General features: G+C 71.4%; 59 protein-coding genes and 1 pseudogene (2 of these 60 cut by a window edge). 11 read left to right on the top strand and 49 right to left on the bottom strand.

Annotation, left to right across the window (positions count from 1 at the left end; all coding sequences use genetic code 11):
* From nuoL to H4696_RS30960, 15 genes are all read right to left on the bottom strand, one after another.
* Nucleotides 1–71 carry the 5' end (the start) of an NADH-quinone oxidoreductase subunit L gene (gene nuoL, locus H4696_RS30890; RefSeq protein ID WP_086863137.1) on the bottom strand. The gene continues 1,831 nt to the left of window position 1, outside the view, so 71 of the gene's 1,902 nt are visible here — the first part of the coding sequence; its start codon is at nt 69–71; its stop codon lies beyond the left edge, outside the window.
* Nucleotides 72–81: 10 nt separating this feature from the next.
* Nucleotides 82–381, bottom strand: coding sequence for an NADH-quinone oxidoreductase subunit NuoK (gene nuoK / locus H4696_RS30895; protein ID WP_003081840.1), 300 nt, complete (start codon nt 379–381; stop codon nt 82–84).
* Nucleotides 378–1,241: an NADH-quinone oxidoreductase subunit J gene (locus H4696_RS30900; protein WP_086863136.1), complete on the bottom strand. Its 864-nt coding sequence runs from the start codon at nt 1,239–1,241 to the stop codon at nt 378–380. Before H4696_RS30900 ends, nuoK begins: the two co-directional genes overlap by 4 nt.
* Nucleotides 1,238–1,762 carry an NADH-quinone oxidoreductase subunit NuoI gene (nuoI, locus tag H4696_RS30905; protein ID WP_086863135.1) on the bottom strand — a complete coding sequence of 175 codons (525 nt, stop codon included), beginning with the start codon at nt 1,760–1,762 and terminating at the stop codon, nt 1,238–1,240. Before nuoI ends, H4696_RS30900 begins: the two co-directional genes overlap by 4 nt.
* Nucleotides 1,749–3,098, bottom strand: coding sequence for an NADH-quinone oxidoreductase subunit NuoH (gene nuoH / locus H4696_RS30910; protein ID WP_086863134.1), 1,350 nt, complete (start codon nt 3,096–3,098; stop codon nt 1,749–1,751). Before nuoH ends, nuoI begins: the two co-directional genes overlap by 14 nt.
* On the bottom strand, nt 3,095–5,566 hold the full coding sequence (locus H4696_RS30915) for an NADH-quinone oxidoreductase subunit G (RefSeq protein ID WP_086863133.1): 2,472 nt from the start codon (nt 5,564–5,566) through the stop codon (nt 3,095–3,097). The genes nuoH and H4696_RS30915 overlap by 4 nt, the downstream gene beginning before the upstream one ends.
* Nucleotides 5,563–6,843 carry an NADH-quinone oxidoreductase subunit NuoF gene (gene nuoF / locus H4696_RS30920; protein WP_086863132.1) on the bottom strand — a complete coding sequence of 427 codons (1,281 nt, stop codon included), beginning with the start codon at nt 6,841–6,843 and terminating at the stop codon, nt 5,563–5,565. The genes H4696_RS30915 and nuoF overlap by 4 nt, the downstream gene beginning before the upstream one ends.
* Complete coding sequence (gene nuoE, locus H4696_RS30925; protein ID WP_086863131.1) at nt 6,843–7,700, bottom strand: NADH-quinone oxidoreductase subunit NuoE; 858 nt, start codon at nt 7,698–7,700, stop codon at nt 6,843–6,845. The genes nuoF and nuoE overlap by 1 nt, the downstream gene beginning before the upstream one ends.
* Nucleotides 7,697–9,076, bottom strand: a complete 1,380-nt coding sequence (locus H4696_RS30930; protein ID WP_192782629.1) for an NADH-quinone oxidoreductase subunit D — start codon at nt 9,074–9,076, stop codon at nt 7,697–7,699. The genes nuoE and H4696_RS30930 overlap by 4 nt, the downstream gene beginning before the upstream one ends.
* Nucleotides 9,073–9,822, bottom strand: a complete 750-nt coding sequence (locus H4696_RS30935; protein ID WP_086863693.1) for an NADH-quinone oxidoreductase subunit C — start codon at nt 9,820–9,822, stop codon at nt 9,073–9,075. The genes H4696_RS30930 and H4696_RS30935 overlap by 4 nt, the downstream gene beginning before the upstream one ends.
* Nucleotides 9,823–9,826: 4 nt before the next feature.
* Entirely contained in the window at nt 9,827–10,375 is a 549-nt protein-coding gene (locus H4696_RS30940; protein ID WP_086863694.1) for a NuoB/complex I 20 kDa subunit family protein, read from the bottom strand.
* Nucleotides 10,376–10,379: 4 nt separating this feature from the next.
* The gene (locus tag H4696_RS30945) at nt 10,380–10,799 is read right to left on the bottom strand and encodes an NADH-quinone oxidoreductase subunit A (RefSeq protein ID WP_086863695.1); all 420 of its coding nucleotides are present in this window, start codon (nt 10,797–10,799) and stop codon (nt 10,380–10,382) included.
* A gap of 499 nt (nt 10,800–11,298) precedes the next feature.
* Nucleotides 11,299–12,585 (bottom strand): geranylgeranyl reductase family protein, encoded by a 1,287-nt coding sequence (locus tag H4696_RS30950; protein WP_192782630.1) that lies wholly within the window; start codon nt 12,583–12,585, stop codon nt 11,299–11,301.
* Nucleotides 12,586–12,595: 10 nt separating this feature from the next.
* Complete coding sequence (locus H4696_RS30955; protein ID WP_086863783.1) at nt 12,596–13,285, bottom strand: demethylmenaquinone methyltransferase; 690 nt, start codon at nt 13,283–13,285, stop codon at nt 12,596–12,598.
* A 9-nt stretch (nt 13,286–13,294) separates the two neighbouring features.
* Nucleotides 13,295–13,840 (bottom strand): hypothetical protein, encoded by a 546-nt coding sequence (locus tag H4696_RS30960; protein ID WP_086863782.1) that lies wholly within the window; start codon nt 13,838–13,840, stop codon nt 13,295–13,297.
* Nucleotides 13,841–13,893: 53 nt separating this feature from the next.
* On the opposite strand from H4696_RS30960, the gene H4696_RS30965 reads away from it, so the two are divergent.
* A complete protein-coding gene (locus H4696_RS30965; RefSeq protein WP_086863781.1) occupies nt 13,894–14,346 on the top strand; it encodes a MarR family winged helix-turn-helix transcriptional regulator in 453 nt (150 codons plus the stop codon).
* Between the two features lie 3 nt (nt 14,347–14,349).
* On the opposite strand, the gene H4696_RS30970 is transcribed toward H4696_RS30965, so the two are convergent.
* Together H4696_RS30970 and H4696_RS30975 are read right to left on the bottom strand one after the other, a co-directional pair.
* Nucleotides 14,350–15,453 (bottom strand): glycosyltransferase, encoded by a 1,104-nt coding sequence (locus H4696_RS30970; protein ID WP_086863780.1) that lies wholly within the window; start codon nt 15,451–15,453, stop codon nt 14,350–14,352.
* Between the two features lies 1 nt (nt 15,454).
* Nucleotides 15,455–16,525 (bottom strand): glycosyltransferase family 4 protein, encoded by a 1,071-nt coding sequence (locus H4696_RS30975; RefSeq protein WP_276328953.1) that lies wholly within the window; start codon nt 16,523–16,525, stop codon nt 15,455–15,457.
* A gap of 177 nt (nt 16,526–16,702) precedes the next feature.
* Here H4696_RS30975 and H4696_RS30980 point away from each other — a divergent pair, with 177 nt between their 5' ends.
* Complete coding sequence (locus H4696_RS30980) at nt 16,703–17,539, top strand: inositol monophosphatase family protein (protein ID WP_086863778.1); 837 nt, start codon at nt 16,703–16,705, stop codon at nt 17,537–17,539.
* A gap of 436 nt (nt 17,540–17,975) precedes the next feature.
* On the opposite strand, the gene H4696_RS30985 is transcribed toward H4696_RS30980, so the two are convergent.
* The 3 genes from H4696_RS30985 to menD form a co-directional block, all read right to left on the bottom strand.
* The gene (locus H4696_RS30985; RefSeq protein ID WP_086863776.1) at nt 17,976–18,422 is read right to left on the bottom strand and encodes a DUF3592 domain-containing protein; all 447 of its coding nucleotides are present in this window, start codon (nt 18,420–18,422) and stop codon (nt 17,976–17,978) included.
* Nucleotides 18,423–18,444: 22 nt separating this feature from the next.
* Nucleotides 18,445–19,956: a M1 family metallopeptidase gene (locus tag H4696_RS30990; protein ID WP_086863775.1), complete on the bottom strand. Its 1,512-nt coding sequence runs from the start codon at nt 19,954–19,956 to the stop codon at nt 18,445–18,447.
* Nucleotides 19,957–20,073: 117 nt separating this feature from the next.
* Entirely contained in the window at nt 20,074–21,750 is a 1,677-nt protein-coding gene (gene menD / locus H4696_RS30995; protein ID WP_169735130.1) for a 2-succinyl-5-enolpyruvyl-6-hydroxy-3-cyclohexene-1-carboxylic-acid synthase, read from the bottom strand.
* A gap of 51 nt (nt 21,751–21,801) precedes the next feature.
* Here menD and H4696_RS31000 point away from each other — a divergent pair, with 51 nt between their 5' ends.
* From H4696_RS31000 to H4696_RS31015, 4 genes are all read left to right on the top strand, one after another.
* The gene (locus H4696_RS31000; RefSeq protein ID WP_086863773.1) at nt 21,802–22,725 is read left to right on the top strand and encodes a 1,4-dihydroxy-2-naphthoyl-CoA synthase; all 924 of its coding nucleotides are present in this window, start codon (nt 21,802–21,804) and stop codon (nt 22,723–22,725) included.
* A gap of 1 nt (nt 22,726) precedes the next feature.
* Nucleotides 22,727–23,851: an o-succinylbenzoate--CoA ligase gene (gene menE, locus H4696_RS31005; protein ID WP_192783093.1), complete on the top strand. Its 1,125-nt coding sequence runs from the start codon at nt 22,727–22,729 to the stop codon at nt 23,849–23,851.
* Nucleotides 23,852–23,902: 51 nt separating this feature from the next.
* Nucleotides 23,903–24,046, top strand: a complete 144-nt coding sequence (locus H4696_RS31010; protein WP_169735129.1) for a hypothetical protein — start codon at nt 23,903–23,905, stop codon at nt 24,044–24,046.
* Nucleotides 24,047–24,231: 185 nt separating this feature from the next.
* Nucleotides 24,232–25,101 carry a 1,4-dihydroxy-2-naphthoate polyprenyltransferase gene (locus H4696_RS31015; protein ID WP_169735128.1) on the top strand — a complete coding sequence of 290 codons (870 nt, stop codon included), beginning with the start codon at nt 24,232–24,234 and terminating at the stop codon, nt 25,099–25,101.
* On the opposite strand, the gene cds1 is transcribed toward H4696_RS31015, so the two are convergent.
* The 3 genes from cds1 to H4696_RS31030 are packed head-to-tail and all read right to left on the bottom strand — an operon-like array spanning nt 25,098 to nt 26,946.
* Complete coding sequence (gene cds1, locus H4696_RS31020; protein ID WP_086863772.1) at nt 25,098–26,177, bottom strand: L-cysteine desulfhydrase Cds1; 1,080 nt, start codon at nt 26,175–26,177, stop codon at nt 25,098–25,100. The two genes, H4696_RS31015 and cds1, sit on opposite strands and share 4 nt — an antisense overlap.
* Nucleotides 26,174–26,461, bottom strand: coding sequence for a DUF4229 domain-containing protein (locus tag H4696_RS31025; protein ID WP_192782632.1), 288 nt, complete (start codon nt 26,459–26,461; stop codon nt 26,174–26,176). Before H4696_RS31025 ends, cds1 begins: the two co-directional genes overlap by 4 nt.
* An 11-nt stretch (nt 26,462–26,472) precedes the next feature.
* Nucleotides 26,473–26,946: an Lrp/AsnC family transcriptional regulator gene (locus H4696_RS31030; protein WP_169735218.1), complete on the bottom strand. Its 474-nt coding sequence runs from the start codon at nt 26,944–26,946 to the stop codon at nt 26,473–26,475.
* Between the two features lie 279 nt (nt 26,947–27,225).
* Here H4696_RS31030 and H4696_RS31035 point away from each other — a divergent pair, with 279 nt between their 5' ends.
* Together H4696_RS31035 and H4696_RS31040 are read left to right on the top strand one after the other, a co-directional pair.
* Nucleotides 27,226–27,438, top strand: coding sequence for a BldC family transcriptional regulator (locus H4696_RS31035; protein WP_003081896.1), 213 nt, complete (start codon nt 27,226–27,228; stop codon nt 27,436–27,438).
* A gap of 151 nt (nt 27,439–27,589) precedes the next feature.
* On the top strand, nt 27,590–27,772 hold the full coding sequence (locus H4696_RS31040; RefSeq protein ID WP_086865237.1) for a hypothetical protein: 183 nt from the start codon (nt 27,590–27,592) through the stop codon (nt 27,770–27,772).
* Between the two features lie 16 nt (nt 27,773–27,788).
* On the opposite strand, the gene H4696_RS31045 is transcribed toward H4696_RS31040, so the two are convergent.
* The 22 genes and pseudogenes from H4696_RS31045 to H4696_RS31150 form a co-directional block, all read right to left on the bottom strand.
* Complete coding sequence (locus tag H4696_RS31045) at nt 27,789–29,156, bottom strand: nucleotide-binding protein (RefSeq protein ID WP_192782633.1); 1,368 nt, start codon at nt 29,154–29,156, stop codon at nt 27,789–27,791.
* A gap of 77 nt (nt 29,157–29,233) precedes the next feature.
* Nucleotides 29,234–30,202 carry a c-type cytochrome biogenesis protein CcsB gene (gene ccsB / locus H4696_RS31050; protein ID WP_086863378.1) on the bottom strand — a complete coding sequence of 323 codons (969 nt, stop codon included), beginning with the start codon at nt 30,200–30,202 and terminating at the stop codon, nt 29,234–29,236.
* 3 nt (nt 30,203–30,205) lie between these two features.
* Entirely contained in the window at nt 30,206–31,801 is a 1,596-nt protein-coding gene (gene resB, locus H4696_RS31055) for a cytochrome c biogenesis protein ResB (RefSeq protein WP_086863379.1), read from the bottom strand.
* Nucleotides 31,798–32,571, bottom strand: coding sequence for a cytochrome c biogenesis CcdA family protein (locus H4696_RS31060; protein ID WP_086863380.1), 774 nt, complete (start codon nt 32,569–32,571; stop codon nt 31,798–31,800). The genes resB and H4696_RS31060 overlap by 4 nt, the downstream gene beginning before the upstream one ends.
* A gap of 208 nt (nt 32,572–32,779) precedes the next feature.
* Complete coding sequence (locus H4696_RS31065) at nt 32,780–33,346, bottom strand: TlpA family protein disulfide reductase (RefSeq protein ID WP_086859438.1); 567 nt, start codon at nt 33,344–33,346, stop codon at nt 32,780–32,782.
* On the bottom strand, nt 33,343–33,969 hold the full coding sequence (locus H4696_RS31070; RefSeq protein ID WP_086859436.1) for a histidine phosphatase family protein: 627 nt from the start codon (nt 33,967–33,969) through the stop codon (nt 33,343–33,345). Before H4696_RS31070 ends, H4696_RS31065 begins: the two co-directional genes overlap by 4 nt.
* The gene (gene hemL / locus H4696_RS31075; RefSeq protein WP_086859435.1) at nt 33,966–35,267 is read right to left on the bottom strand and encodes a glutamate-1-semialdehyde 2,1-aminomutase; all 1,302 of its coding nucleotides are present in this window, start codon (nt 35,265–35,267) and stop codon (nt 33,966–33,968) included. Before hemL ends, H4696_RS31070 begins: the two co-directional genes overlap by 4 nt.
* Before the next feature lie 19 nt (nt 35,268–35,286).
* Nucleotides 35,287–35,793, bottom strand: a complete 507-nt coding sequence (locus tag H4696_RS31080) for a hypothetical protein (RefSeq protein WP_086859433.1) — start codon at nt 35,791–35,793, stop codon at nt 35,287–35,289.
* 9 nt (nt 35,794–35,802) lie between these two features.
* The gene (locus tag H4696_RS31085; RefSeq protein ID WP_086859431.1) at nt 35,803–37,005 is read right to left on the bottom strand and encodes an ABC transporter permease; all 1,203 of its coding nucleotides are present in this window, start codon (nt 37,003–37,005) and stop codon (nt 35,803–35,805) included.
* On the bottom strand, nt 37,002–37,706 hold the full coding sequence (locus tag H4696_RS31090) for an ABC transporter ATP-binding protein (protein ID WP_086859429.1): 705 nt from the start codon (nt 37,704–37,706) through the stop codon (nt 37,002–37,004). Before H4696_RS31090 ends, H4696_RS31085 begins: the two co-directional genes overlap by 4 nt.
* A pseudogene (locus tag H4696_RS31095) lies at nt 37,703–38,991 on the bottom strand (efflux RND transporter periplasmic adaptor subunit). Before H4696_RS31095 ends, H4696_RS31090 begins: the two are co-directional and overlap by 4 nt.
* Before the next feature lie 62 nt (nt 38,992–39,053).
* Complete coding sequence (locus tag H4696_RS31100) at nt 39,054–39,392, bottom strand: hypothetical protein (RefSeq protein WP_086859427.1); 339 nt, start codon at nt 39,390–39,392, stop codon at nt 39,054–39,056.
* Between the two features lie 13 nt (nt 39,393–39,405).
* The gene (locus tag H4696_RS31105) at nt 39,406–39,852 is read right to left on the bottom strand and encodes a hypothetical protein (RefSeq protein WP_086859425.1); all 447 of its coding nucleotides are present in this window, start codon (nt 39,850–39,852) and stop codon (nt 39,406–39,408) included.
* The gene (locus H4696_RS31110; protein ID WP_086859423.1) at nt 39,849–40,385 is read right to left on the bottom strand and encodes a hypothetical protein; all 537 of its coding nucleotides are present in this window, start codon (nt 40,383–40,385) and stop codon (nt 39,849–39,851) included. The genes H4696_RS31105 and H4696_RS31110 overlap by 4 nt, the downstream gene beginning before the upstream one ends.
* 18 nt (nt 40,386–40,403) lie before the next feature.
* Nucleotides 40,404–41,375: a porphobilinogen synthase gene (gene hemB, locus H4696_RS31115; RefSeq protein ID WP_086859421.1), complete on the bottom strand. Its 972-nt coding sequence runs from the start codon at nt 41,373–41,375 to the stop codon at nt 40,404–40,406.
* Nucleotides 41,376–41,472: 97 nt separating this feature from the next.
* On the bottom strand, nt 41,473–43,005 hold the full coding sequence (locus H4696_RS31120) for a bifunctional uroporphyrinogen-III C-methyltransferase/uroporphyrinogen-III synthase (protein WP_086859419.1): 1,533 nt from the start codon (nt 43,003–43,005) through the stop codon (nt 41,473–41,475).
* 86 nt (nt 43,006–43,091) lie between these two features.
* Nucleotides 43,092–44,021: a hydroxymethylbilane synthase gene (gene hemC / locus H4696_RS31125; protein ID WP_086859417.1), complete on the bottom strand. Its 930-nt coding sequence runs from the start codon at nt 44,019–44,021 to the stop codon at nt 43,092–43,094.
* A 20-nt stretch (nt 44,022–44,041) separates the two neighbouring features.
* Nucleotides 44,042–45,349 carry a glutamyl-tRNA reductase gene (locus H4696_RS31130; RefSeq protein ID WP_086859415.1) on the bottom strand — a complete coding sequence of 436 codons (1,308 nt, stop codon included), beginning with the start codon at nt 45,347–45,349 and terminating at the stop codon, nt 44,042–44,044.
* On the bottom strand, nt 45,346–46,260 hold the full coding sequence (locus H4696_RS31135) for a redox-sensing transcriptional repressor Rex (RefSeq protein WP_086859413.1): 915 nt from the start codon (nt 46,258–46,260) through the stop codon (nt 45,346–45,348). The genes H4696_RS31130 and H4696_RS31135 overlap by 4 nt, the downstream gene beginning before the upstream one ends.
* 365 nt (nt 46,261–46,625) lie before the next feature.
* Nucleotides 46,626–48,182: a molybdopterin-dependent oxidoreductase gene (locus tag H4696_RS31140; RefSeq protein ID WP_086859411.1), complete on the bottom strand. Its 1,557-nt coding sequence runs from the start codon at nt 48,180–48,182 to the stop codon at nt 46,626–46,628.
* A gap of 64 nt (nt 48,183–48,246) precedes the next feature.
* Nucleotides 48,247–48,483, bottom strand: coding sequence for a glutaredoxin family protein (locus H4696_RS31145; protein WP_086859409.1), 237 nt, complete (start codon nt 48,481–48,483; stop codon nt 48,247–48,249).
* Nucleotides 48,484–48,493: 10 nt separating this feature from the next.
* A complete protein-coding gene (locus H4696_RS31150) occupies nt 48,494–50,005 on the bottom strand; it encodes an AMP-binding protein (protein ID WP_086859407.1) in 1,512 nt (503 codons plus the stop codon).
* A 314-nt stretch (nt 50,006–50,319) separates the two neighbouring features.
* Here H4696_RS31150 and H4696_RS31155 point away from each other — a divergent pair, with 314 nt between their 5' ends.
* The 3 genes from H4696_RS31155 to H4696_RS31165 all read left to right on the top strand — a co-directional run bounded on the left by H4696_RS31155 (nt 50,320) and on the right by H4696_RS31165 (nt 53,187).
* Nucleotides 50,320–51,015, top strand: coding sequence for a sigma-70 family RNA polymerase sigma factor (locus H4696_RS31155; RefSeq protein ID WP_086859405.1), 696 nt, complete (start codon nt 50,320–50,322; stop codon nt 51,013–51,015).
* Nucleotides 51,016–51,128: 113 nt separating this feature from the next.
* The gene (locus H4696_RS31160) at nt 51,129–52,196 is read left to right on the top strand and encodes a DUF5667 domain-containing protein (protein ID WP_086859404.1); all 1,068 of its coding nucleotides are present in this window, start codon (nt 51,129–51,131) and stop codon (nt 52,194–52,196) included.
* A gap of 97 nt (nt 52,197–52,293) precedes the next feature.
* Nucleotides 52,294–53,187, top strand: coding sequence for an HAD family hydrolase (locus H4696_RS31165; protein ID WP_249026979.1), 894 nt, complete (start codon nt 52,294–52,296; stop codon nt 53,185–53,187).
* Between the two features lie 101 nt (nt 53,188–53,288).
* On the opposite strand, the gene H4696_RS31170 is transcribed toward H4696_RS31165, so the two are convergent.
* The 4 genes from H4696_RS31170 to H4696_RS31185 all read right to left on the bottom strand — a co-directional run.
* A complete protein-coding gene (locus tag H4696_RS31170) occupies nt 53,289–54,314 on the bottom strand; it encodes a lysophospholipid acyltransferase family protein (protein WP_086859403.1) in 1,026 nt (341 codons plus the stop codon).
* Nucleotides 54,311–55,354, bottom strand: a complete 1,044-nt coding sequence (locus H4696_RS31175) for an NAD-dependent epimerase/dehydratase family protein (protein ID WP_192782635.1) — start codon at nt 55,352–55,354, stop codon at nt 54,311–54,313. Before H4696_RS31175 ends, H4696_RS31170 begins: the two co-directional genes overlap by 4 nt.
* A 256-nt stretch (nt 55,355–55,610) precedes the next feature.
* Entirely contained in the window at nt 55,611–55,712 is a 102-nt protein-coding gene (locus tag H4696_RS31180) for a 30S ribosomal protein bS22 (RefSeq protein ID WP_007030867.1), read from the bottom strand.
* Between the two features lie 155 nt (nt 55,713–55,867).
* Nucleotides 55,868–55,958, bottom strand: the 3' portion of a protein-coding gene (locus tag H4696_RS31185; RefSeq protein WP_013222402.1) for a helix-turn-helix domain-containing protein. Its footprint extends 125 nt past the window's final position; 91 of the gene's 216 nt are visible here — the last part of the coding sequence; its start codon lies beyond the right edge, outside the window; its stop codon occupies nt 55,868–55,870.

Raw genomic sequence — 55,958 nt, forward strand, 5'->3', positions numbered from 1 at the left:
TTCCCCGCCAGCAACAGGATGAGCGCGCCGAGGCCAGGGAGGGCCACCAGCAGCCACGATGATGCGGTCACTCGGTGTCTCCTAGTACTTCAGCAGGTTGGTGTCGTCGACCGAGGCCGAGCGCCGGGTGCGGAAGATGGCCATGATGATCGCCAGGCCGACCACGACCTCGGCGGCCGCGACGACCATGACGAAGAACGCCATGATCTGGCCGTCAAGCCCGCCGTTGATCCGGGCGAAGGTGACCAACGACAGGTTCACGGCGTTGAGCATCAGCTCGATGCACATGAACACGACGATCGCGTTGCGCCGCACCAGCACGCCGACCGCGCCGAGCGCGAACAGCAGCGCCGACAGCAGCAGGTAGTACGTCGGGGTCATGCCTTCTCCCCCTCGGAATCGGAGCTTTCGGAGCCGACCAGCGCGTGCGCGTCCGGGTGCTCGACGTCGTCCGCGACGAGCTTGCGTTCCTTCGCCAGCTCGATCGCCGAGGTGGACTCGATGATCGCCGAGAGCGACTCCGGGGCGACCGAACCGTCCGGGAGCAGCGCCGGCGTCGCCACCGAGTTGGCGGTGGCGAAGACACCCGGGCCGGGCAGCGGCGAGGGCCGGTCGTGCTCGCCGCGGAAGCGGGCAACGACCAGTTCCTTCTGGGTGCGCTTCCCGCCCTTGGCGTGCCGGTCGGTGAAGGCCAGCACCATCGCGCCGATCGCGGCGGTGATGAGCAGCGCCGACGTCAGCTCGAACGGGAACAGGTAGTCGGTGAAGATCAGCCGGCCCAGGCCCTTGGGACCGCCGCCGGCCGGCGTCGCCGAGTCGAGCGGCGTCGCCGGGGTGACGTTCTCCATCGCCCGGTAGATCCCGGTGGCCAGCAGCGCGGCCATCCCGATGCCGAGCACCGTCGCGGCCAGCCGCTGTCCACGGAGGACTTCGACGACCGAGTCGGAGCTCTCACGGCCGACCAGCATCAGCACGAACAGGAACAGCATCATGATCGCGCCGGTGTAGACGATGATCTGCGTGAAGCCCAGGAACGGCGCCGACTGGATCATGTACAGCGCGCCCAGGCTCAGCATCGTCAGGACCAGCCACAACGCCGAGTGGACGGCGTTGCGGGAGAAGATCATGCCGAGCGCGCCGAGCAGGCAGAGCGGGCCGAGGATCCAGAACGCGATGGCCTCGCCGACGGAAACACCCGCGGCGGCCCCGGTCGGGGCCTGGGTCAGGAGGGCGGCGATCACTTCGGAGCCTCCCCACGAGCCAGCTCCGGACCGTTCACGTAGTAGTCCTGCTCGTTCTCGCCGAGCCGCATCGGGTGCGGCGGCTGCTCCATGCCGGGCAGCAGCGGGGCGAGCAGGTCTTCCTTCGTGTAGATCAGCCGCTGGCGGTCGTCGTCGGCCAGCTCGTAGAAGTTGATCATCGTCAGCGACCGCGTCGGGCACGCCTCGATGCAGAGGCCGCAGCCGATGCAGCGCAGGTAGTTGATCTGGTAGTCCGCGCCGTACCGCTCGCCCGGCGAGTACCGGGCCTCCTCGGTGTTGTCACCGCCCTCGACGAAGATCGCGTCCGCCGGGCACGCCCACGCGCACAGCTCGCAGCCGACGCACTTCTCGAGGCCGTCCGGGTGGCGGTTCAGCTGGTGCCGTCCGTGGTACCGCGGGGCGGCGGGAGCGCCGGCCTCGGGGTACTCCTCGGTGGCGACCTTCTTGAACATCATCCCGAAGGTGACGCCGAAGCCCTTGACGGGATCAAGAAACCCCATCTTGCGCTCCTTCCTTTGCGGTACCGACGGCCGCCGGCTTGCGGCGGGCCGCCTTCGCCTCGGCCTTGGCCAAAGCCTTCTGACGCGGGGTGGTCTGCGGGACCTTGAGGTCCAGCGGCGGGACCGGGAAACCGCCACCGGTCACCGGCACGGTCTCGCTCTCCTCTTCGCGGCCCGCCGCGCGGACGTAGAAGAACAGGGCGACGACGATGAAGATGGCGACCGCGGCGATGATGATCGACGCGGTGTTCCAGGCGATGACCTTCGCGAAGGTCACCATGATGATCCACACCAGGTTCAGCGGGACCAGGACCTTCCAGCCCAGACGCATGAACTGGTCGTAGCGCAGGCGGGGCAGCGTGCCGCGCAGCCAGATGAACCCGAACAGCAGCACGAACATCTTCGCGAAGAACCACAGCACCGGCCACCAGCCGGTGTTGAGCACGTTGTTCCCGATCAGCGACAGCGGCCACGGGGCCATCCAGCCGCCGAGGAACAGCGTCGTCGCGAACGCCGAAACGATCACCATGTTGACGTACTCGGCGAGGAAGAACATCGCGAACTTCATCGAGCTGTACTCGGTGTGGAAGCCGCCGACCAGCTCCGATTCGGCCTCCGGGAGGTCGAACGGGGCGCGGTTGGTCTCGCCGACCATCGAGATCAGGTAGATCACGAAGCTCGGGACCAGGTAGAGGAACCACGCCGGCTGCTGCTTGCTGACGATGTCGGCCAGGTCCAGCGAACCGGACTGCAGGATCACCGCGACGATCGAGAGACCCATCGCGATCTCGTAGGAGATCACCTGCGCCGCGCTGCGCATGCCGCCGAGCAGCGGGTACGGCGAGCCGGACGCCCAGCCGGCGAGCACGATGCCGTAGACGCCGATCGAGGAGCAGGCCAGGATCACCAGCGCGCTGACCGGCAGGTCGAGCAGCTGGAGCACGGTCCGCTCGCCGAAGATCGACACCACCGGGCCGAACGGGATGGCCGACAGCGCGATCAGCGAGGGCACCACGCACAGGACCGGCGCGAGGAAGTACACCTTGCGGTCGGCGGTGTCCGGGATGATCTGTTCCTTGAACGGCAGCTTGATCGCGTCCGCCAGGGACTGCAGGTAGCCGCCCGGGCCGACCCGGTTGGGGCCGGGCCGGTTCTGCATCCGGCCGACCGCCTTGCGCTCCCAGACGATCAGGAAGATCGTGAAGATCGGCCCGATCAGCAGGATGACCACGCACTTGAGCAGGATCAGCCAGAACGGGTCGTCCGCCAGCAGCGCCGCCCGCGTCGCGGCGTCCGGCACACTGCCCACGGCCGCTTCGGTAAGCAACGGTGTCACTGTTCACCCCCAGCGAGGTTCACCACGGCGCCGTGGCCGGCACCGAGCGTCTTGAACACGGCCGAGCCCTCGGAGTTGCCCGGCAGCCACACGACGCCGTCGGGCAGGTCCGCGATCTCCACCGGCAGCGTGATCGCACCGCGCTCGGTGCTCACCTTCACCGCGGCGCCCAAGCCTTCCGCGGTCTTCGCGGACAGCCGCGCGACCGGCGTGCGCTGGGTGCCCTTGAGGTGCGGCTCGCCGTCCTGCAGGGACCCGTTGTCGATCAGCTGGCGCCAGGTCGACAGGACCGCCTGGCCCGCGCCCGGCGTCACCGGGGCCGGCACCTCGACGGCGACGTGGGCCCAGTTCAGCGCCGAGGCCTTGCCGAGCTTCTCGAAGTCACCGCGAGCGGCGGCCGGGGTCTGCGTGAACAGGTCGGCGTCCATCTCGACGGCGAGGGTGTCGAGCACCCGGCAGTCCGGCAGGGCGCCGGTGCCTTCGAGGGTGACGTCGAACGGGCGGGTGCGGCCCTCCCAGTTGAGGTAGCTGCCCGCCTTCTCGTCCGACGCGGCCACCGGGAGCACGACGTCCGCGCGCTCGGTCACCGCGCTGTGGCGGAGTTCGAGGCTGACGACGAAGCCGGCGTTGTCCAGCGCGCGCAGCGCGAGGTCCGGGTCCGGCAGGTCGTACGGGTCGACACCGCCGACGACCAGGCCGCCGAGCTCGCGGCGGGAAGCGGCCTCGAGGATGCCGGAGGTGTCGCGGCCCGGCGTGGCCGGAACCGGGACGCCCCAGGCGTTTTCGACGGCGACGCGAGCGGCGTCGTCGGTGACGCGGCGGCCGCCGGGCAGCAGCGTCGGGACGCAGCCGGCCTGCAGCGCGCCGCGGTCGCCGGCCCGGCGCGGGATCCACGCGAGCCGGACGCCGGTGCGCTCCACCAGGTCCTGCAGCGCGGAGAACAGGCCGGGCACCTGGGCGGCGCGCTCGCCGACCAGGACGACCGAGCCGTCGCCGCGCAGGGCCTCGTCGAGGTCCGGCGCGTGCTTGGCGATGCCGTCGATGGCGGCGGCTTCCTGGCCGGGGACGCAGGCGAGCAGCTCGCCGAACGTCTTGCGCACCGACGAGGTCGTCCACTGTCCCAAGTGGACGACGCGGGTGCGGTTCTTGCGGGCCGCCTTGCGCAGCCGCAGGAACACGATCGGCGCCTCGTCCTCGGGCTCGAAGGCGACGCACAGGACCGTGCGGGCCCGCTCGATCTCGCCGAAGGTGACGCCGGACTCCGCCGTCACGCCCACGACCCGCGAGGTGAGGAACGCGAGCTCCTCGGCCGAGTGCGGGCGAGCGCGGAAGTCGACGTCGTTGGTGTGCAGGGCGACCCGGGCGAACTTCGCGTACGCGTAGGCGTCCTCGACGGTCAGCCGGCCGCCGGGCAGAACGCCGACGCCGCCGTTCGAGCGGGCCTCGGTGAGGCCGGCGGCCGCGGTGCGCAGCGCGTCGGTCCAGGAGGCCTCTTCCAGCTCACCGGTCGTCTTGTTCCGGACCAGCGGACGGCGGATGCGGTCGTCGGCCGAGGTGTAGCGGAAGGCGAAGCGGCCCTTGTCGCAGATCCACTCCTCGTTGACCTCGGGGTCGTCGCCGGCCAGCTTGCGCTGGACCTTGCCGCGCCGGAAGTCGGTGCGCTCGGCGCAGCCCGACGAGCAGTGCTCGCAGACGCTCGGCGAGGACACCAGGTCGAACGGCCGCGACCGGAAGCGGTAAGCCGCGCTCGTCAGGGCACCGACCGGGCAGATCTGGATGACGTTGCCGGAGAAGTAGGACTGGAACGGCTGGCCGGACGTCGTCCGCGACGCCAGGTCCAGGACGTCCGCCGTCTCCGCGGTGCCGATCTGCTGGTGGGCGCCGCGTTCGAGGAGCTCGATGAACGGGTCGCCGGCGATCTCGCGGGAGAACCGGGTGCAGCGCTGGCAGAGCACGCAGCGCTCGCGGTCCAGCAGCACCTGCGTCGAGATCGGCAGCGGCTTCGGGAACGTCCGCTTGGTGTCGACGAACCGGGAGTCCGTGCGGCCGTGGGCCAGCGCCTGGTTCTGCAGCGGGCACTCGCCGCCCTTGTCGCAGATCGGGCAGTCCAGCGGGTGGTTGATGAGCAGCAGCTCCATCACGCCCTGCTGGGCCTTGTCCGCGACCGGCGACGTCAGCTGCGTCTTGACGACCATGCCGTCGGCGACGGTCATCGTGCAGGACGCCTGCGGCTTCGGCATCGGCCGGCCGCCCATCTCGACCTCGACCAGGCACTGGCGGCAGGCGCCCGCCGGGTCGAGGAGCGGGTGGTCGCAGAACCGCGGGATGACCGTGCCGAGGCGTTCGGCCGTGCGGATGAGGAGCTCGCCCTTCGGGGCGATGACCTCTTCGCCGTCGATGACCAGCTTGACGTGGCCCTCGGGGACCGGCGTCTCGGTGGTCTCGGGCTTGTCGGGCGCGATCGTCATGCCTGCGCTCCCACCAGTTCGCGCTTGTTGCTCTCACACAGAGCGAGGAATTCGTCGCGGAAGTACTTGATGCCGCTCTGGATCGGCGACACCGCGCCGTCGCCGAGGGCGCAGAACGACCGGCCGAGGATGTTGTCGCAGACGTCGAGGAGGGTGTCGATGTCCTCCTCGGTGCCGTGGCCCTCGACCATCCGCTCGAGGATCTGCGCCAGCCAGTACGTGCCTTCGCGGCACGGCGTGCACTTGCCGCAGGACTCGTGCTCGTAGAACTGCGTCCACTTCATCACGGCCCACGGCACCGACACGGTCTCGTTGAAGACCTGGACGGCGGTGGTGCCCAGCATCGACCCGGCTTCCGCCGCGCCTTCGAAGTCCAGGGGAACGTCGAGGTGCTCGGCGGTGAACATCGGGGTGGACGAGCCGCCCGGGGTCCAGAACTTGAGCGGGATGCCGTCCTTCATGCCACCCGCCATGTCCAGCAGCTCGCGCAGTGTGGTGCCGAGCGGGCACTCGTACTGGCCGGGCTTCTCGACGTGGCCGGAGATCGAATAGATCTTCGGGCCGGGCGACTTCTCGCGGCCCATCTCGCGGAACCAGCTCGAACCGCCGTTGACGATGAACGGCGCGCTAGCGATGGTCTCGACGTTGTTGACCGTGGTCGGGGCGGCGTACAGCCCCGCGGCGGCCGGGAACGGCGGCTTGAGCCGCGGCTGGCCACGACGGCCTTCCAGCGAGTCGAGCAGCGCCGTCTCCTCGCCGCAGATGTACGCGCCCGCACCCGCGTGGACGGTGATCTTCAGGTCGAAGCCGGAGCCGAGGATGTTCTCGCCCAGGTAGCCCGCCGCTTCGGCTTCGCGCACGGCCGCGTTGAGGCGGCGGATGCAGTGCAGCGCCTCGCCGCGGACGTAGATGAAGCAGTGGTTGGACCGCATCGCGTACGAGGCGATGATGCAGCCCTCGATCAGCGAGTGCGGGTCCGCCATCATCAGCGGGATGTCCTTGCAGGTACCCGGTTCGCCCTCGTCGGCGTTGATCACCAGGTAGTGCGGCTTGTCGAAGTTCGGCGGCATGAAGGACCACTTGATGCCGGCCGGGAAGCCCGCGCCGCCGCGGCCGCGCAGGCCGGAGTCCTTGACCACCTGGACGAGCTGCTCCGGCGTCCCGGCCAGTGCCTTGCGGACGGCGGTGTAGCCCTCGAGTGCCTCGTACGTCGCGATCTGCCAGGAGTTCGGCGACAGCCAGCGCTTCGTGAGGACCGGGGTAATGGGATCGGCCATTACTTCTTCTCCACTTCCGGCAGCGGGACGTCCTGAGCGACCGGGGCGACCCAGCCGCGGTCCTGCGCGAGCTTCGCGCCCCGCAGCGTCTCGACGGCCTGCGACGGGCCGTCGACGTCGCGGCGGTAAGCCGTCTCGTCCTCCGGGAAGAACCCGGCGAGCTGCAGCTCGGCGCCCTTGAAGGTGGTCAGCGGCGCGCCGCGCGTCGGGGCCGGCTTCTTGCCCGCCTGCAGCGCGTCGACCAGCGCGACGGCCTTGTCCTCGGTCTGGTTGTCGAAGTACTCGTAGTTGACCTGGATGACCGGCGCGAGGTCGCAGGCCGCGAGGCACTCGGCGTGCTCGAGGGTGATCGAGCCCGGCTCGTTCGGCGTGCCCGCGGTTTCGTTGTGCCCCAGCGGCTTCTCCTCGGACCCGAGGTGCGTCTGGAGCCGCTTGTAGATCGCGTCGCCGCCCATGGCCGCGCACAGCGTGTTGGTGCAGACGCTCACGAGGTGCTCGCCGCACGGCTTGCGCTTGTACATCGTGTAGAACGTCGCGACCGCGCTGACCTCGGCGTCGGACAGGTCGAGCTGCTTCGCGCAGAACGCGATGCCCTCCTGGCTGACGTAGCCCTGCACGGACTGCACGAGGTGCAGCATCGGCAGCAGCGCCGAGCGGGACATCGGGTAGCGGGAGATGATCTCCTGCGCCTGTGCCGTGGTGCCGGCGTCGAAGATCTCCTCGAGCGGCGTGTCTTCGATGATCCCGGCGGCCACCGCGGGGTCCGGCGCGATGGCGACGACGTCGACGTCCGGACCGGCCGCGGCGTGCGTTACGGCAGCGTCGTTGGGGCCGGGTTCGGGAACTGCTGTGCTCATCGGTCCACTCCCCCCATGACGGGGTCGATCGAGGCGATCGCGGCGATCACGTCCGCGACCAGGCCGCCTTCGGCCATTGCGGGCATCGACTGCAGGTTCACGAAGCTCGGTTCGCGCACGTGGACCCGCAGCGGCCGGGTGCCGCCGTCGGAGACCAGGTGCGCGCTCAGCTCGCCGCGCGGCGACTCCACGGAGGTGTAGACCTGGCCGGCCGGCACCTTGAAGCCCTCGGTCACCAGCTTGAAGTGGTGGATCAGGGACTCCATCGACTGGCCCATGATCTTCTTGACGTGCTCGAGCGAGTTGCCCATGCCGTCGCTGCCGATCGACAGCTGCGCGGGCCAGGCGACCTTCTTGTCCTCGACCATGACCGGGCCAGGCTCGAGCTTCTCCAGGCACTGCTCGATGATCTTGAGGCTCTCGTGCATCTCGTGCACCCGGATCAGGTAGCGCGACCAGCAGTCGGCGCCGTTGTCCACGGGCACGTCGAAGTCGAACTCGTCGTAGCAGGAGTACGGCTCGGTCTTGCGCAGGTCCCACGGGAGGCCGGCGGACCGCAGCACCGGGCCGGTGACGCCGAGCGCGAGGCACGCGTCGACCGGCAGGTAGCCCACACCCTTGAGCCGGTTGCGCCAGATCGGCTGACCGGTGAAGAGCTTGTCGTACAACGGAAGGCGCTTCTTCATCGTCTTGACGAAGTCGGTGACCTTCTCGTGGTAGTCGGCCGGCATGTCCTGCGCGAGGCCGCCGGGGCGGATGAACGCGTGGTTCATCCGCAGGCCGGTCAGGTGCTCCAGCAGGTGCAGGACCTCTTCGCGCTCGCGGAAGCCGAGCGTCATCGCGGTGGTGGCGCCGAGCTCCATGCCGCCGGTCGCGATGTAGACGAGGTGCGAGCCGATCCGGTTGATCTCCAGCAGCAGCACGCGCAGCAGCTGCGCGCGGCGCGGGGCTTCGATCTGCAGCAGCTTCTCGACGCCGAGGCAGTACGCCATCTCCGTCGAAAGCGGGGCCAGGTAGTCCATCCGCGTCACGAAGGTGACGCCCTGGGTCCAGGTCCGGTACTCGCAGTTCTTCTCGATGCCGGTGTGGAGGTAGCCGATGACCGACCGCAGCTGCGTGACGGTCTCGCCCTCCATCTCCAGCACGAGCCGGAGCACGCCGTGCGTCGACGGGTGCTGCGGGCCCATGTTGATGACCATGCGCTCGTCGTGCTGGGCGTCGGCGATGACGTCGTCCCAGTCGCCGCCGGAGACCGTGTAGACGCGGCCCTCGGTGGTGTCACGGGAATCGGCGTAGCTGACGTCGTCGGTGCTGTCGCTGCCCGGCGCGCTCGTGTCCGTCCCGGTGGTGACGTCGGAAAGGTTCTCGGTGCTCACGAGTACGACCTCCGCTGGTCCGGCGGCGGGATCTCCGCGCCCTTGTATTCGACCGGGATCCCGCCGAGCGGGTAGTCCTTGCGCTGGGGGTGGCCGTCCCAGTCGTCCGGCATGAGGATGCGGGTCAGCGCCGGGTGGCCGTCGAAGACGATGCCGAACATGTCCCAGGCCTCGCGCTCCTGCCAGTCGGCGGTCGGGTAGATCCCGACCAGCGACGGCACGTGCGCGTCCTCGACGTCGAGGGTGACCTCGAGGCGGATCCGGCGGCGGTAGGTCAGCGACGTGAAGTGGTAGACCGCGTGCAGCCGCTGCGGGACGTCGACGCCGTAGTCCACGCCGGACACCGAGGACAGCAGCTCGAAGCGGAGGCCGCCGTCGTCGCGCAGCACCTTCGCGATCGCGGGCAGGTGCTCGCGGGCGACGTAGAAGGTGATCTCGCCGCGGTCGACCGTCGTCTGCAGGATCGCTTCGGCGGGGATCTTGTTGTCCGACAGAGCGGCGTAGAACTCGTCGGCGAACTGGTCGAACCAGCCGCCGTACGGGCGCTCGGCCGGCGCGGGGCTGTAGGCCGGGAGCCGGACGCCGCCGTAGCCGGAGGTGTCGCCGGTGCCGTGGACACCGAACATGCCCTGGCGTTCGCGGCCGGTGACGACCGCTTCGGCGGGCCGGGTGCCGGTCGGCTCGAGGCCGCCTTCGGCACGCTCGGCGCTGGACTGCTCTTCGCCGGGTTGGGGGTTCTCAGTCATCGCTCTACTTCTTCGCGTACTTGATCGACGACGCGACGAGCTCGGTGCGCGCCCCGCTGGCGGCGCGGATGGCGGCGCGGCGGGCGTTGATCGGCTCGTCCTGGATCTTGGCGTGCAGCTTGAGGATCGCGTCCAGCAGCATCTCCGGCCGCGGCGGGCAGCCGGGCAGGTACATGTCGACCGGCACGATGTGGTCGACGCCCTGGACCACGGCGTAGTTGTTGAACATGCCGCCGGAGGAGGCGCAGACGCCCATGGCGAGCACCCACTTGGGCTCGGCCATCTGGTCGTAGATCTGGCGCAGGACCGGGGCCATCTTCTGCGTGACGCGCCCGGCGACGATCATCAGGTCGGCCTGCCGCGGCGTCGCGCTGAAGCGCTCCATGCCGAAGCGGGCGATGTCGTAGCGGGAACCGCCGACGGTCATCATCTCGATCGCGCAGCAGGCGAGCCCGAACGTGGCCGGCCACATCGAGTTCTTCCGCGCCCAGTTGACGAGACCTTCGAGGCTGGCCAGCAGGATGCCGTTGGGGAGTTTCTCTTCGAGGCCCATGGGTCTAGTTCCAATCCAGGCCGCCGCGCCGCCACACGTAGGCGTACGCGAAGCCGACCGTCGCGATGAACAGCAGGATCTCCACCAGGCCGAACGTGCCCAGCGCGTCCGCCTGCACGGCGAACGGGTAGAGGAAGACCATCTCGATGTCGAACAGGATGAACAGCATCGCGGTGATGTAGTACGCGACCGGCATCCGGCCACCGCCGACGAGCGGCTGCGGGGACGGCTCGATGCCGCACTCGTACGCCTCGAGCTTCGCCTTGTTGTAGCGGCTGGGGCCGACGAGCGGGCCCAGCAGCACCGACAGCACGGCGAAGCCGAGCGCCAGGACGAACAGGATCACGATGGGCAGGTAGGGCTTCAGACTGGGAGCCTCTTGCGCCAGCTGCACCGTGTCGGTTCGGGTCAGCAACGTCAGCACGGGGTCTTCGCCATCCTTTCCGCGCCGATGCGGTTGTGCTTGTGGTGGGGAACCGCTTGGCCTCGTCGGCACCCTAAGGGACCTGGGTCACACCGCCGAGGGTCAGGGTCTCCTTACGGCCCGTGGCTGGACCGGGAGGTGCTTGTGAAATAGTTCACAAGCCACTCGTCGTGGATGTGAAGCGATTCACAAAGCATGGGGGGAGTCTAGGACGCGACTCACACTCTTGTCCCTAGGCCCCCGTGTTATAAGGGTGCCCTAAGTTCCGGCGCCATCGTTGTCGCGACACGATGACGGCCCGCGCGCGACCTGCGCGAAGGCCGTTCAAGATCGGCTGGCGGCCGGACAAAACGGACATCGTGGTGTGAGCTATCCCACTGGCCGTACGGCCAACTTGCTAGGCCACCCGAGTGCCCGCGCGCGCAAAGGTCGGCACTTTCACGTGAAAGTGCCGACCTGGGGCCCGCACTTTCACGTGAAAGTGCGGGGTTGGCCGGGGTCAGCGCGGGGAGGGAGCAGCCTTCGCGAGGGCCGAGATCAGGCGGTCGACACCGTCGCCGCCCTTGGCGTCGTAGCAGCCGGAGAGGCCCTTGTAGACCAGCGGCAGCAGCTTGTTGATGCGCAGGCCGTACTTGGTGCACGCGTGCATGATCTTCGGCTTGCCGATGATCTTCGCGAAGACGTTGCCCAGCTGGTAGTAGCCGCCCATCAGCTCGCCGACCGCGCGCGGGTACGCCTCCAAAGCCCGCTCGCGCGAAGGGCCTTCGCGCCGGGCCAGGGCCTGGACCACGACCTCCGCCGCGATCTGCGCGGATTCCATCGCCGCCGAGATGCCTTCGCCGTTGAACGGGCTGACCATGCCGCCCGCGTCGCCGAGCAGCAGCAGGCCGTCGCGGTAGTGCGGGGTGCGGTTGAAGCCCATCGGGAGGCCGGCGCCGCCGACCTTGCCGATCGCGTTCTCCTCGCGGTAGCCCCACTCCTCCGGCGTCCCGTCGAGCCACTGGCGCAGCAGCGCGCGGTAGTCGGTGTTCCGGAACGACGCCGACGTCGACAGCATGCCGAGGCCGACGTTGACCGTGCCGTCGCCGAGCGGGAACGCCCAGCCGTAGCCCGGCAGCAGCTTCGAGTCCCGCGGGTCGGACTTGTCCCACAGCTCGAGGTGGCCCTCGATGAACGGGTCGTCGTGGCGCGGGCTCTTGTAGTACTGGCGCACCGCGACGCCCATCGGGCGCTTCTCGTTCTTCTGGATGCCGACGCTGAGCGCGAGCCGCGCGGACACGCCGTCGCAGGCCAGGACCAGCGGCGCGCGGTAGTGCACCGGCGTCTTCTCCGGACCGACCTTCGCCTCGACGCCGACCACGCGCCCGCTCGCGTTGGTGATCGCGCTGGTCACCGTGGTGCGCTCGTACAGCCGCGCGCCCGCCTTCACCGCGAGCTTCGCGAGGAGGTCGTCGAAGTCGTGGCGGGTGCGGGAAACGCCGTACGGCGGGTAGCTCGTCAGGTCCGGCCAGTCGAGTTCGAGCGTCAGGTCACCGGTGAGGATCCGCAGGCCGCGGCTGTGCACCCAGCCGGCGTCCTCGCTGGTGTCGATGCCCAGGTCGATGAGCTGCTTGACGCCGCGCGGGGTCAGGCCGTCGCCGCAGACCTTCTCGCGCGGGAACTCGGTCTTCTCCAGCAGCAGGACGTCGACGCCCGCGCGCGCCAAGTAGGTGGCCACGGTGGACCCAGCGGGTCCGGCGCCGACGACGATGACTTCGGCGTCCTGGTCTGCGGTGCGACGACTCATGAACGCGAGTTTAGGCAGGCTTGCGCGCTCGGTGGATCGCCACGACGCCGAATGTGAGGTTCAACCACTCGACGTCGGCCCAGCCCGCGCTCGCGATGATCTCGCCGAGCGTGCGCTGGTCAGGCCAGGCCAGCATCGATTCGGCCAGGTAGGAGTACGCCTCGGGGTTCGACGACGTCCGCTTGCCGACCCAGGTCAGCAGCTTCAGCATGAACCGCCGGTGGATGAACCGGATCGGGGCGAACGGCGGGGTCGAGACCTCGCAGATCACCAGCCGGCCGCCGGGCTTGACCACCCGGGCGATCTCGGTGAGCGCCGCCTTCGTGTCGACGAAGTTGCGCAGCGCCAGGGAGATCGTCACGGCGTCGAAGCTGTCGTCGGCGAACGGCAGGTTCAGCGCGTCCGCGGCGACCATCGGGACCTTGCGGTGCAGCCCGGCGCGGAGCATGCCGAACGAGAAGTCCGCCGCCAGGCACCAGGCGCCACCGCGGGCGTACTCGACGGTGGACACCCCGGTGCCGGCGGCCAGGTCCAGGACCTTCTCGCCGCGGCGGGCGTCGAGCACGCGGGCGGTGGTGGTGCGCCAGCGGCGGTCGAAGCCGAAGGTCATGAACGAGTTCGCCCGGTCGTACCCGTCCGCGACGCCGTCGAACATCGCGGCGACTTCGTGCGGGTCCTTGTCCAGGCTTGCGCGTGACATGGCTTGAGATTAGTCGCGTGGCTTGACGAAGGTTGCGAGCACCAGCCAGACGAGCCCGCCGAAGCGCGCGACCGGGATCAACGGGTAGAGCACGTCGGTCAGCATGCTCAGCCCCGAGAGCCCGGCCAGCGCGGCGACGACGTAGCCGGTGACCGCCAGCCACTTCCGTTCGGTGCGCGCCACGTCCGCGATGAGCAGCGCGAGCGGGACCGCGAACCCGAACGCGCCCGCGGCGAAGGCCAGCGAGGTGAACGGGCGGGCGACGTCCGGGTTCTGGGCGGCGGTCCAGGTGGCGAGGCCGCTCAGCAGCAGCGACCCCGACGCGAGCAGGCCGCCCGCGTAACCGAGTTGCGGTGGTCTGGCGGCCGCCGTCCAGACCGCGAGGGACAGCCCGGCGCCGAAGACGACGAGGGCCAGCAGCTGGACGAGCCCCTGGTGGGCGGCGTCGTAGGCGGCGACTTCGGCCGCGGACGAGTCCGGGCGGGTGCCGGTGGCGCCGAGGACTCCCCCGGCGACGGTGAACAGGCCGTAGGCGATGACCGCGATTCGTTTCATGTCATAAACGATTACACTGGTGTAATGGATTGTCAACGACTACGGTTTCGGGCATGAACGGTTTCGGCAGCGCGTTCCTGCTGGCCCAGGTGGGTGCGCACGCGGCGCAGCGGTTCACCGAGCGGATCGGCGAGCTGGACCTGACGCCGCCGCAGGTCGGGCTGTTGCGGCTGGTCGCGTCGCGGCCGGGGCAGAGCCAGCAGGCGATCGCGGCCCAGCTCGGCACCCCGCCGACGCGCCTGGTCGCGCTGGTCGACGGGCTGGAGAAGCGCGGGCTGGTCGAGCGCCGCCGAAACCCTGACGACCGGCGGCTCTACGCGCTGGAGCTCAGCGAGGACGGGCGCGCGTTCATGGGCCGCGTCGCCCAGGCCGCGGCCGCCCACGACCGCGCGCTCACCGCGGCGCTGTCGGACGACGAGCGCGCGAGCCTCCACGCCCTCCTCACCAAGATCGCCGCCGACCAGGGCCTCACCCCCGGCGTCCACCCCGGCTACGGAAAGCCGTGAAGCTCAGCGGAAGGCGGCCAGCATCCCGGCCACCGCGGCGGGCCAGGTGAACTGCTCCGCCCGGGCACGGGCCGCCGCGCGGCGCAGGTCTTCGGGGCTGTCGAGGAGGTTCGTCACGGCGGAGGCGAACGCGGGCGCGTGATCGTCGACCGCCGCGCCGCACCCCGGGCCGACGATCTCCCGCAGCGCCGACGACGCCGACACCACCACCGGCGTCCCGGACGCCAGGGCCTCCAGCGCGGCGAGCCCGAACGTCTCGTGCGGGCCGGGCGCCAGGGAGACGTCCGCGCTGGCCAGGAGCCGCGCGACGTCGCCGCGGCCGGACAGGAAGCCCAGGAACGTGACCGGCAGGCCGCGCGCCCGGCGTTCCAGCGCGCGGCGGCGGGGGCCGTCGCCCGCCACCACCAGCCGCACCTTCACACCGGCCTCGGTCAGCGAAGCGACGGTGTCCACGCTGCGCTCCACGTGCTTCTCCGGCGACAGCCGTCCACAGTGGACGAGCAGGGCGTCCGCGCCGCCGGCCAGGTCGGTGCGCCAGCCGTCGTCGCGCATGGCGGGCCGGAACGTCGCGAGGTCGACGCCGAGCGGCACCCGGTGGACGTTCGGGGCGGCGATCCGGTCGAACTCCGCGCGCGCGAACGCCGTCGTGCAGACCACCGTGTCGTAGCTCTCGGCCATCCGCCGGTTCGCGACGTCGGCGACGCGGCGCGCCACCGGCTCGGGCAGCAGGAACTGCTCCAGCAGCCGGTCGAGGCGCTCGTGCGAGATGACCGTGCTGGGGACGCCGTGGCGCCGCGCCCAGCCACCCATCCCGCGCAGCGTCAACCGGTCCGACACCTCCAGCCGGTCCGGTTCGAGTCTTCGCAGCACCGCGCGGACGCGGTGCGGGTCGACCGCGCGGTACCCGCCGGTGCCCGGAATCTTGGGCGCGGGCAAGGAAAACCGCCGCACACCGGTCGGCAGGACTTCGTCGGCGTACCGGGTGCCGGGCACCACGAGCGTCACCCGGTGGCCGCTCGCGACGTAGCCGGCGCCCAGGTGGTGCAGCGCGGTGCGGAGCCCGCCCGAACGCGGCCCGTAGAAGTTCGCGAGCTGGACGATGTGCATGTCAGGCCGCGCGGACGGCCCGGCCCCGCACGGCTTCGTAGTGCCCCACGAGCTCGTGGCAGACGGCCGGCCAGGTCCTGCCGAGCACGACCTTGCGCGCCTTCTCGCCGAGCCTCGCCCGCAGCGCCGCGTCGCGCAGCGCGTCGACCTTCTCGACCAGCGCCGGGCCGAACAGCTCGCGCTCGGCGGGCAGCAGGTAGCCGGTGCGGCCGGGCAGGACGAGGTCCTTCGGGCCGCCCGCGTCCGGGGCGAGCACGGGCAGGCCGGACGCCATCGCCTCCTGCACCGCCTGGCAGAACGTCTCGTGCGGTCCCGTGTGGACGAAGACGTCGAAGCTCGCGTACGCCTTGGAGAGCTCTTCGCCGTACTTCGCGCCGAGGAAGGCCGCGCCGGGCAGCTGTTCTTTCAGCGCGGGCAGTTCGGGCCCGTCGCCGACGACGACCAGCCGGATCCCCGGCACCCCGGCCAGCGCGGCCAGCCGGTCGACTTCCTTTTCCGGCGCCAGCCTGCCGACGAACCCGACGAGCAGCTCGCCGTCCGGCGCCAGCTCGGCTCGCAGCGCCGGGTCGGCGTGCGACGGCGAGAAGCGGTCGATGTCGACGCCTCGCGCCCACCGGTGCACGCGCGGGACGCCGTGCAGCTCCAGCTGCGCGACCGAGTCGCTGGACGGCGCGAGCGTCCGGTCGGCGCGCGAGTGCAGCCGCCGCACCCAGCGCCAGGCGGCGCGCGCGGCGATGCCGAAGCCGTACGCGGCGGCGAACCCGGCGATGTCGGTCTGGTAGACGGCGATCGACGGCACGCGCAGCCGCCGCGCCGCCGCGAGCCCTCTCGCGCCGACGACGAACGGCGACGCCAGGTGCACGACGTCCGGCCCGAACGCGCTGAGCGCGTTCAGCACCGTGCGCGTCGGCACGCCGATCGGCAGGGAGTTCACGCCGGGGAAGTCCAGCGCGGGGATCCGGACCACCGGGGCGCCGCGGTAGGAGTCCGGGCCGGGGCCGGGCGCGATGATCAGCACGTCGTGCGCGCGTTCGCGCAGGTGCTCGACGACCCGCAGGACGGAGTTGGTCACGCCGTTCACCTGGGGCAGGAAACTTTCGGTGACTATGGCGACTCGCACGTCTTGGACGATCGCACCCGATCCTGGCGACCGCGTGACACGGCGGCCAACGCTGCCGGAACAGATCGGCTACGACATGTCATCTCAAGGTCGTGTCCCGGAAACCAGGGTGACCCAGACTAAGCAGGCATGACCCTCTTGTCCTCCCGGCCGCCGCGGCCCGTCGAGCCCGGCCTGCTGTCGAGGGCGCTCGAAGTGGCCGGACGGCTGGCCAACGACGCCACCGACGTGATCACCGCGACCGCCGGCCGCGGCGCCCACCCGTCGACGCTGGACTCGCCCTTCGACTGGGTCACCGACACCGACCGCATCCTGGAGCGCCACACGCGGCGCGTGCTGACGGCGGAGTTCCCGGGCATCCCGGTGGTCGGCCACGAGTTCGGCGCCGACCACGGCGCGGACGTCGCCGAGTACCGCTGGGTGGTCGACTCGGTGGACGGGACGGCGAACTACGTGGCCGGCGTGCCCTGGTGCGCCTACAGCCTGGCGCTGGTGGACGAGGCCGGACCGGTGGTGGGGGTGGTCGCGGACCCGTACCGCGCCCAGATCTACGCCGCGGCGCGCGGACGAGGGGCCCGCGCGAACGGCAAGCCGGTCCGGCTGACGGACCGCTGCGTGACGGCGGGCGCGCTGGTCTGCACGGAGTTCGCGAGGAAAGGGCCGTGGCCGGGCATGGGCGGCTTCATCGAGCGGGCCGCGGCGGCCCACGCGGGGGTCCGGGTGCTGGGGTCGGCGGCGCTGTCGATCGCCCAGGTGGCACTGGGCCACGCGGCGGCGGCGGTGCTGCACAGCTACCACGAGTGGGACGTGGCCGGGTCCGTGGCGATGGCGATCGAGGCGGGCGCGGTGGTGCTGGACCGGCACGGGGAGGACACGGCCCTGCCGACGGACGGCCTCCTGGTGGCGGCGCCGGGGGTGGCCGACGAGGTGCTGGGCTGGTGGCAGGAGACCGCGCACGCGGGCTGAGCGCCACTTTCACGTGAAAGTGCCGCTTTGGGCCCGGTCGCGCGGTCGGCGGCGGAGGTCATGAACGAGTCGTTCACCGCGTCCGACGACAGGGTCCCGGCAAAGTCGGGTCGGTGCGGTCCGCAGCGGTGCGCCAGCGTCTTGAATGACTCATTCAGGACCTCCGAAGACCTGAATGAGTCATTCAAGACGTGGGGCGAGCGGGTCACCGTCGGCGGAGTGGCCTGGCCGCGCGACTTTGCCGAAGCCCTGGCGTCCGACGACGTGAACGAGTCGTTCATGGCGTCGGCCCAGCCACGGCGGTCGGTCATGCCGCCGCTGCGAGTGGCTGGGAAGGTCGCGAATGACTCATTCGGGACCGCGGAGGTCGCGAATGAGTCATTCGCGACCTCCGGTTACGTATCCGCCGCCGCTTTCACGTGAAAGCGGCGGTCGGTCAGGCTGCTGCCGGGGCCGGGGCGGCGCGCTTGTTCGCCCGGCGGATCCACCACAACAGCGGGCCCGCCACCAGCCACGTGAAGAGGATGAAGCTCCCGAGCGGCAGCAGCGTCAACGTCGCCGAGCGGCCCGCCACCCTGGCCAGCTCCGGGTCGGACGCGTCGTACTCGATGCGGACCAGCTGGCCCGCCGCCAGGCCGTCCGGGTACAGGACGCCGTTCGCCGGGCTGTGGACGATGCCGTCCGGGGTTTCGAAGTGGATGATCGTGCGGTCGAACGCCACCGAGTCGACCGTCGCGGTCGCGGTGCCGAGCTGGGCGGAGATCGCGCCGTCGTTGCGGATCGCCGCGAACAGCAAGCACACGCACATCACGGTGAGGAGCGAGGCGACGCCGAGGGTGGCCCACCACCCGACGCGCCTCGCCCGCTCACCTCTCGTGCTCACGCCGCGAGCGTAGCGGTCTTGCTCAGTGCGCGTGTTCCGCGGCGAGGAACCGGTGGTTCGCCTGGATCTGGTCGAACGACTTCGGCTTCGCCGGGGCAGCGAAGCGGGAAACCGCCGCCGCGCCGTTCGGGCCCACCGCGGGCTTGCCCGCCGTGTACAGCCAGGTCTGGAACAGGTCGTGCAGCGGCTTGCCCGAGATCTTCTCCGCCAGCGCGATGAACTCCAGGATCCGGCCGTCCTTGCCGCCCTTCTGGACCTGCCACGTCTGCAGGATCTTGAAGAACGCCTCGTCGCCGACCGCGGTCCGCAGCGCCTGCAGCGTCAGCGCGCCGCGGTCGTACACGGCGTTGTCGAACTGGTTGTCCGCGCCCGGGTCGGCCGGGACGAGCTTCCACAGGTCGGCGTCGGCCGCGTTGGAGTCGTAGGTGTACTGCGCCAGCTCGGCGACCGTGCCCTCGCCCTCGTGCTCCGACCAGAGCCACTCGGCGTAGGACGCGAAGCCCTCGTTCAGCCAGATGTCGCTCCAGCGGCCGAGGGAGACGTTGTCGCCGTACCACTGGTGCGCGTTCTCGTGCGCGATCAGCGTCGTGTTCGAACCCGCGCGGAAGTTGCGGGCGCCGTAGGTCGGCCGGGTCTGGTTCTCCAGGGAGAACGTGATGCCGCTGGTGACGACGCCGCCCTCCGCCTCGAACGGGTACGGGCCGAACTGGGTGGCCAGGAACTCGTTGATCTCCGGCGTCCGCTCGACGCTCGCCTTCGCCGCGTACAGCGAGTCGCCGAGGTCGGCGCCGTACGCGGTGACGAACGGCTTGCCGTCCGGCGTCGTGGACTGGACCAGCTCGTACTTGCCGACGATGAACGACGTCAGGTAGGTGGCCTGCGGCTTGGTGCTGCGCCACTGCCAGCGCGTCCAGCCCGCCCGGCTCTTCGTGGTGCGCACGAGCGAGCCGTTGGAGATGGCAACGTTGTCGTCCGGGGCTTCGATCGAGACGTCGTAGGTCGCCTTGTCGGTCGGGTGGTCGTTGGCCGGGAACCACCACGCCGAGCTCTGCGGCTCGTCGATGCCCAGCGCGCCGAACGACCCCTTCTTCCAGGCGTTGAGGCCGTCCACCTGCTCGGTCGACGGCGTGTCCGAGTAGGCCACGACGACCGTCGCGGTCTGGCCCTTGAGCAGCGGCTGCGCCGGGGTGACGACGAGCTCGCCGTTGCCGGTCTGGTTCGTGAACTGCGCCGGGCGGTTGTTCACGCGCACGCTCGACGCCTTCAGCGCGAAGTCGAGGTCGAACCGCGAGAGGTCCTGCGTCGCGGTGAGCAGCAGCGTGGTGGTGCCGGCCAGCACGTCGGTCGCGGGCTGGTAGGTAAGGCGGATGTCGTAGTGCAGCACGTCCGTGCCGCCGTTGCCGGCGTTCGGGTAGTACGCGTCACCGATGCCGGGAGCACCGGGTGACGGGGCCGCACTGGCGGTGCCGGCGAGCAGCACCGAGGCGACCCCGGCCGCGAGCACACCGAGGCCGGTGCGAGTTCTTGCACGCATTCGAATCCCTCCAACGGGTGAGGTTCAGCGCGCTCGAACGTAGCCAGCCAAGGGGGTGCCAGGTACCGGCGAAGGAAGGTTCTTACCTCCTGGGACCCGGTCCGGAAACCGGTTGACTCAGGCCGAGGAGACCGCCGCGGACACCGCCGCGCGCAGGCGGGCGTGCAGGTCGCGGTGCCGGGCGCGGTCCACCCGCACCTCGACGACCCGCAGGCCGGGTGCCGGGGCCAGCGCGGCCCGGAACTCCGTCAGCGTCTCCGCCACGACGTGCGGGACGCGGTACCCGGCGCACAGCGCGCCCAGGTCGGCGCCGTGCGGGGTGCCGAAGACGCGTTCGAAGCTCGCCGCGTGTTCCGGCGCGCCCTGCTCCAGCAGCGAGAAGATGCCGCCGCCGTCGTCGTTCAGCACCACGATCGTCAGGTCCGGGCGCTGCTCGGCCGGGCCGGTCAGCAGGCCGGAAGCGTCGTGCAGGAACGTCAGGTCGCCCAGCAGCGCGTACGACGGCCCGCGGTGGACGTACGCGGCGCCGATCGCCGTGGACACCGTGCCGTCGATGCCCGCGACGCCGCGGTTGCGGTGCACCAGGACGTCCGGGCGCAGCCGCCCGGCGAGCGCCACGTCCCGGGTCGGGTTGGACGAGCCCACGACCAGCAGCGAGTCCGGCGGCAGCGCGTCCACCAGCTCGGTCGCCACGCGCAGCCCGCTGGGCCACGGCTCTTCGGCCAGCGTCGCGGCGACGGCGGCCGCGGCGGCCTCGTCGGCGCGGCGCCAGCTCGCCAGCCACTCCGGGTCGGCGGGCTTGGTCGGCTCGTCGAACCACTGCCCGACCTGCCGGACGTTGTGCGCCGGCGCCGGCCAGTCCGAGTCCGGCCGGACCAGCAGCACCTCCACCGAGGCGTCCGAGAGCACCTTCTGGATCTGCCGGAACACCGTCGGGCGGCCCAGGCAGAGCACCTGCTCCGGCTTGTGCCGCGAGATGAACTCCTCCACGCCCAGCAGCCACGCGCCGGACGAGATCGCCGTGCCGCCGGACAGCCCGATCCCGCCGGTCTCCGAGATCACCGGCCAGCCGTGCTGCTCGGCCCACTCGCTGGCCGCCTGGACGCCGGTGTCGCACGCGATCACCAGGCCGTGGCGCGCCGACGGCACCACGAACGACGGCAGCGCGCCGAAGTCGGGCAGCTCGGTCCAGCGGGAGCCGTCGGGACGGCCGTCCAGGGACTCGTACCACTCGCCGTCGTCGTTCACATCGGGGACGAGCGGCTCACGGAACGGGATGTTCAGGTGCACCGGCCCGCAGCGCCACTCGCCGTAGGCGGCGTTCCAGGCGCGGCAGATCTGGCTGCGCCAGTACGAGTTCTGCCCGGCCCGCCGCTCGGCGACGGCCAGCTCGTCGAAGTACCGGATGGCGTCGCCGTAGAGCTGGTGCTGGTCGATGACCTGCGACGCGCCTGCGGCCCGCAGCTCGGGCGGCCGGTCGGCGGTCAGCACGATCAGCGGGACACCCGCCCGGTCGGCCTCCAGGACCGCCGGGTGGAAGTTCGCGGCCGCGGTGCCGGACGTGCAGAGCACGGCCACCGGGCGGCCGGTGCGCGCGGCGATGCCGAGGGCGAGGAACGCGGCCCCGCGCTCGTCGATGCGGACGTGGAGCTGGAGCTTCCCGGCCGCCGCCGCGTCATACAGCGCGATCGACAGCGGCGCGTTGCGGGAGCCCGGGCAGAGGACGACGTGCGAAACGGTGTTGCGGACGAGTTCGTCGACGATGACCCTGGCCTGCGCGGTGGAAGGGTTCACCGGCAGGCTCCGAACAGATCACAAGTGTCCACAGGTCCTATTCTCCCAAACGTGGATGACGCCCGAGTTTCCGAGCTGTTCGATCCGGCCGCGTGGACCGAGGTCGAAGGTTTCGCCTTCACCGACATCACCTACCACCGCTCCGCCGAGAGCCGCGGCGGCAAACGCGTCGTGCGCGTCGCGTTCGACCGCCCGGAGGTCCGCAACGCCTTCCGGCCGCACACCGTCGACGAGCTCTACCGGGCGCTGGACCACGCCCGGATGAGCTCGGACGTCGGGTGCGTCCTGCTCACCGGCAACGGCCCCTCGCCCAAGGACGGCGGGTGGGCGTTCTGCTCCGGTGGTGACCAGCGTATTCGCGGACGCTCCGGCTATCAGTACGCCAGCGGCGAGACCTCCGACACGGTGGACCCCGCCCAGGCCGGCCGGCTGCACATCCTCGAGGTCCAGCGGCTGATCCGGTTCCTGCCGAAACCGGTGATCGCGGTCGTGCCGGGCTGGGCCGCGGGCGGCGGGCACTCCCTGCACGTGGTGTGCGATCTCACCCTCGCCTCGGCCGAGCACGCCAAGTTCAAGCAGACCGACGCCGACGTCGGCTCGTTCGACGCCGGCTACGGCTCGGCCTACCTGGCGAAGATGGTCGGCCAGAAGTTCGCCCGCGAGATCTTCTTCCTCGGCCGCGAGTACTCCGCCGAGCAGATGCACCACATGGGCGCGGTCAACGCCGTCGTCCCGCACGCCGACCTCGAAAAAGAGGCGCTGGACTGGGCGTGGACGATCGTGGGCAAGTCGCCGACGGCGCAGCGGATGCTCAAGTACGCGTTCAACCTCACCGACGACGGCCTGGTCGGCCAGCAGCTGTTCGCCGGCGAGACCACCCGCCTGGCGTACATGCAGGACGAAGCCGTCGAAGGCCGCGACGCGTTCCTGCAGAAGCGCGACCCCGACTTCAAGGACGTCCCCTATTACTACTGAGCTGCTCCCGATCCACCTCGATGGCTCCCCCGGCGCCCTCGAGACCCTCGACCGCGCGGTCGCGGACGCCCTCGGCGGCGGCCCGGCGGTGCTGCCCTTCGCCGACCCCGCGCTGCGGGACGCGATGGCGCCGGGCGAGCCCGCCGAGCCGGACACCGCCGTGGTCATCGCCACCTCCGGCTCGACCGGCGCGCCGAAGGGCGTGCTGCTCTCGGCCCGCGCGCTGGTCGCGTCCGCCGAGGCCACGCACACCCGGCTCGGCGGCCCCGGCCACTGGCTCCTGGCGACGCCGGCGCAGTACATCGGCGGGCTGCAGGTGCTGGTCCGCGCCCGGCTGGCCGGGACCACGCCGGTGTTCCTGACCGGCACCGGCTTCCGCCCAGACGACTTCGCGGCCGCGGCGGCCAAGCTCTCCGGCGGCCCGCGCTACACCGCGCTGGTGCCGACCCAGCTGGTCCGGCTGCTCGACGACGGCGGCGCGGGCCTGGCCGCGGCGAAGACGTTCGACGCGATCGTGCTCGGCGCCGCCGCGACCACCCCCGCCCTGCGTGAACGCGCCGCCGACGCCGGGATCCGGATCGTGCCCGCGTACGGGATGAGCGAGACGGCCAGCGGCTGCGTCTACGACGGCGTCCCCCTGGACGGCGTCCGCGTCGACCTCGACGGCGGCCGGATCCGCATCGCCGGCACCGTCCTCGCCCACGGCTACCGGCTCCGCCCGGACCTGACCGCGGCGGCCTTCGAGGACGGCTGGTTCACCACGTCCGACCGCGGTGTCCGCCACGCCGACGGCCGCATCGAGGTGCTGGGCCGCGCCGACGACATGATCAACACCGGCGGCGTGAAGGTGTCGGCCAACGCGATCGAACGCGTGCTGTGCGCGCAGCCCGGCGTGCGCGACGCGTGCGTCGTCGGCCTGCCGGACCCGGAGTGGGGCGAGGCGGTGGTGGCGCTGGTCGTCCCGGCGGGCGAGCCGGGCGACCTGCGCGCGGCGGTCCGCGCGGAACTCGGCCCGGCGTCGACGCCGAAGCGCATCGAGTTCGGCACCGAGCTGCCCCTGCGCGGCCCGGGCAAGATCGACCGGGCGGCGGTGAAGACCCGGCTCCAGCCGGGTTCGCGCGGCTGAATGGCGGCACTTCGTTGACATTCACGGCGTGCGCACGCTTGGCTACCCACCATGACGCGCTGGCTACGCACCGCCCTGATCAGCACCGCCGTCGCTCTGGGGGTCCTCCTTCCCGCGAGCGCGGCACTGGCCGACGGCCCCGCCGTGGACCCGAACAGCGGCCAGCTCACCTGGCAGCTGCCGACGACCGACTGATCCCCGGCCCGCCCGGCGGGAACCGTGCCAACCCCTCGATGGCACGGGTCCCTCCGGGCGGGCCGGTGTTCCCTCACCCTGCTCCCCGCACCTTGCGCATACCTTGCGGACCGCATGAACGAGCTGGCCGCACGCGATGGCCGGGTTCCCGCCGGGCACTGATCGACATGGCGTTGAATGGCGCCATGGCTTCAGTGAGCGAGTGGATCGAGGGGGCCCGGCCGCGGACGCTGCCCAACGCGGTGGCGCCGGTGGTGGCGGGGGTCGGCGCGGCGGTCGCGCTGGACGCGTTTTCCTGGTGGCGTTCGGTGCTGGCGCTGCTGGTCTCGCTCTCGCTGATCGTCGGCGTCAACTACGCCAACGACTACTCCGACGGCATCCGCGGCACGGACGAGAACCGCGTCGGGCCGCTGCGTCTGGTCGGTTCGGGAGTAGCCGCGCCGAAGGCCGTGCTGACCGCCGCACTGGTCTCGCTGGGGCTGGCCGGGGTGCTGGGGCTCGTGCTGGTCGTCGCCAGCGGGCACTGGTGGCTGCTCGTCATGGGCGCGCTGTGCATCCTCGGCGCGTGGTTCTACACCGGCGGCAAGAAGCCCTACGGCTACTACGGCTTCGGCGAGATCGCCGTGTTCGTCTTCTTCGGGCTGGCCGGCGTGCTCGGCACCGTCTACGTCCAGGCGGGCCGGGTCAGCTGGGCCGCACTCGCCTGCGCGGTCGCGGTCGGGTCCTTCTCGACGGCGGTCCTGACGGCCAACAACCTGCGCGACATCCCCACCGACATCGAGTCCGGCAAGCGCACCCTGGCCACCCGCCTCGGCGACGGCGGCACCCGGCGGCTCTACCTGGTGCTGATCGCGGTGCCGTACGTGCTGAGCATCGTCCTCGGGATCTCCCAGCCGCTGCTGCTGATCACGCTCGTGACCGCTCCCCTGCTGCTCAAGTCGGTGCGCGCGGTGGGCGGCGGGCAGCAGGGGCGGGCGCTGATCCCGGCGTTGCGGGACACCGGTCTGGCGATGCTCGCCTGGGCCGTGCTCGCCGCCGTGGCGCTGAGCTTCTAGCCCTCCGGGACGAAGAACTTCCCGGTCGTCAGGAACTCCTCGAACATCGCCTTGTGCGGCGCGATGTCCAAGCCCTGCTGGGCCAGCCACTCGTCGTTGTAGTACGTGTGCGCGTACCGCTCGCCGCCGTCGCACAGCAGGGTCACGACGCTGCCCGCCTGGCCGTCCTCGACCATGCGGGAGATGAGCCGGAACGCGCCGTAGAGGTTGGTGCCGGTCGAGCCGCCCGCCCAGTGGCCGGTGCGCTCGCGCAGCAGGCGGATGGCCGCCAGGGAGCCCGCGTCGGGCACCTGGAACATCTCGTCGATGACGCCGGGCACGAACGACGGCTCGCAGCGCGGGCGCCCGATGCCTTCGATCCGCGACGGCATCCCGGTGGCGTAATCGGTCGCGCCGGTTTCCCAGGCGCCGTAGAACGACGAGTTCTCCGGGTCGACCACGCAGATCTTGGTCGTGTGGCGCTTGTAGCGGACGTACCGGCCGAAGGTCGCGCTCGTGCCGCCGGTGCCCGCGCCGACCACGATCCACGCCGGGACCGGGTGGCGTTCCGAGCGCATCTGCGCGAACACCGACTCGGCGATGTTGTTGTTGCCGCGCCAGTCCGTCGCGCGCTCGGCGTAGGTGAACTGGTCGAGGTAGTGCCCGCCGCACTCGGCCGCGAGCCGCTCGGCCTCCGGGTACATGGCCGGGGCTTCGTCGACGTAGTGGCATTCGCCGCCGTAGAACTCGATGAGGGCGATCTTCTCCCTCGACGTCTTGCGCGGCACGACGGTGATGAAGCGCAGCCCGAGCATGCGGGCGAAATACGCCTCGGAGACCGCGGTCGAGCCGCTGGAGGCCTCGACGAGCACGGTGTCCGGCCCGATCTGGCCGTTGACCAGCCCGTACAGGAACAGCGACCGGGCCAGCCGGTGCTTCAGCGAGCCGGTCGGGTGGACGGACTCGTCCTTGAGGTAGAGGTCGATGCTCCACTCCGGGGGCAGCGGGAAGACGTGCAGGTGGGTGTCCGCGCTGCGGTTGGCGTCGGCCTCGATGATGCGGACGGCTTCACGGACCCAGCTGCGGCTGTGGCTCATTCGGGCTGCCCGGACGTGTCGCCGCGGAGCTGGGCGCGCAGCTGGGCACGGGCGCGGGCGCGCTTCTCGTTGCGCTTCGCCAGGCCGGCCGTGACCCGGGCGTTGAGGCCGCGGAACAGCAGCAGGCCGAGCGGGAGCCCGACGACCAGGCCGATGAGCAGCGCCACCAGCAGCGGCACGCCGGCCAGGGACAGGCCCCAGGCGATCGCCCCGACCAGCACGAACCGCGCCAGCAGGTACAGCGTCAGGTCACGCGGCAGGTTTCCGGCCTTCTCGTCGCTCACACCAACGCAGGCTACGCCCCGCCCGCCCGGTCCTTCTGCAGGCCCGCGTTGTTCGGGCGGCCCTCGAACCGCGTCGAGAGCACGACCGTGGTGTGCGTCCGCCCGACGCCGGGGATGCGGCGGAGCCGGCCCAGGGTCCGCTCCAGCTCGTCGACGGTCGGCACGCGCACCTTGACGACGAACGCCTCGTCGCCCGCCACCGCGTAGCAGCTCTCGACTTCGTCGAGTTCGCCGAGCGCGTAGGCGACGTCGTCCTCGGTCGCGGTGTCGGTGGGATGGATGCCGACGAGGGCGGTGACGCCGAGCCCGACCGAGCTCGGGTCGACGACCGCGTGGTAGCCGGTGATCACGCCGGCGGCTTCCAGCTTGCCGACCCGCTCGTGCACCGATGAGGCGGACAGCCCGACGGCCCGCCCGAGGTCGGCGTAGGTGGCCCGTCCGTTGATGCGCAACGCCGCGATGATCTTCCGGTCCAACTGATCCACGGGGATCACTCTATGCGGTTGGACAATCCCCCATTGGCACCACACCAGGCCGCCGGTGACCCGCGGGAACGGCGTTCCCGCACTTCACGTCACGAAATAATAGTTGCAGACCGTAAACAAACTGTCCGTTTTGACCTTTAAGGGCTCTTTACTCTTGGACAACCGTTCGAGTACCTGACGGGTGAAGTGCAACGATTGCCGTGTTGGCTACCCCGGCGCGACGGGCAGAAGGGCCCGGATGCCTCCGGTATAGCAGTGAGTTCGTTAAGGAGGCGGAAAATGACCGCGACGATGGGCGGACGCCTGCTCACCCCAGGCGAGGTGGCAGCGCTGTTCCGGGTGGACCCCAAGACGGTGACGCGGTGGGCGACGGCGGGCCGCATCGGCTCCATCCGGACCCCGGGCGGGCACCGCCGGTTCCGGGAGTCCGAGGTGAACGAGCTCCTGGCCGAGCTGACCACCGACGCCAGCGAACCGGCGCGCAACGCCTGAACCAGCTCCGGCGCGGGGCCGTGTCGGGTACGGGGAACAACCCCGTCCCGCGCGGCCCCTTTTCGTTCGCCGCGTCACCCGCCTGACGCGGCGGGAGCCGAAACCCGGCCGAAGAGGCTAACCTCGGGGGACCCACACGGAAGGATCCGGCATGCTCGCTCTGCTCGCGGCGGTCGGCGCGCTGGTCGTCGCCCTGCTCCTGTGGCGGTCGTTCGCCGGTCAGCGGATGGTCCCCTCGACCCCGCGCCGCGCCCCGCTCGCCCCGGACGACGATCCCGACTTCCTGCGCCAGCTGGCCGAACAGCAGCGCAAGCGCCGGGACGAAGAGGGCTGAGCCGCCCGGGCCTGGCCTACCGGTAGCCCTGCGAGAGCGGGGTCGCGAAGCCGTCGGCGACGGTCGCCGCCAGCTCCAGCAGCGCCAGGCGCGTGTCGCCGGTGAGCCGGTCCAGCTCGATCTCCGCGCCTTCCTCCAGGTGCGGGTCGAACGGCACCTTGCAGACCGCCCGGACCTTCGCGCCGAAGTGGGCCGACAGCTTGTCGAGGTCGACCGAGCCGCCCTTGGGGCGGACCGAGTTGATCACCGCGACCGAGCGCTTGACCAGCTCGCCGTAGCCGTGGGCCTCGAGCCAGTCCAGCGTCGCCGAGGCGCTGCGGGCGCCGTCGACCGAGCCGGACGAGACCACCACCAGCGCGTCCGCGACGTCCAGGACGCCCTTCATCGCCGAGTGCATCAGGCCGGTGCCGCAGTCGGTGAGCACGATGTTGTAGAAGTGCTCCAGCAGGTTGACCGTGCGCCGGTAGTCGTCCTCGGAGAAGGCCTCCGACACGGCCGGGTCCTGCTCGCTGGCGAGGATTTCCAGCCGGCTCGAGCCCTGGGACGTGTACGACCGGACGTCGCTGTAGCGCGTGATGCGGGCCGCGTCGCGCAGCAGGTGGCGGACCGTCGCGGTGGTCTCCAGCGGGAGCTTCTGCGACAGCGTGCCGCGGTCCGGGTTGGCGTCCACGGCGACGACCCGGTCGCCGCGCAGGGAGGCGAACGTCGCCCCCAGCGTCGTGGTCACCGTGGTCTTGCCGACGCCGCCCTTCAGCGACAGCATCGCGATCTTGTAGCAGCCGCGCAGGGGCTGGTTGACGCGCGCGATGAGCTCGCGGCGGCGGGTGTCCGCGGGGCTCTCACCCGGGTTGACCAGCTTGCCGCTGCCGACGTAGAGGGCCTTGCGCCAGCCGGACTGCGGGGGCCGCTTGACCTGCTTGACCAGGTGCGCCGTGGACAGGTCGTGGCCGTGGCCCGGCTGCTGCGGCGGCGCCGCGTGCCGCCCGCCCTGGGGCTGCGGCAAGCCGGACGGCTGCTGGGGCTGCTGCGGGTACTGGGCCTGGGCGTACTGCTGCGCCGGGTCGCCGTACTGCGGCTGCAGCGGCGGCAGGTTCTGGTCGTAGCCGTACTGCGGCCCCTGGGGCACCTGGTGCGGCCCGGACACCGCCGGGTTCACCTGGTGCGGCCCCGAGACGGCCGGGTTGACCTGGTGCGGGCCGGACACCGCCGGGTTGGGCGGCGGCGGGACGGCCTGCGTGGGCTGCACGTCGTAGGCCCCGGACGTCTCCGGGTGCGGGTGGGAGTCGGTCCGGTCCTCGGCGAACAGGCCCGGTTGCTGCGGGGCAGCGGCCGGGTCGGCCTGTTCGGGGTGGCCAGGAGCCGATTCTTCGCTGGGTCCGGTCACCGGTGTAAACCTCCGCGCACTCCGCCCGACATCGCACTCCCCCGGTCACGACGGTAGTCGGAGTCCTCCCGGGACGCTCAGCCCACCCCGGCGTAGGAGTGCAAGCCCGCCGTGACGAGGTTCACGAAGAACAGGTTGAAGATGATCGCGGCGAACCCCACGATGTTGATGGCCGCGGCCCGGGCGCCGCGCCAGCCCGCGGTCGCCCGCGAGTGCAGGTACGCCGCGTAGACCACCCAGGCGATGAACGCGACCGTCTCCTTGGGGTCCCAGCCCCAGAACCGGCCCCACGCCGACTCGGCCCAGACCGCGCCGCAGAGCACGCCGAAGGTGAACACCGGGAAGGCGAAGATGGTGGTCCGGTAGGCGATCCGGTCGAGGACGTCGGCCGCGGGCAGCTTCGAGGCGAACCGGGCGTACTTCGTCTCGTCCTTCTCGTAGGCCGCGCGGAACAGGTAGAGCACGCTCGCGACACCCGGCACGAGGAAGACGCCGGAGCCGATGATGGCCGCCGAGACGTGGATGACCAGCCAGTACGACTGCAGCGCGGGCTGGACCGGCGCCGCGATCGTGTACAGCAGCGTGCCGTTGATGAACATCAGGATCACGACGGGCAGCAGCAGGAAGCCGGTGAGGTGCCGGACCGGGAACTTCCACATCACGAGGATCCAGGTGACCACCGTGATGAAGGTGACCGCCATGCCGTACTCGTACATGTTGCCCCACGGCGCGCGGTGCACGGCGAGCCCGCGCAGCACGATCGCCGACAGCTGCAGCAGGGCGCCGAGCACGAGCAGCGACGCGCCCATCTTGCCGATCCGCTCGGGACGGCCGGCCGTGCGCTGCGTGGCCTCGACCTCCTCGACGGGCGGCCCGCCGGCGCCGACGAGCTCGCGCGCCCGGAGCTTCGCCCGCTCGGTGGCGAGCCGGCCCTTGGCGCCGAAGCCCTGCTCGATCAGCGTCATCATCAGCGCGACGACGTAGATCGCCGCGGCGGTGGTGTAGAGCCAGTCGCTGTAGGTCGACAGCGTCTCGTTGATCGGCATGCCTCAGCCCTTCTGACCACTGATCAGGCGTTCACTGATCCGGTGGAACTCTTCGCCGTACCCGGCCTGGTCGGTGCGGGCCAGCCCGGCGACCTCGATCACGGTACCCGGGTCGTCTTCGGTCCCCGGCTTCACCCGCACCCACAGCCGCCGCCGCTTGACCAGCAAGGACGCGCCGAGACCGAGGAACATCGCGATGGCGAAGCCGAGCACGAACCCCTGCGTCGGGTCGTGGGAGACCTGCAGGGACACCCAGTGGTTGACGCCGTCGAAGCGGACCTTCGTGCCGTCGTCGAGCTTGATCTCCTGGCCGACCTTGAGGTTCTCGCGGGCGACCTTCTTCAGCCTGCCGTCGTCCACGAGCGACTGGTCGATCTCGAACACCGACTGCCCGCGCCCGGCGTCGAGGCCGAGGTCGCCGCGCATGATGTCGACCGCGACGGACGGGTCCTTCAGCTCCGGCGCCGACGACGTCAGGACGTTGCCGTGCATAAACGCCGTGGGGGCGAAGAGGCCGGTGACGGCGAGCTGGCGGGTGCGCCGCTGCACCTCGTCGGTGACGCCGGGCTGGTCGAACTTCGTCGCGCCCTCGGCGAGCATCGTGGTCGGGTCGACCGTGCGCCACTGGGTGTTCTGGGTGCGCTTGGTGCCGTCCGGGAAGGTGACCGTGAACTGCGGCGAGTAGCCCTGGCCGAGCAGGTACACGCGGTCGCCGGCGGTCCGCAGCGGGGAGTTGACCTCGAGGCCGTACGGGCGCCAGGTGTTCGTTTCGAGGTCTTCGCCGGACTGGTACTGGATGTTCGCGTGGTAGTACTCCGGCTCGCCGGCCGGGGTGTACCGCACGGTGAAGTCGTTCACCTTCACGCAGAACGGGTCGAGGTCGGTGCCGTCGACGCGCAGCCCGGCGTTGAAGGAGTCGTAGTTGTAGATGCCGGAGTTGCAGAAGCTGTCGCCGTCGGCCTGGACGATGACCTGGCCCTCGTAGCCGAACATCTTGCCCAGCGCGAAGAACACGATCAGGCCGAGCATGCTGAAGTGGAAGACGAGGTTGCCGGTCTCGCGCAGGAATCCGCGTTCGGCGGAGATCGTGCGGACGCCGTCGGCTTCCTCGCGCTCGATCCGGCGCCAGCCCGACAGGTGCTTGTGGACGGTGGCGATCTCCGCTGCGACGTCGGACTTCCCCCGGCCGAGCCGGTAGTGCGGCATCCGGGCCAGGTTGCGCGGGGTCAGCACCGGCTTGGCGCGCATCGCCTTGACGTACTCGAAGCTGCGCGGGGTCAGGCAGCCGACCAGCGAGATCATCAGCAGCAGGTAGATGGCCGAGAACCAGATGCTGGAGTAGACGTCGTAGAACTCGAGCTTGTCGAGCAGGGTGCCCCACCAGCCGTGCGCGCTGATGTACTCGTCGACCTTGGGGGCGTTGAGCTTCCGCTGCGGCAGGAGCGCGCCGGGCAGGGCGGCCAGCGCGAGCAGGAACAGCAGGACGAGCGCGGTGCGCATCGACGTCAGGCCGCGCCAGGTGTTGCGCACGAAGGCGAAGGCGCGCTTCGACGGCGTCGGGCCTTGCGGGGTCTTGGGAGGTGCTTCGGTGGTGGTCACAGCGGTAGCTCCAGGTTGCCCGCGAGCTCGTTGCGGAGCCAGCCCATCAGGTCCCCCCAGACGCCGGTGACCAGCAGGATGCCGACGATCAGCAGCAGCACGCCGCCGAAGACCTGCACCTGGCGGCCGTGGCGGCGCACCCAGTCGGTGGCGCGCACGGCCCAGCGGGCGCCGAGCGCGATGAGCAGGAACGGCAGCCCGAGGCCGAGGCAGTAGACGGCGATCAGCAGGTAGCCGCGGGCCTCGGCCCCGCCGGTGGCGCTGGCCAGCGTGGTGACGGCCGACAGCGTCGGGCCGATGCAGGGCGTCCAGCCGAGGCCGAAGATCGCGCCGAGCAGCGGGGCACCCCAGACGCCGCCGCGCGGGACATGGTGCGAGCGGACCTCGCGCTGCAGGCCGGGGATCCAGCCGAGGAAGACCAGCGCCATGGCGATGGTCAGGACCCCGCCGATGCGCTGCAGGAGGTTCTGGTTGAGCACCAGCGTGTCGGCCAGCCAGACGAGGGTGCCCAGCGTGCCGACGAAGACGACGGTGAACCCGAGCACGAAGAGCAGGGCGGCGCCGAGCACGGCCCAGCGCCCCTTCTTGCGCTCTTCGTCGGCGCTGACCGCGGGGGCGTCCGCGCCGACGAGCGCGGCGAGGTACGCGAGGTACCCCGGCACCAGCGGCACCACGCACGGCGAGGCGAAGGAGATCGTTCCGGCCAGCAGCGCGACGCCCGCGGCGAGCAGCAGCGGTCCGGAGATCGCCAGCTCGGTAACGGAGTTCACCCCGTTGAGGGTAGGGAGTGAGGTCCGGGTGAGAACGCCGGGGCCGCTTCACAGGACCTCGGTCACAGCAGTTCAGGACCTTGGTCCCGCCCGTCCGGCCCCCACCCGAGCGCCCCAATGTGGCGTTCGGTGCGTCAGACGCACCCAATGTGGCGTTCGGTGCGTTGGACGCAACCAACGCCACATTGGGGCGCTCGGGGCCAGCGGGTCAGGCGGGCTCGGCCTCCAGGCGCTGGGTCACCGGGAGGAGGTCCTGGGCCAGTACCGGCCGCAGGAAGACCGCCGCCACGCGGTGCTGTTTGTCCAGGATGATCGTCGACGGGATGATGTTGCGGGGGTAGCCGCTCAGCTTGAGCAGCACCCGGCCGTCCGGGTCGTAGATCGACGGGTACGTCAGCTGGCGGTCGCGGACGAAGTCCTGGGCCACCTCGCGGGCCGGGTCGCGGACGTCGATACCCACCACCTGCACGCCGGGCGCCTGGCGAGCCAGCGACTCCAGCTCCGGCACCTCCGTGCGGCACGGCCCGCACCACTGGCCCCAGAGGTTGAGCACCACGACCTTGCCGGGGAAGTCCGCCAGCGACAGCTGCTTGCCCTCGTGCATCAGGTCGTCGCCCGCCAGCACCGGCGCGGTCTGGCGCTGGGCGACGTCGTAGGTGATGTCGACCTTGCCGCCCGGGGAGACGAAGCTGAAGCTGCTCCCCTGCACCACCGCGTCCTTGCCCGCGCTGCAGCCGGCCAGCGCCAGCACCGCCACGATGACCAGCCGTTTCATGCCCCGGTCACCTTCGGGTCGGTGGTGCCGGCCGGCTCGCTGTAGACGATCTCCCGCAGCGAGCCGCCGTCGAAGACCAGCGACGTCAGCGACGCCAGCGAGCACTGGCGGCGGCGGGGGTCGTGCCACAGCTTCTTGCCCTCGAGGAACCGCCGGAGCGTCCAGATCGGCAGCTGGTGCGACACGCAGAGGGCTTCGCGCCCGTCCGCCGCCTCGCGGGCCCGGTGGACCGCGCCGAGCATCCGGTGCGCGATCTCGAGGTACGGCTCGCCCCACGACGGCTTGAACGGGTTGACCAGCTTCGGCCAGTGCTTCGGCTCCCGCAGCGCGCCGTCGCCGACCGCCACGTGCAGGCCCTCGAACTGGTTGCCCGCCTCGATCAGGCCCTCGTCGGTCTCGATGTCGAGCCGGTGCGCCGCGGCGATCGGGCCCGCCGTCTCCTGCGCGCGCTGCAGCGGCGACGCGACGACGTGCGCGAGGTCGTGGCCCGCGACGGCCTCGGCGACCGTCAGCGCCTGGCGCTGCCCGCGCTCGGACAGCCGGTAGCCCGGCAGCCGGCCGTAGAGGATCTTCTCCGGGTTGTGCACTTCGCCGTGGCGCAGCAGGTGGACGACGGTGGTCACTGGACGGCTCCGGCCGCCGCGCGGGCCGCCGCGGGCAGGGCCGCTTCGATCACCGAGAACGCTTCGTCGTCCATGGCCGCGTTGACGAACCAGGCCTCGTACGCGCTCGGGGGCGCGTACACGCCTGCGTCGAGCAGCGCGTGGAAGAACGGCGGGAACCGCCACGTTTCGGACGCCTGCGCGCCGGCGTAGTCGCGGACCGGCCGGTCACCGAAGAACACGCTCACCAGGTTGCCCGCGTACTGGACGTGGTGCGCTACCCCGGCTTCGCCGAGAGCCGCTTCGAACAGCGACCCGAGGCGCTTCGCGTTGGCGTCGAGCGCCGCGTACACGGCGTCGTCGGCCGCACGCAGCGTCGCGAGGCCCGTGGCGACCGCGACGGGGTTCCCGGACAGCGTCCCGGCCTGGTAGACCGGCCCGCCCGGGGCGAGCTTGGCCATCACGTCGGCGCGGCCGCCGAAGGCCGCCGCCGGCAGGCCGCCGGACATCACCTTGCCGAACGTGTAGAGGTCGCCGGCCACGCCTTCGAGGCCGAACCAGCCCGCGCGCGAGACGCGGAACCCGGTCATCACCTCGTCCATGACCAGCAGCGCGCCGTGCTCGTGGGCGATGTCGCGCAGGGCCGCGTTGAAGCCTTCGTCCGGCGCGACCGCGCCCATGTTGCCTGCCGCGGCTTCGGTGATCACCGCGGCGATCTCACCCGGGTTGTCCGCGAAGGACTTCCGGACGGCGTCGAGGTCGTTGTAAGGCAGCACCAGCGTGTCCGCGGCCTGGGCGCCGGTGACGCCCGGCGACGTCGGCAGCCCGAGCGTGGCGACGCCGGAGCCGGCCTGCGCGAGCAGCGCGTCGACGTGACCGTGGTAACACCCGGCGAACTTCACGATCTTCGAGCGGCCGGTGAACCCGCGGGCCAGCCGGATCGCGCTCATCGTGGCCTCGGTGCCCGAGTTGACCAGGCGCACCCGTTCGACCGGTTCGACGCGGCCGATGATCTCCTCGGCCAGCTCGACCTCGCCGATCGTCGGGGTGCCGAACGACAGCCCGGACGTCGCCGCCGTGCGCGCCGCCTCGACGACCGCCGGGTGCGCGTGGCCCAGGATCATCGGGCCCCACGAGGAGACCAGGTCGACGTAGCGGTTGCCGTCGGCGTCCCACAGGTGCGGGCCTTCGCCGCGGACCATGAACCGCGGGGTGCCGCCGACGGAGTTGAACGCCCGGACCGGCGAGTTCACCCCGCCCGGGATGGCCGCCTTCGCGCGTTCGAACCATGCCTTGGACTGCTCGGTTCCAGTGCTCACGCCCCCAGTCTCGCAAACGTCAGCGAGCAGCCTCTTGGGTGATGGCCTGCGCGGTCACCGTGCCGTCTTCGCCCGCCTGCCCCTGGACGACGACGGTCGAGCCCGGCTTGAGGTCGGACAGCTTGGCCTGCTGGGTCACGCCGACGGTGGTCGAGTCCGATGTGGACACCTTGACTTCGGCGCCCTGCGCGGTCTTGACGTACACCGTGGTGCCCTCGACACGGTCGACCGTGCCGGTGGTGCCGCGCCCGCCGGCGCCGCGGAAGCCACCGCCCTGCTGGCCGCCTTGGGTGCCCTGAGTGCCACCGGCCGGGCGGGTGGGCGTGGAGGAGGACGGCGAGCCGAACGCCGCGTGCGTCCAGGCGCCGCCGCCGAACGCGATCGCGAGGACGACGAGCCCGGCCAGCACCAGCGTGGTGCGCGAGAACGGCTTCGCGGCCCGGCGCATCTCGGCGTTGAGGTCGCCGTCGACCGCCGGGGCCGCGACGATCTCCTCCGCGTTCGGCGGGGTCGTGGGGGAAGACATCGGAACTCCTTATTCGTGACGCAAGGCGTCGATGGGCCGGAGCTTGGCGGCCCGGTTCGCCGGGAAGCTGCCGAAGAACAGCCCGATCAGGGCGGAGACCGCGAAGGCGAGCAGGATCGACGAGGGCACCACGACGGGCTTGATCCCGGAGATGGTGAACCGGCTGCCGATCAGCCCGATCGCGACGCCGAGCAGCCCGCCGAACAGGCTGAGCATGGTCGCTTCGGCGAGGAACTGGCCGAGGATGGCCGCGCGTGGGGCGCCGATGGCCTTGCGGATGCCGATTTCGCGGATCCGCTCGGTCACCGTGACGAGCATGATGTTCGTGACACCGATGCCGCCGACCAGCAGCGAGATCGCCGCGACCGCCGCCAGCAGCACGGTGAACGTCTCGGTCGCCGACGTCCGCGTTGCCAGCAGCTGCTCGGAGTTCTGGATCTGGTAGTCGGCGGTGCCGCCGAGCCGGATGCCGTGGCGGGCGTTGAGGATCGCGGTGATCTCCGACTGGGCCAGCGAAACCGAGTCCGCGCTGGTGGCCTGCACGGCGATCTGGCTGAGGCTGCCGTACCCGGCGAGGGAGTTCTGGACGGCCGAGATCGGCGCGATGGCGACGTCGTCGGCGTTCTGCAGCCCGGTGCTGCCCTTCGCCTGCAGCACCCCGACCACGGTGAACTGGATGCTGTTCAGCAGGACGTTCTTGCCGACCGGGTCAGCGGTGCCGAAGATCGACTCCGCCGTCGTCGGGCCGAGCACGACGACCTTCCGCGCGGCCGTGACGTCTTCGGCGGTGAACAGCTGGCCCTGCGCGAGTTCGCGGTTGGTGGTCGTGAAGTACGCGGGTTCGGTGCCGGCGACGGTGGAGATGTCGTACGAGGTCTGCCCGTAGGTCGCGGTCGCCGTCGTGTTCACCACCGGCGACGCGGCTTTGACGTCCGGCGCGCCGACGGGGTCGACGAGCGCGTGGGCGTCCTGGACGGTCAGCGGCCGCGCCGACGCGCCCTGGCCGCCGCCGCGCGCCGGGGAGACGTTGACCACGTTGGTGCCGAGGCCCTGGATGCTGGCCGCGATGGCCGCGGACGCGCCGTTGCCGACCGCGACGAGCAGGATCACCGCGGCGACGCCGATGGTGATGCCGAGCGTGGTGAGCGCCGAGCGCAGCTTGTTCGCGGTGAGCCCGCGGACGGCGAAGCGCAGGATTTCGAGGAGGTTCACGAGACCGCTCCGACCGCGCGGGTCACTTCGTCGGACACGATGAGCCCGTCGTCGACCCGCACGACGCGGTGCGCGTGCGCGGCGACCTCGTCCTCGTGCGTGATGACGACGATCGTGCGGCCGAGGCGGTTGAGCCGGTCGAACACGCCGAGGACGTCTTCGGTGCTGCGCCGGTCGAGGTTGCCGGTGGGCTCGTCGGCCAGCAGCATCGCCGGGCCGGTGACCAGCGCCCGCGCCACGGCGACGCGCTGGATCTGCCCGCCCGACAGCTCGCTGGGCAGGTGCTTGGCGCGGTCGGACAGGCCGACCATCTCCAGCGCCGCCAGCGCGCGCCGCCGCCGTTCCGACCGCTTCAGTCCACTGTAGACAAGCGGTAGCTCCACATTGGACAACGCCGACGTCCGCGGCACGAGGTTGAACGACTGGAAGATGAACCCGATCTTCCGGTTGCGCAGCAACGCCAATTGCCGTTCGTTCAGCTTGCCGACGCCGAAGCCGTCCAAGAGGTACTGGCCGGACGTCGGGACGTCGAGGCAGCCCAGCATGTTCAGCAGCGTCGACTTCCCCGAGCCGGAAGCACCCATGATGGCGACGTACTCGCCCGGCCAGACGGTGAGCTCGACGCCGCGCAGCGCGTGCACCGCCGTCTCGCCGGCGCCGTAGGTCTTGCGCAGCGCGGAGACCGCGATCACCGGCTTCACCCGCGGCCGCCGAATCCGCCGCCGGCGCCGGTGCCCGTGCCGCGCTGGCCGCCGCCCGGGAACCCGCCGGTCCCGCCACCGGGGAACCCGCCGGTGCCGCCGGTCCCGGTGCCGGTCCGGCCGGTGCCACCGGTGGTGCCGGCCGAGGCCCCGGTGAGCACGACGTTCTCGCCCTCGGTCAGCCCGGACGTGATCTGGACGGTCGACTCGCCGCGGATGCCGACCTGCACCTGGCGCGTCACGTTCTGCCCGTTCTCCTGCACGGTGACGACGTTGGTGCCGCCGGCGGTCGTCACGGCCGCGGCCGGCACGCTCAGCGCGTTGTCGGCGGAGGCGACGGTGATCACGACGCTCGCCGACTGGCCGGGCCGCAGCCCGTCCGGCGGGTCGGTCAGCGCGAGCTGGGCGCCGTAGGAGACGACGCTGCCGCTCGTGGTCGGGGTCAGGTTGACGCTCGACACGGTGGCCTGGACCGGCTTGTCCGGCAGCGCGTTGAGCGTCACCGTGGCCTTCTGGCCGGCTTTGACCTTGCTGACGTCGATCTCGGCGACCGAGGTGTTCACGACGAGGCCGGTCATGTTGGTGATGGTGATGAAGCCGCTGCTGCTGGAACTGCTGCTGCTCGACGCGGTGCTGTTCGAGGACCCCTGCCCGCCCTGGCCGCTGCTCGACGACTGGGAACTGCCGCTGCTGCTCGCCGAGCCGCTCGAGGACTGCTGCCCGACGGTGCCGTTGACGGCGGTGACCGTGCCGGCGCCGGGTGCGTAGAGAGTCGTGTTGTCGAGGGCGGTCTGCGCGGTCTGGACCTCCAGCTGGGCCTGGTCGAGCTTGGCCTGCGCCGACGTGACGCTGTTGGCCGCCGACTGCGTGCTGTTCTGGCCGTTCTGCCCGGTCGTGGGGGTGGCCTCGGCGTCTTCGGCGGAATTCAGGCTGTCCTGCGCGACCGGTTCGCCTTCGCGACCTGAAGCTGTTTCGCCGCCTGGGTGCTGTCGACCGTCGCGAGCTTCTGGCCGGCGCTGACGACGTCCCCGACCTTGACGTCGATCGAGGTGACCTTGCCGGCCGTCGCGAAGTTCGCCGCGCCGGTGTAGCTGCTGGCGAGGGTCCCGGCGGCGGAGATGGTCTCGGTGACCGTCGCGCGGCGCACCGGGGTGCTGCGCGTCTGCGCCTGCGCCGTGTTCGGTTCGGGGCTGAATGCCTGGTATATCCCGAAACCCGCTCCGGCCAGCAGCACGACCAGAGCACCGTTGATCACCCATGCCTTCGAGGCACGCACGCGCGTCATGCGGCAACCTTGGGACCGCCGCTTAGCAATTGACTGGGGGTTCCCTGTGCGGGAGCTGTGTATCAGTCCTTGCGCTTGACCTGCCGCGCACGCATCGCGAGCAGCAGCTGACGCACCGCGTCGACCAGCAGCAGCGCGGCCACGGTCCCGAGCCCGATGGCGGCGGCGAGCGACCCGCCGAAGTACCGGTGCGACTCGAGCACGGCGCCGTCGTCGGTCCGCGTGACGACGGTGGCGGCGCCCCCGTGCCAGAGCGCGTAGGCACCCCACCCGGCGGCCACGGCCAGCACGACTTCCACGACGGCGACGAGCGTCCGCCACGGCTTGTTCAGGCGCGCCTGCGGGCCGGGCTCTTCCGGCGGCCAGAGCTCGGCCCCGGTGGGCTGCGGAAGGTCGATCACAGCGGGGATTTTCTCATGCTTCCGTCGGCGTCGCCCGGACGAGCCGGTCGAGCGCCTCCTGCAGGGCCTCGACGTCCTTCGCCCAAGCCAGTACGACGGTGCCGTCCGTGAGCTCCACCGGCAGCGAGTCGTACTTCCGCGGCACCGACCAGCCGCCGCCGAGGACCCGCGCCCCGACCGGCGCACCGACGTCCGTCACCGACGCGAGCTGGTCCGCCGGGACCTTCTCGCGGCCCTGGCGCAGCTGCTTCGTCGTCACCTCGAGCGAGAGGAACCGGCGCCGCGCGTACACCCACGGCACGGTGATCGCGCACAGCCCGGCGCCGACCAGCAGCCAGCCCACGACGTGCACCGGGCCGCCGGTGACCAGCTCGAAGAGCGCGCCGGCCAGCGCGAACACCGGGCCCCACACGATGGCGCCCCAGCTCACGCCGGACTCGGCGTAGAGCCGGTCGCTCACGGCTTGCGGCCGGCCTTCGGGAAGTAGCCCGCCACCGACGGCAGGTACATCAGCACCAGCGCGATCACGAACACCAGCACCGAGACCAGGGTCAGGTAGTTGATGATCGGCGCGATCGTCATGATCAGCAGCAGCATCACGATCGGCAGGATGGTCAGCACCGTCCGCGCCGAGCGCGTGCCTTCGCGGGCCTTGTACGCGAAGAGCAGGAACAGCAGCACGAACACGACCGCGCCGCCGAGCAGGTACCACAGCAGCGCCGTGACGCCGTCCGCGATCATCTGCGGCGTGTACTTCGGGTCGGTGGTCGCCTTGACGAACTGGTCGATGACGGCCGACTTGCTGCTCAGCAGCTGGACGTAGCTGAGGATGAGCACCACGCCACCGGCGAGCCACAGCCAGAACGACACGGCCACCGGACGCGGCGGCGTCGCCTTGGGCGCCTTTTGCCCCGGCAGCACCGGGTCCGGCGAGCGGCCCTTCTTGCGGCGTTCGTCGTCGGTCAGACCGGTGAGGTCCTCTTTGTCTTCCACGGCGTGGACTCTAACCGGTCAGTCGAGCCAGGCAGCGGCTTCCGCGGCCCAATACGTGAGGATCATGTCGGCGCCCGCGCGGCGGATCGACGTGAGGACCTCAAGCACGGTCCGTTCCCGGTCCAGCCAGCCGTTCGCCGCGGCGGCTTCGACCATCGCGTACTCGCCCGAGATGTTGTACGCCGCCACCGGGACCGGGGAGATGTCCGCGGCCGCCTTGATGACGTCCAGGTAGGACAGCGCCGGCTTGACCATGATCATGTCCGCGCCCTCGGCGAGGTCCAGCTCGATCTCACGCAGCGCTTCGCGGGCGTTGCCCAGGTCCTGCTGGTAGGTCTTGCGGTCGCCCTTGAGCTGCGAGTCGATGGCCTCGCGGAAGGGGCCGTAGAACGCGCTGGCGTACTTCGCGGAGTAGGCGAGGATCGCCTTGTCGCTGTGCCCGACCTCGTCGAGCGCCCGGCGGATGACGCCGATCTGGCCGTCCATCATCCCGGACGGCCCGAGCACGTGCGCCCCGGCTTCGGCCTGCGCGACGGCCATCTCGGCGTAGATGCGCAGGGTGGCGTCGTTGTCGACCAGGCCGTCGGCGTCCAGGACGCCGCAGTGGCCGTGGTCGGTGAACTCGTCGAGGCAGGTGTCGGCCATCAGCACGGTGGCGTCGCCCAGCTCGTGCCGCAGGTCGCGCAGCGCGACGTTGAGGATGCCGTTTTCGTCAACGGCTCCGGAGCCTTCGGGGTCCCGGACCTTCGGGATGCCGAACAGCATCAGCCCGCCGACGCCGGCGTTGACCGCGTCGACGGCGGCCTTCCGCAGCGTGTCACGGGTGTGCTGGACGACGCCCGGCATGCTCGCGATCGGCTTCGGCGTGTCGAGGCCTTCGCCGACGAACATGGGGAGGATCAGCTGGCGTGGCCGCAGCGTCGTTTCGCCCACCAGCCTGCGCATGGCCGGGGTGGTGCGAAGCCTGCGGGGACGATGCTCGGGGAACACTCCAGCCAGGTTACTCCCGCCCGTTCCCGAAAAGCCGTGAAGGCCTCCTTCCCGGTCATAAAAGCCGGTAAGGAGGCCTTCACGGACTCTGCGAACCTCAGGAGCGGCGGGCCCGCTTCGCCTTGCGCGGCGGCGGCAGGGCGCCCTCCGCGCGGAGCCGGGCGGCGTGCTCGGCCAGCGCGTCCACCAGGTGCGGGACGTCGGCCTTCTCCGGCTGGACGTCGACCCGGAGCCCGAATTCCACCGCGGTTTCCGCGGTCTTCGGGCCGATGCACGCGACCAGCGTGCGGGTGTGCGGCTTGCCGGCGATGCCGACCAGGTTCCGCACGGTCGAAGACGAGGTGAAGCAGACCGCGTCGAAACCGCCGGTCTTGATCATCTCGCGGGTCTCGGCGGGCGGCGGGGCGGCCCGGACGGTCCGGTAGGCCGTCACGTCGTCGATCTCCCAGCCACGCTCGCGCAGGCCGGCCGACAGCGTCTCGGTGGCGATGTCCGCCCGCGGCAGCAGCACGCGGTCGACCGGGTCGAGGACGTCGTCGTACGGCGGGAACTCGGCCAGCAGGCCCTCGGACGACTGCTCGCCGGACGGGACCAGCTCCGGGATGATGCCGAACGAGCGCACCTTCGCCGCGGTCGATTCGCCGACGCAGGCGATCTTCACGCCGGAGAACGCGCGGGCGTCGAGGCCGAACTCCTCGAACTTCTCCCACACCGCGCGGACCGCGTTGGTGGAGGTGAAGACGATCCACTGGTAGCGGCCGTCGACCAGGCCCTTGACCGAGCGCTCCATCTGCGCCGGGCTGCGGGGCGGCTCGACCGAGATGGTCGGCACCTCGTGCGACGTCGCGCCGTGGCCGCGCAGGCGCTCGGCCATCTCGCCGGCCTGCTCCTTGGTGCGCGGCACCAGGACCTTCCAGCCGTACAGCGCGCGCGACTCCCACCACGACAGCTTCGAGCGCTGCCCGGCGGCCTGGCCGATCGTGACGATCAGCGGCCCGACGAGCTCGCCCGCGTCGTTGGCGACCTTCTCGAGCGTGGTGTCGAGGGTGCGCTGGGTGTTGATGGTGCCGTTCGCGGTGACCGCGACCGGGGTCGACGCCGGGACGCCGTTGCCGGTCAGCGCCGACGCGGCCTCGGCCAGGTGCGCCGACGTCGCGTGCAGCACCAGCGGGCCGGGCGCGGCGGCCAGCGCCGCCCAGTCGACCTCGCCGCGGACGTCGACCTCGACGTGCGTGCCGCCGAGCGCGACGCCCGCGTACGCCGGGACGGCCGCGCCCGGGGAAACGCCCGGGATGACGTCGAACACGGCGCTCGTGCGCGCGACCGCCTGGACCTCGGCCACCACGGCCGGGGTGGTCAGCGGGTCGCCCGCGACCAGCCGCAGCACCAGCCGGCCGGCCTTGGCTTCGGCGGTCAGGTCCTTGGCGACCTCGGCGGCCTCGCCGACGGCGGGCCGGACCTCGGCGCCCTCGGCCGCCATGGCCAGCACGGCCTGGGGCACGTCGGGGTCGGTCACCACGACCTCGGCCTTGGTCAGCAGCTCCTGGGCACGGACCGTGAGCAGGCCGGCGTCGCCGGGCCCGGAGCCCACGAACGCTACGCGCCCGGTGGTCTTTCGCGCGGGGGTCATCTGTGCGTTTCTCCTCTTGCGGCGGCCGTGCGGGGTCGCACGGACGCAGGTCTCCTACACGTCTTTTCGAAGCGCTCGCGAGAGCGCTACTGAGCAGGGCCGGAGAAGACTCCGGCACCCAGGTCCAGCAGCTCGGCGGCCAGGTCCTTGCCCAGCTGGGCAGCCTGGTCCTTGTCGGCCAGCGCGGAGGCCCGGACCATGTCCACCGCGCCGTTCTCCCCTTCGGCCGCGGCGGTGCCGCGCAGCGAGATCCGTTCCACGACCTTGCCCTCGGCGTCGAGATCTTCGACGATCTCGGCGAGCGCGCCCACCGGCGCGCTGCACCCCGCCTCGAGCGCGGCCAGCAGGGCCCGCTCGGCCGTCACCGCGACCCGCGTGCCCTCGTCGTCCACTGTGGACGCGAGCAGCTGCTCGATGTCCACGTCGGCGGACCGGCACTCCACCGCCAGCGCGCCCTGGGCGGGCGCGGGCAGCATCTGGATCGGGTCGAGGGTCTCGGTGATCGCCTCGACCAGTCCGACCCTGGCCAGTCCGGCACGCGCGAGCACCACGGCATCGAGCTCGCCGTCGGTCACCTTGCGCATGCGGGTGTCGATATTGCCGCGAATCGGCACGATTTCCAAACCGAGACCCAGCGCACGCAGCTGCGCGGTGCGCCGCGCGGCCCCGGTGCCCACCGTGGAGCCCGGCGGCAGCTCGCCCAAAGTCAGCCCGTCACGCGCGATCAGCGCGTCCCGCGGGTCTTCGCGCGGCGGCACGGCGGCGAGCGTGATGCCCGGCTCCGGCGCGGTCGGCAGGTCCTTGTAGGAGTGGACGATGACGTCGACCTCGTTGCGCAGCAAGGCTTCCCGCAGCGCGGAGGTGAACACGCCGACGCCGATCGTCGAGATCGGCGCCATCGACTTGTCACCGGGAGTGGTCACCGTGACGATCTCGACCTCGACGCCGGTGGCGCGCAGGGCGTCGGCGACGGTCCCGGTCTGGGTCAGCGCGAGCTTCGAACCGCGCGTACCCATGCGAATGACTCTGGTCACTACTACTTCTTCTCTGGTGGGGGCTTCGGGCTCGCCACGGCGGCCGGTGCCTGCGGGTCGAGGCAGAACAGTTCTCGCAACGCGTTCGCGTAGTCGGTGTCGACCGTCTCGGCGGCCAGCTGCTTGACCCGCACCGTCGGCGCGTGGAGCAGCTTGTCGACCACCCGGCGGACCGTGCGGCCGACTTCTTCGCGGACCCCGGCGTCGAGCTCGGGGAGCCGGTTGTCCAGCCGCAGCAGCTCGGCGTCGACGACCTCGGCCGCGCGCTTGCGCAACGCCGTCACGGTCGGGGTCACCTCGGCGCTGCGCTGCCCGGCGAGGTAGTCGCGCACCTCGTCGAGGACGATCCCGGTCGCCTTGGCCGTCTGGCGCTCGGTGGTCGGGGTGCCGGCTTCGCGCATCCGGCGCTGGATCGTGGCGAGGTCGACCACGCGCACGCCGGCGAGCTCGCCGACCGACGGGTCGACGTCGCGCGGCAGGCCGAGGTCGCAGACGACCAGTGCGCGGCCGCCGCGGGGCAGCACGTGCTCCGGTGTGAAGACGGCGTCCTGCGCGCCGGTGCAGCAGATCACGATGTCGGCGTCGCGCACCGCGTCGGCGACGCCGGACAGCGGGACCGCGCGGGCCGGCACGCCCTGCTCGGTGACGTTCGCGGCGAGCCGGCGGGCGCGGGCGTCGGTGCGGTTGGCCACGGTGATCTCGCCGATCCCGGCCTTGCGCAGCTGCGACGCGCTCAGCGCGCCCATCGAGCCGGCGCCGACGATGACGGCGTGCTTGCCCGCGACGTCACCGGCCGCGGCGAGCGCCTCGGACACGACCGACGCGCCGAGCTGGTCCAGCCCGGTCTCGGTGTGGACGCGCTTGCCGACGCGCAGCGTCGTCTGGATCAGCTCGTGGAGCGTGCGGCCGACGGTGCCGGCCTCGCGCGCGGTGGCGTAGGCGGACCGGATCTGGCCGAGGATCTGCGTCTCGCCGACGACCATCGAGTCGAGGCCCGAGGTGACCGAGAACAGGTGCTCGACGGCGGCGCCGGCGTAGTGGACGTACAGGCTGTCGTAGAGCTCCGCGGGTTCCATCCCGGCCTGCCGGGCGAGCACCTCGGAGACGTCGTTGAGGCCGCCGTGGAAGGTCTCGACGACCGCGTAGACCTCGATCCGGTTGCACGTCGAGACGAGCATGACCTCGCTGACGTGCTGGGCCTGCTGCAGCTCGTCGAGCACCTTGCCGACCTCGGGCGCGGGGATCGCGGCGCGCTCCAGCGTGCTCAGCTCAGCACTCCGGTGCGAAAGACCGACCGCCAACACGCTCATGAGCGCACCACCATTTCCCGTCCGCCGTCCGGACCCGAACCGTTCCGCCCGCCGCTTCCATTCTCGGACGGCGCACCGGGACCGCGTAATCCGGAATTGCCCTGATCACCGGCGGCGTCGTCCGCGCGGCGGGCCACGTGGAACGAGAGTATCTGCAGCTCGACGGCCAAATCCACTTTGCGGACCTCGATGTGAGCAGGAACCTGCAACACGACCGGGGCGAAGTTGAGGATGCACTGGACACCGCCCGCGACCAGACGGTCACACACCGATTGCGCGGCGGTCGGCGGGGTGGCGATCACGCCGATGGAGATACCGCGCTCGGCGCAGATCCGCGGAATGTCGTCCATGTGCGACACCGGGAGGCCGCCGACCGGCACGCCGATCAGGTCCGCGTCCAGGTCGAACAGCGCTTCCACCGGGAACCCGCGCCCCGGGAAGCCGCCGTAGTTCGCCAGCGCGTGCCCCAGGTTGCCGATGCCGACCACGGCCACCTTGTGCTGCCGGGTCAGGCCGAGGATCCGCTCGATCTGGCTCACCAGGACGCCGACTTCGTAGCCGACGCCGCGCGTGCCGTAGGACCCGAGGTAGGAAAGGTCCTTGCGCAATTTCGCGGAATTGACGCCCGCGGCTTGGGACAGCTCTTCGCTCGACACCGTCGTGGCGCCCTGGTCGCGCATCCCGGACAGCACCCGCAGGTAGACGGCGAGCCGCGCGACCGCCGCTTCGGGGATCTGCTTCGCCCGGACGGCCTCGGGGGCATCCCCGTTGCGGCCGCCGGCGTCGGCGGGTACGGCGGGCATCTCCGCGGTGGGGGCGTTGTCGGCGTCCGGGGTGCTCGGGCGGCGGGGCCGTCGCGGCACCCGGCCCGGGGAGTCCGCCGCGTCGCGCCTCCCCCGCTGTGTCACCACGCCCGTAGTCTCCTGCTCGCTGTGCACCCGGCGGCCATCGCCACGGCCATGCCGAACTGTGTCTTGACCCAGGAAGCGGAGTCCGGTTCGATGCCGGACCGCCCGGGGGCGATGGCCCTACGGTAGACCACTTGTGAACGCACGCACAAAGTCACTGGTCGGAGGCGGTTCCGGGCGGCGCCCGATCATGACACCGCGTCAGAATCCTTGCCCGCCAGGCACTTCCGCCGGCACCATCCGGCCCGGCTCGCGTCGGCTCTGGTCGCGGACCCGAGGTCTTGAATGAGTCATTCAGGTCTTCGGAGGTCCTGAATGACTCATTCAAGACCTTTGGCGAGCCGGCGGAGGCAGGCGCTTCCGGTGCGTCAGCTCGCGTCGAGGCTCACCGAGTGCCAGCCGGTCGCGCCGTCGGGGACCGGGTCCGCGCGGTTCTCCGTCTGCGTGTACCCGTCCTGGTCCGTCGCCCGGACGAACGCCTGGTGCGTCCCCTTCGGCACGTCCAGCTCGATCCACCACATCCGCCAGGTGTCCTTGCTCACCTCGGCCGAGAGCGTCGCCGGCTGCCACGGCCCCTGGTCCAGCCGGACCTCGACCTTCGCGATGCCGGTGTGCTGGGCCCACGCCGTCCCCGCCAGCCGGACCTTCCCGGCCGGGACGCGGGCGAACCCCGACGGCGTGTCGATGCGCGACTCCGTCTTGATCGGCGCCTGCTCGCTCCAGCCGCGGCTGAGCCAGTACGCCTGCCGGTCGCTCCACTTGGTGAACTCCAGCGACTCGACCCACTTCGTCGCCGACACGTACCCGTACAGCCCGGGGATCACGAGCCGCGCCGGGAAGCCGTGCTCGACCGGGAGGGGTTCGCCGTTCATGCCGATCGCCAGCATCGCGCCGCGCTGGGGGTCGAGGGCGACGTTCGCCGGGGTGCCGCACGTCCAGCCGTCGACGCTGGTGGCGAACATCTGCTCCGCGCCCGCCCGCACGCCGGCTTCGTCCAGCAGGTCCACCAGGTCGACGCCGATCCAGCTGGCGTTCGAGATCAGCGGGCCGCCGACCTCGTTGGACACGCACGTCAGCGTCACCCGGCGTTCGACCAGCGGCCGGTTGCGGATGTCGGCGTAGGAGAACGTCACCTCGCGGTCGACCATCCCGTGGATGCGCAGGCTCCAGTCCTCGGTCCGGATCTGCGGCACGACCAGCGCGGTGTCGATGCGGTAGAAGTCGCCGTTCGGCGTGATGAACGGCGGTGAGCCCAGCTTCGCGAAGTCGGCGTCCGCGGGCAGCGGCGGCGCGGTGCGCGCGGGCACCAGCGGCCCGACGGTGGCCCGGGACTCCTCGGCGTTCGAGCTGGTCCCGGCCACCTGGCCGACCACCGCCGCGACGCCCGAACCCGCGACGACGCCGACGCCGGCGCGCAGGAACTTCCGGCGGTCGAAGCCCCGGTCATCGACAACGTCCGGCGGCAGCGCGATCCGGTGCAGCCAGGTGAACACCGCGAGCCCGGCGACCAGGGCGGCGACCGGCGCGAGCAGCGACACCTGCCCGAGGTCGGAGCGCGCGAACACGGCGGCGACCCCGGCCGCGCCGAGCACGAAGACCAGGATCTGCCCGGCACGCGGCGTCCGGCGCGAAAGCTGCCCGGCCAGCAGCGCGAACAGGACCAGCACCACGGCGAGCCCGACCTTGAGCACCGGCTTGTCCCAGGTGCCCAGCGTCCGCTCGGCCCACTTCACGATGCCGGTCGGGCTGTGGTCGATGACGTAGTTCGCCACGGCGATGAACGGCGACGCCGTGTACCCGACGAAGCCCGCGACCAGGTGCCCCACGCCGAGCGCGGCGGCCAGCGCGAGGATCCCGATCAGGGTCGCGACCGGCAGCGAAAGCCGCCGGGGCGCTTCGGGCGGCGCGTCCTGCAGAGTGCTCACGCCTCCATCTTCGGAGCGCGAGCGCCGAGCGGCGGCCCGGAACGGCTTACGGACGTGTTACGGCTCAGGCGAGTGCTCGCCGGAGCCGGTCCTCTTCGACGCGCCAGTAGCCGTGCTCGGCGCCGTCGACCAGGATCACCGGGACGCGGTCGCCGTACTCCGCGCGCCACTCCGGGTCGGTGTCGACGTCCTCGGCCTTCCACGTGACGCCGAGCTCCCCGCAGATCCGCGCGACCTCGGCCTCCGCGACCTCGCAGAGGTGGCAGCCCTCGCGGCCCATGACCGTCACTTCGTGCGCCATGACGTCCTTCCTACCGCAGCCGCAGGCGGCGCAGCTTCCCGGTGGCCGAGTGCGGCAGCGACTCGGCGAACTCGACCAGGTGCGGCACCTTGTACCCGGCCAGGTGGCCCGCGCAGTGGTCGACGACCTGCTGCTCGGACAGCGCCGCCCCGGCCGCCGGCACCACGAACGCCTTGACCGCCTCACCGCTGCGCTCGTCCACGACCCCGACGACGGCGGCCTCGGCCACCTCCGGCAGCTGCCCGATGACCTCCTCGACCTCCCGCGGGAAGACGTTGAAGCCGTTGACGATGATCAGGTCGTTGGCCCGGTCGACCAGGTGCAGGTCGCCGTCGACGTCGAGGTAGCCGACGTCGCCGGTGCGGAACCAGCCCTCGTCGTCCGGCCCGTGCTCGCCGTCCGGCCAGTAGCCGGAGAAGAGGTTCGCGCCGCGGATCGACACCAGCCCGGTTTCGCCTTCGGCCTCGAAGACGTCGTCGACGTCGTCCGGGTCGAGTGGCACGGCCTGGTCGGTGCCGTCGCTGTCGACCAGCCGCAGCTCGATCCCGGGCAGCGGACGGCCGACCGACCCCGGCTTCGGGTAGCCCGTGACCAGCGTCGACGTCACCACCGGCGCGCATTCGGTGAGGCCGTAGCCCTCGTAGACGTCGACGCCGGCGCCCTCGCGGATGGCGGTCAGCACCCTCGGGTGCAGCGGCGCGGCGCCCGAAGTCATCCGGCGCACGGTGGCCAGGCCGCGGCGCAGCTCGTCGGCGCCGAGCGCGGCGAACTCGGCGTACATGGTCGGGACGCCGGTGATCGTGGTGACGCCGTGCTTCGCGCAGTCGTCCAGGGTGCGCTGCGCTTCGAAGCGCTCGGACAGGACGGCGGTCGCGCCGACGGCGACGGCGTGCAGCAGGCCGGGCCCCAGGCCGTAGACGTGGAAGAGCGGGATGGTGAGCAGCACGCGGTCGTCGTGCTCCAGGACGCCTTCGACGTGGCCGAGCTGCTCCAGGTTCGCCAGCAGCGCGCGGTGCGACAGCATCACGCCGCGCGGTGGGCCGGTGGTGCCCGAGGTGTAGGAAACGACGGCGATGTCCTCGCCGCCGCGGCCCGCATCGACGAATTCGATTACTCCATCCGGGTCGCTTCGCGGAGTGAGACCGCTCACCCCGGCCGGCAGCTCCGCGTCCGCGTCCCGCTGGATGACAACCTTGGCACCGCTGTGCGCGAGCAGCTTCGCGAGCTCCGGGCCGGGCACCTGCGGCGACAGCGGCACGACGACCGCGCCGGCGCGCAGCGCGCCGAAGAAGGCGACCGCGAAATCGACCGAAGTCGGCAGCCGCAGCGCGACCGGGTCGCCGGGCGCGACCCCCGCGTCCGCGAGTGCCTGGGCCTGGGCCTGGGCCGCGGCTTCGAGCTGCCGGTGCGTCAGGCCCAGGCCAGTGCCGGTCTCGAGCACGGCCGGGTGGTCCGGCCACGTGGCCGCGGACCGGGAAAGCAGCCCGCCGACCCCCGCCGTCGTCCCCTCTGGAGCACTCACCCGCGGCCCGCCTTTCTCCGATCCCGGCCAAAGCGTTGCAAGTCTGTCATTCGGAGCGACGTCATGGGTGCTGACCGCGAGCGTCGCTTCTTCGCAACCCCGGAGCCACTACCTACTTCGCGGTAACTACACGTATGCTGCACTGCGTCGCGGGGTGGTGTTGATCACCGCCGCGACCGGAGAGAGGGAGTCGCCGTGACGAACTTGCTTGCCCACGAAGTCGTGGGGCACGCGAGCCGGCAGGCCCCTGCTCGTCCGGGTTCCGGGGGTTCAGTGGCCCGTGAGGCCAGCTTCACCGCCGGAGGTGCTGCCCGATGACCGTGCCGACCGCCGCCGTCAGCCGCGGGCCCGTCTTCATGTTCGCCGAGCGCGTGTTCGGCCGCTCCTCGGCCGTGCCCGTGAGCAGGCAGGCGTCCGACGACGAGCGCGCCGAGGCCGCGAAGGCCGAAGCCTGGGAGCTCGTGCGCGCCGCCCAGGACGGCGACTCGTCCGCCTTCGGCCGGCTCTACGACCGCTACGTCGACGTCGTCTACCGGTACGTGCTGTTCCGGCTCGGCGACCGCGACCTGGCCGAGGACGTCACCAGCGAGACGTTCCTGCGCGCCCTGCGCCGGATCACGTCGGTGAGCTACCAGGGCCGTGACGTCGGCGCCTGGTTCGTCACCATCGCCCGCAACCTCGTGCTCGACCACGTGAAGTCGAGCCGGTTCAAGCTCGAAGTGGTCACCGACGAGGTGACCGAGCCGGGCTCGGCGCCGTTCAGCGTCGGCGCGACCGCGCAGGCGGGCCCCGAGCAGGAGGCCATCACCCGCGCGACCCGCGCCGAGCTGCTGCGCTGCGTCGCGGAACTGGGCGACGACCAGCGGGAATGCATCATCCTGCGGTTCCTGCAGGGCCTGTCGGTGGCGGAGACGGCCGAGATCATGAACCGCAACGAGGGCGCGATCAAGGCGCTGCAGCACCGCGCGGTACGCCGATTGGCACAACTTCTGCCCACGGGATTGCGCTGATCCCGCGAACTTTTCGGTCCGTCGACCGGAACCGGTAACCCTGGCGGCTTCTGGATCGTTACTCCTGCCAGACCGGTGTCAGGACCGGCCATGGCCCGAGATGGAGCAGCGCAGTGAGGTTTGCGCGTGAGCGAGCCGAGAGCGACCGGTTCGCGCGTGCCCTGGAGCCGTCCCCGGTACGCCGGGACGGCGAGTTCGCCGACGAGCTCGCTCTCGTCGGCGCGCTGCGCGACCTCGGCGCCGCCGGGGCCCCGGACCTGGCGACCCGGCAGCGGATCCGCGCGGAGATCGCGGGCCGCCTGGAGACGGCGGCGGCCATCCCGCGTCGGAGGTGGCGGCCGCGGACCGCCGACCTGGTGGCCGCCGCGCTCTTCCTGGTCCTGGCGCTCTCGGGCCTGACGCTCGTGCTGTCCAGGAGCGCGTTGCCCGGTGACGCGCTGTACAGCGTGAAGCGAGCCGGGGAATCGACGGCGCTGAGCCTGACGTTCGGCGACCAGGCGAAGGCGCACAAGCACCTGGAGTTCGCCACCAACCGGATCACCGAGCTCGGCGAGCTGGCCGAAGAAGGCGCGAGCCAGGCCGACTACCGGACCGCGTACGACGACTTCGCCGCCGACCTGAAGGCGGGCGTCGCCCAGCTGGCCGCGGTGGCGACGAGCGACGGCGGCGGGGCGCAGGCGCTGGCCGACGTCCGGCTGTGGGCGCGCAACCAGGCGGCGCGGCTGGCGGCACAGCCGCAGCCGGCGGACGCGGTGCCGGTGTTCGGCGACGTCCGCGACCTGCTGGGCAAGGTCCAGGAGCGCACGAGCGGCCTGGTGGCGCGGCTGAACTGCTACGAGATCACCACCGGCACGTCCGACGAGCTGGGGCTGCTCCCGGCGACCGGCGAGTGCACGGCACGGCCGGCCCCGGCCGCGGGCCAGCAACCCTCGCCCGCGCCGAGTTCGTCGACGCCGGGCGAAAGCACCGCGCCGCTCGCGACGGGCACGCAGCTGCCGCCCTCGGACGCGGCGGCCACCCCGGGCATCCCGGCGCCGACCGGCGGCGTGACGCCCCCGCCGGTGTACGGCCAGCCGCCGGTGACCACCCGGCCGCCGTCGACGGCCCCGACGACGTCCACGCCGCCGCTGGTTTCGATCCCGCCGTTGCTGCCGGGTCTGCCGCCGATCGTGATCGGCTGAGGTCCGGGCCACACCTGCGCCGGGGCGGTGGGCGGCTCGCTACGCTGTGCGAAGGACCTAGACGTGCCGGACGTGGGCAGACGTGGAGGCGGTGTGCGTGTCAGCGTGGCGTGGCAGGGATAAGAGTCAGGAGCTGGAACGGCTCGCCACGCTCGCGGGCGAGGCCTCGGCCGAGGCCGCCCACGCCCGCGTGGTCGCCGAACCCCCCGCCCCGCCCGCACCGCCGGACCTCACGGCGGCCGCGTTCTTCGACGTCGACAACACGATGATGATGGGCGCGTCGATCTTCTACTTCGCCCGCGGGCTCGCGGCGCGCAAGTTCTTCACCTCGTCCGACCTGGCGGGTTTCGTCTGGGGCCAGATCAAGTTCCGGCTCGGCGGCCGCGAGAACAAAGAGGACATCAAGAGCCACCGCGAGCGCGCACTGTCCTTTGTGGCCGGCCGCACGGTGGCGGAGCTGACGTCGATCAGCGAAGAGATCTACGACGAGCTGATGGCGGACAAGATCTGGTCCGGCACGCGCGCGCTGGCCCAGATGCACCTCGACGCGGGCCAGCGCGTCTGGCTGGTGACGGCGACCCCGATCGAGCTGGCGGCGATCATCTCCCGCCGCCTGGGCCTCACCGGCGCGCTCGGCACGGTCGCCGAGACCCGTGACGGCGTGTACACCGGCCGCCTGGTGGGCGACCTGCTGCACGGCCGCGCGAAGGCACACGCGGTGCGGGCGCTGGCGTCCCGCGAAGGGCTGAACCTCAAGCGCTGCACGGCTTATTCGGACTCGGCCAACGACATCCCGATGCTGTCCGCGGTGGGCACGGCGGTGGCGGTCAACCCGGACGGCGGCCTGCGCGACGTCGCCCGCGCCCGCGGCTGGGAGATCCGCGACTTCCGCACCGGCCGCAAGGCGGCGAAGATCGGCGTGCCGTCGGTGCTGGGCGCCGGGGCGCTGGCGGGCGCGGTGGCGGCGGGCATGGCCTACCGCCGCCGCTGACCCCGGCCCCGAGCGCCCCAATGTGGCCTTCGGTGCGTCAGACGCACCCAAGGCGGCCTTCGGTGCGTCAGACGCAACCAATGTGGCCTTGGGGCGCTTGGTCAGCCGCGGAAAACCGACTTCCGCTGGGAAAGCCGCTGGTACAGGGCCTGCTGGATCGACTCGCGGACCTGGTCGGTCAGCTGGAACACCAGCATCGGGTCGTCCACGGCCTCCGGCTCGAACTCGTCCGTGCGGATCGGCTCGCCGAACTCGATGCTCCACTTCGTCGGCAGCGGGAGCGCGCCCAGCAGGCCGAAGTGCGGGAAGAACGGCGTCACCGGGAAGTACGGCAGGCCCAGCATCCGGGCCAGCACCTTGATGTCGCCGAGCTTCGGGTAGATCTCCTCGGCGCCGATCACCGATACCGGGATGATCGGCACGCCGGCCTTCAGCGCGGCCGACACGAAGCCGCCGCGGCCGAAGCGCTGGAGCTTGTAGCGGGACGAGAACGGCTTGCCGACGCCCTTGAAACCCTCCGGCCACACGCCGACCAGCTCGCCCTTGCGCAGCAGGCGTTCCGCGTCCGCGTGGCACGCCAGCGTCTGGCCGGACTTGCGCGCGAACGACCCCACCAGCGGGACCTGGAACACCAGGTCGGCGCCGAGGCCGCGCAGGTGGCGGCCGCCGGTCTCGTCGTGCACCGCGACCGCCGTCATCAGCGAGTCGAGCGGGATCGTGCCCGAGTGGTTCGACACCAGCAGCGCGCCGCCCGAAGCCGGGAGGTGCTCGACGCCGTGGGTCTCGACGCGGAACCAGTTCTTGTACAGCGCGCGCAGCGGCGGCAGGAACACCGCGTCGGTCAGCTCGGCGTCGAAGCCGAACTCGTCGACGGTGTAGTCGCCGGTCAGGCGGTCGCGGATGAAGCCGAGCGCCGAGCGCGCGGCGGCCGAAAGGGGCTCCTCGGGGGACGGCTGGTCCGCGCGCGGGAAGGCGACGACCGGTGCCTCTTCACGGTGGTCGCGTTCGGCCTCCGGCGCTCCCGGCTTTTCCCGGCCCGGTCCGTGCAGGGGGATGACCTGCGCTTCGGCACCGCCCACCGTCTCCGCCTCGCTTCCCAGCTCGTCCCAGTCGTGCGGCCTGCTCACCGGCTCTGCCCTGTCGCCGCGGCGACGAGCACCTTGCCGGCCAGGCCCGCCAGCTTGCCGCCGTCGAGCACCGGCCGGAGCCCGCGTCCGACGATGTAGTCGTCGAACGCCTCTCGCGTGGTCCACCGCGGGGTGTACCCGAACTCGTTCTTCAGCTTGGTGATGTCGACGACCCGGCCGAAGTTCAGCAGCCGGACCTGGTCGGCGGAAAAGTCCACGACGCGGGCGCCGCGCAGGACCTTGCCGACCGACGGCACCACGCTCCGCGGCATCGGCAGCTCGACCCGGCCCGCTCGCCGGATCGCCTGCGACAACGTGAGTACCCCCTCCGAGCCGACGTTAAAGACGCCGGGTTTGTCGGTGAGGCTCGCGCGTTCGAGCACGGCGAGCGCGTCCGAAGAGTGCAGCAGCTGGATCCGGGCGTCGTACCCGAAGACCGTCGGTACCACCGGCAGCGCGAAGTAGCGCGAAAGTACGGTGTCGGTCGACGGCCCGATGATGTTCGCGAAGCGGAACAGCGTCGTGGTGATGTCGGGGCGGCGGCGCACGAGGCCGCGCACGTAGCCCTCCATCTCGACCGCGTCCTTCGCGTACCCGCTGGTCGAGGTCGGGATGAGCTCGGAGTCCTCGGTGAACACCGCCTGCGAGCGGGCGCCGGCGCCGTAGACCGCCGCCGTCGACTTCACCACCAGCTTGCGGACCAGGGGCGAGCGCTGGCACGCGGCGAGCAGCCGCATCGTGCCGATGACGTTGACTTCCTTGATCGCCGTGCGGCGGCCCGGCCCGGCCGGGTGCGCGGTGCAGGAGGCGTGCACCACCGTGTCGACCTTGGCGGTGCTGATCACCTTGGCGATCAGCGGGTTCCGGATGTCCGCGCGGACGAACTCCGCGTGGCCCATGCGCTGCAGGACCGTCTTGTCCGGGGGAACCGTGTCGACACCGATGACCCGTTCGAAATCGGGGTTGTTGCCCAGCCGGGCGAGCAGTTTCCCGCCCAGTTCGCCGGCGACCCCGGTGACGAGCACGATGTTCGACGGCATGCGACTCCCTGCGGCGTAGGGCGTGGTGGGGGTGGACGATCACCCGAAGTGCGCGGGCCTGCACTCACTGGAAGCATCGCGCGGACACCCTTGAGATGTTACCGCTCTTCAGTGGTAGCTCCGGGGTGTCTTACGTGCTATTAACCGCAGTTCCCCGGAAAGCGACGAAGGCCTCACTCGAACGGGGGGAACCGGCCCACCACATGGACGTGGCCCGTCCAGAGACTGGACGGGCCACGGTCACGCACAGCAGGATTTACTTGCCGGCCTTACGACGCTGGACGCGCGTACGGCGAAGCAGCTTGCGGTGCTTCTTCTTCGACATGCGCTTGCGGCGCTTCTTGATCACAGAGCCCATGGGCGCTCCTTAGGTCGTCGTCGGTCACGCTGCCCGGCGCAGCGTCCAACGGGTGGAGCGCACAGGCACGAGCGGTTTTCCAGGTTACCCGGCACCCGGTGCGGGCCGGTCGGCGGGCACGTCGTAAGGCGACGTGCCGCCGGCCGCGGCGTGGATCAGCCCACGTCGTAGTAAGCGCCCTGGAGGTACTCGTGCACTGCTTTTTCCGGCACCCGGAAGGACTTCCCGACCCTGACGGCGGGCAGC

Origin of the sequence: Amycolatopsis lexingtonensis, assembly GCF_014873755.1 — a bacterium.
Lineage (GTDB): Bacteria > Actinomycetota > Actinomycetes > Mycobacteriales > Pseudonocardiaceae > Amycolatopsis > Amycolatopsis lexingtonensis.

Coding starts and splice junctions, on each gene's coding strand:
- nuoE (WP_086863131.1), bottom strand. CDS start 7,700: ATGAGCACAGCAGTTCCCGAACCCGGCCCCAACGACGCTGCCGTAACG.
- H4696_RS30935 (WP_086863693.1), bottom strand. CDS start 9,822: ATGACTGAGAACCCCCAACCCGGCGAAGAGCAGTCCAGCGCCGAGCGT.
- H4696_RS31010 (WP_169735129.1), top strand. CDS start 23,903: ATGACGCGCTGGCTACGCACCGCCCTGATCAGCACCGCCGTCGCTCTG.
- H4696_RS30955 (WP_086863783.1), bottom strand. CDS start 13,285: ATGTCACGCGCAAGCCTGGACAAGGACCCGCACGAAGTCGCCGCGATG.
- H4696_RS30965 (WP_086863781.1), top strand. CDS start 13,894: ATGAACGGTTTCGGCAGCGCGTTCCTGCTGGCCCAGGTGGGTGCGCAC.
- H4696_RS31145 (WP_086859409.1), bottom strand. CDS start 48,483: ATGGCGCACGAAGTGACGGTCATGGGCCGCGAGGGCTGCCACCTCTGC.
- H4696_RS30970 (WP_086863780.1), bottom strand. CDS start 15,453: ATGCACATCGTCCAGCTCGCGAACTTCTACGGGCCGCGTTCGGGCGGG.
- nuoK (WP_003081840.1), bottom strand. CDS start 381: ATGACCCCGACGTACTACCTGCTGCTGTCGGCGCTGCTGTTCGCGCTC.
- cds1 (WP_086863772.1), bottom strand. CDS start 26,177: ATGAGCCACAGCCGCAGCTGGGTCCGTGAAGCCGTCCGCATCATCGAG.
- H4696_RS30960 (WP_086863782.1), bottom strand. CDS start 13,840: ATGAAACGAATCGCGGTCATCGCCTACGGCCTGTTCACCGTCGCCGGG.
- H4696_RS31015 (WP_169735128.1), top strand. CDS start 24,232: ATGGCTTCAGTGAGCGAGTGGATCGAGGGGGCCCGGCCGCGGACGCTG.
- H4696_RS31080 (WP_086859433.1), bottom strand. CDS start 35,793: ATGTCTTCCCCCACGACCCCGCCGAACGCGGAGGAGATCGTCGCGGCC.
- H4696_RS31175 (WP_192782635.1), bottom strand. CDS start 55,354: ATGCCGTCGAACATCGTGCTCGTCACCGGGGTCGCCGGCGAACTGGGC.
- nuoI (WP_086863135.1), bottom strand. CDS start 1,762: ATGGGGTTTCTTGATCCCGTCAAGGGCTTCGGCGTCACCTTCGGGATG.
- nuoF (WP_086863132.1), bottom strand. CDS start 6,843: ATGGCCGATCCCATTACCCCGGTCCTCACGAAGCGCTGGCTGTCGCCG.
- H4696_RS31120 (WP_086859419.1), bottom strand. CDS start 43,005: ATGACCCCCGCGCGAAAGACCACCGGGCGCGTAGCGTTCGTGGGCTCC.
- hemC (WP_086859417.1), bottom strand. CDS start 44,021: ATGGGTACGCGCGGTTCGAAGCTCGCGCTGACCCAGACCGGGACCGTC.
- H4696_RS30915 (WP_086863133.1), bottom strand. CDS start 5,566: ATGACGATCGCGCCCGACAAGCCCGAGACCACCGAGACGCCGGTCCCC.
- H4696_RS30940 (WP_086863694.1), bottom strand. CDS start 10,375: ATGGGCCTCGAAGAGAAACTCCCCAACGGCATCCTGCTGGCCAGCCTC.
- H4696_RS30980 (WP_086863778.1), top strand. CDS start 16,703: ATGACCCTCTTGTCCTCCCGGCCGCCGCGGCCCGTCGAGCCCGGCCTG.
- ccsB (WP_086863378.1), bottom strand. CDS start 30,202: ATGCCGATCAACGAGACGCTGTCGACCTACAGCGACTGGCTCTACACC.
- H4696_RS31035 (WP_003081896.1), top strand. CDS start 27,226: ATGACCGCGACGATGGGCGGACGCCTGCTCACCCCAGGCGAGGTGGCA.
- H4696_RS31040 (WP_086865237.1), top strand. CDS start 27,590: ATGCTCGCTCTGCTCGCGGCGGTCGGCGCGCTGGTCGTCGCCCTGCTC.
- H4696_RS30950 (WP_192782630.1), bottom strand. CDS start 12,585: ATGAGTCGTCGCACCGCAGACCAGGACGCCGAAGTCATCGTCGTCGGC.
- H4696_RS31155 (WP_086859405.1), top strand. CDS start 50,320: ATGACCGTGCCGACCGCCGCCGTCAGCCGCGGGCCCGTCTTCATGTTC.
- H4696_RS31180 (WP_007030867.1), bottom strand. CDS start 55,712: ATGGGCTCTGTGATCAAGAAGCGCCGCAAGCGCATGTCGAAGAAGAAG.
- H4696_RS31065 (WP_086859438.1), bottom strand. CDS start 33,346: ATGAAACGGCTGGTCATCGTGGCGGTGCTGGCGCTGGCCGGCTGCAGC.
- H4696_RS31130 (WP_086859415.1), bottom strand. CDS start 45,349: ATGAGCGTGTTGGCGGTCGGTCTTTCGCACCGGAGTGCTGAGCTGAGC.
- H4696_RS30990 (WP_086863775.1), bottom strand. CDS start 19,956: ATGCGTGCAAGAACTCGCACCGGCCTCGGTGTGCTCGCGGCCGGGGTC.